Here is a 55,142-nt window from a genome sequence, read left to right as displayed (position 1 = left end):
GGGTTTTAATAACTGGCTTAAAGCTGAAAGCTTTCCGGAACCCCCAGCCTAGCTGGGGGTTTTCCATAGACAAAAAAAACTCCGCCGAAGCGGAGTTTAGGGCATTGAGAGAAAATCAGTGACGCGCACGTACAATCTGGTATTTGCGGGTCAGGTACTCGACCGGCACGCTCCAGATATGTACCAGGCGCGAGAATGGGAATAACAGGAACAGCGTCATCCCCAGTACCAGGTGCATACGGAAGATAAAGGCTACACCATCCAGATGTGCGGATGCGCCACCGTGGAAGGTCACAACTGACTGCGCCCACCCGACCAGCTTCATCATTTCACTCCCGTCCATATGCTGGGCGGAGAACGGAATGGTCAGCAGGCCCAGCGCGCACTGAATCACCAGCAGCGAGAGAATCAAAATATCTGCGCCGGTAGTGGTGGCGCGGACACGTGGGCTAAACAGACGACGCTTGAGCAGTAAAATACCGCCAACCAGCGTCAGCACGCCGCAGGCGCCGCCGGCAATCATCGCCATCTTCTGCTTCACGTCGACCGGCAGAAAAGCTTCATACATCCAGTGCGGCGTTAACATGCCCAGGAAGTGACCGGCGAAAATACCCAGAATCCCAATGTGGAACAGGTTTGACGCCAGGTTCATTCCTTTGCGATCCAGCATCTGACTGGAAGCCGCCCGCCAGGTGTACTGACCGTAGTCGTAACGTAACCAGCTACCGATCAGAAATACCGATCCGGCAATGTACGGGTAGATATCAAAGAAGAACATATTCAGGAAGTGCATTAGTGCTGTCCTCCGGTGGTGATATTCAGATATTGCGGCGCCACGGCCCCGGCAAAACGACGCTGGTGAGCGGAGATTTCCGACTCGCCACACCCTTGATCGGCGAAGAATTTCACCTGCTCTTCTTCCCAGACCGCATCCAACGCCTGCGGGGTATCATCACGTGCTTCATTTGCAATTTTTTCAGCCACTTTGTCGCTGTCGATAACTGTATTCGCCAGTTTTAACAGCAGATCGAACAGCACCGCATAACGGCTGTCACGCTGTTGCAAACGTGCGCTGAGCAGCGCCAGAATCGGCGCGATATCCTGTAAACCCCCTAACGCTTCGCTTTTCGGCAATTGCGCAAGGTATTCCAGATACAGCGGCAGATGATCGGGAAGTTCGCGGCTGTCGAGCTGCAAACCGTGCTGTTCATACTGTGCCATCAGGTCAACCATCGCCTGGCCGCGATCGCGGGATTCCCCGTGTACATGTTCAAACAGCAGCAGCGATGTGGCGCGACCACGGTCAAACAGTTCACTATAAGCGGCCTGTACATCCAGCAGGTCCTGCGCGGTTAAATCGCGCAGGAAAACGCCCAGAGTCTGGGCATCCTCTTTATCCAGGTTCTCAGATGACGCGAGCGCATCGAACAACTCCTGCTGATGCTGCCACAGGGCAGCATCCGGGTACTCGAGCAGACGCGAAACAATGACGAGTTCAATCATGCGTGCGGCTCCGTTTTGCTGGTCACATCAACAGCGTCGATGCGGCGGCTGTTGAACAGATTGAATTTGGTATCAGACCCGTGGCAGCCATCGCCGAAGGTAAAGCCACAACCGCTTTTCTCCGGGAATGCGTCACGCGCCAGTTCACGATGGCTGCTCGGCACCACAAAGCGATCTTCATAATTAGCAATTGCCAGGTAACGATACATTTCCTGCGCCTGGGCTTCGCTTAAACCCACCTCTTCCAGCGCGCGGGTATCCACTTTACCGTCTACGGTTTCCGCACGTTTGTAGTGACGCATCGCCAGCATCCGTTTCAGCGCCAACAGTACCGGCTGGGTGTCGCCAGCGGTCAACAGATTCGCCAGGTACTGCACCGGGATACGCAGACTGTCTACATCCGGCAGAATACCGTTGCTGCCAAGTTCGCCCGCATCGGCGGCAGACTGAATCGGTGACAAAGGCGGCACGTACCAGACCATCGGCAGCGTGCGGTATTCCGGATGCAGCGGCAGCGCCAGCTTCCAGTCCATCGCCATTTTGTACACTGGCGATTGCTGCGCCGCATCGATCACGCTCTGCGGCACGCCGTCCTTCAGCGCCTGCTCAATGACAGCCGGATCGTTTGGATCGAGGAACACGTCCAGTTGACGCTGGTACAGATCTTTTTCGTTTTCCGTACTGGCGGCGCTTTCAATGGCATCGGCGTCATACAGCAGTACGCCAAGATAACGGATACGACCCACGCAGGTTTCCGAGCAAACAGTCGGCTGACCAGCTTCGATACGCGGGTAGCAGAAGATGCACTTCTCGGACTTGCCGCTCTTCCAGTTGAAGTAAATCTTCTTGTACGGGCAGCCGGTGATGCACATCCGCCAGCCGCGGCACTTGTCCTGGTCGATCAGCACGATGCCATCTTCTTCACGCTTGTAGATAGCACCGCTCGGGCAGGTCGCCACGCACGCCGGGTTGAGACAGTGCTCGCACAGGCGCGGCAGGTACATCATGAAGGTGTTTTCGAACTGGCCGTACATCGCCTTCTGCATGTTTTCAAAGTTCTGGTCTTTAGCGCGTTTTTCGAACTCGCCGCCCAGAATCTCTTCCCAGTTTGGCCCGCTGGTAATTTTGTCCATCCGCTGGCCGGTAATCAGCGAGCGCGGACGCGCGATCGGCTGATGTTTGCTTTCCGGCGCGGTATGCAGGTTCTGGTAGTCGTAATCAAACGGCTCGTAGTAGTCGTCGATGCCCGGCAGATGCGGGTTAGCGAAGATTTTACCCAGCAGCAGCGCCCGGTTGCCCATGCGCGGCTGTAGTTTGCCGTTGATTTTGCGGATCCAGCCGCCTTTCCATTTTTCCTGATTTTCCCAGTCATTCGGAAAACCAACGCCAGGCTTACTTTCTACGTTGTTAAACCAGGCGTATTCCATACCTTCGCGACTGGTCCAGACGTTTTTACAGGTGACTGAACAGGTATGACAGCCGATGCACTTATCGAGATTCAGCACCATGCCGACTTGTGAACGAATTTTCATTTTACGCTCTCCTGTACCTGGTCATTGCCTTCACCATCCAACCAGTTAATGTTCTTCATCTTACGTACCACCACAAACTCATCGCGGTTGGAGCCGACGGTGCCGTAGTAGTTAAAGCCGTAGGCTAACTGCGCATAGCCGCCGATCATATGGGTCGGTTTCGGCGTAATACGGGTCACCGAGTTATGAATACCGCCGCGCTGCTGGGTAATTTCCGACCCCGGCAGGTTTACGATACGTTCCTGCGCGTGGTACATCATGGTCATGCCCGCCGGTACACGCTGGCTGACCACTGCGCGTGCGGTCAATGCGCCGTTGCTGTTGAAGACTTCGATCCAGTCGTTATCTTCAATGCCCAGATCTTTGGCGTCGGTTTCGCTCATCCATACAATCGGGCCGCCACGCGACAAGGTCAGCATCAACAGGTTATCGCTGTAGGTCGAGTGGATACCCCATTTCTGGTGCGGCGTCAGGAAGTTGAGCGCCTTCTCCGGATTACCGTTGGATTTACGCCCCATCACCGCTTTCACCGAGCGGGTGTCGATCGGTGGGCGATACACCAGCAAACTTTCGCCGAAGTCGCGCATCCACTGGTGATCCTGATACAACTGTTGGCGACCAGACAGCGTACGCCATGGGATCAGCTCGTGAACGTTGGTATAACCGGCGTTATAAGAAACGTGCTCATCTTCCAGACCAGACCAGGTCGGGCTGGAGATAATTTTGCGCGGCTGGGCCTGAATATCGCGGAAGCGGATTTTCTCTTCTTCTTTATTGGTCGCCAGATGCGTATGGTCGCGACCGGTAAACTCGCTCAGCGCCGCCCAAGCTTTCACCGCCACCTGACCGTTGGTTTCCGGCGCTAACGTCAGGATCATCTCTGCCGCGTCAATCGCCGTGTTGAGCATCGGCTGGCCTTTCGCCGGACCGTCCGCTTTGGTGTAATTAAGCTTACGCAGCAAGTCCATTTCGCTCTGCGTGTTCCAGGCAATCCCTTTCCCGCCGTTGCCGATTTTCTCCATCAGCGGGCCGATAGAGGTAAAGCGTTCGTAAGTCGCCGGGTAATCGCGCTCAACGGTCATGATGTGCGGCGCGGTTTTCCCTGGAATCAGATCGCATTCGCCTTTTTTCCAGTCTTTCACGTCCAGCGGCTGCGCCAGTTCAGCGGCAGAATCGTGCTGGATCGGCAGCGTCACGACGTCAGTCTCTTTACCCAGGTGGCCTACACAGACTTCGGAGAATTTCTTCGCAATGCCTTTGTAGATTTCCCAGTCGCTTTTCGATTCCCAGGCCGGATCTACGGCGGCAGACAGCGGATGAATAAACGGATGCATATCCGAGGTATTCATATCGTCTTTTTCATACCAGGTGGCGGTCGGCAGTACGATATCGGAGTACAGGCAGGTGCTCGACAGGCGGAAGTCCAGCGTCACCACCAGATCCAGTTTGCCGTCCAGGCCATTGTCACGCCACTCCACTTCTTCCGGCTTCACACCGCCCTGTTTACCCAGATCCAGCCCCTGAATACCATGCTCAGTACCCAGCAGATATTTCAGCATATACTCGTGACCTTTACCGGAAGACCCAAGCAGGTTTGAACGCCAGATGAACAGGTTACGCGGGTGGTTTTTACCGTTTTCCGGCTGCTCGGCGGCAAAGCGAATCGAACCGTCTTTCAGGGATTTGACGGTATAATCTACCGGCGTCATACCGGCTTTTTCCGCTTCACGCGCAATGTACAGCGGGTTAGTGCCTAACTGCGGCGCCGACGGCAACCATCCCATACGCTCGGCGCGCACATTGAAGTCAATCAGATGACCGCTATAGCGGGATTTGTCCGCCATCGGCGACAGTAATTCCTCGGCGGTCACCGTCTCGTAGCGCCACTGGCTGGAGTGGTTATAGAAGTAAGAGGTGCTATTCATGTGACGCGCCGGACGCTGCCAGTCAAGGGCAAACGCCAGCGGCTGCCAGCCGGTCTGCGGACGCAGTTTTTCCTGGCCGACGTAGTGCGCCCAACCGCCGCCGCTCTGACCAACGCAACCACAGAACACCAACATATTGATTAGCCCGCGATAGTTCATATCGAGGTGATACCAGTGGTTCAGACCGGCGCCAACGATAATCATTGAACGCCCGTGCGTTTTATCCGCGTTATCGGCGAATTCCCGGGCGATACGGATGATCTGCGCCCGCGGCACGCCGGTGATCTGCTCGGCCCATGCTGGCGTATACGCTTTGGTATCGTCATAACTGGCGGCACAATTTTCATCGTTCAGGCCGCGTTCCAGACCATAGTTCGCCATGGTCAGATCGTAAACGGTGGTCACCAGCGCGGTAGAACCATCGGCCAGTTGCAGACGTTTTGCCGGCAGTTTATGCAGCAGGACGTTATCCAGCGCCACATGATTAAAGTACTCTGAACCTTCGCCGCCGAAATACGGGAAGCCCACGTCAGCAATCTCATCCTGGCTGCCCAGCAAGCTGAGCTGCAATTCAGTTTCTGCACCGGTAGTCCCGTCGCGCTGTTCGAGGTTCCATTTGCCTTTTTCACCCCAACGGAAACCAATTGAACCGTTTGGCGCCACCATTTCACCGTTGCTGTTGATAGCGACGGTTTTCCATTCCGGGTTATTTTCCTGCCCCAGCGAATCAACGAGATCGGCAGCGCGCAGCATACGACCTGCGGCATAATAACCATCACGCTCTTCAAGCATCACCAGCATTGGCATGTCGGTATAGCGACGGACATAATCGGTGAAGTACTGGCGCGGGTTGTCGAGGTGGAACTCGCGCAGCATGACGTGGCCCATCGCCAGCGCCATCGCCGCATCGGTCCCCTGCTTCGGCGCCAGCCACAGATCGCACAGTTTGGCGATTTCAGCATAGTCCGGCGTCACCGCGACGGTTTTAGTGCCTTTGTAACGTACTTCGGTAAAGAAGTGGGCATCCGGCGTACGGGTTTGCGGCACGTTAGAGCCCCAGGCGATAATATAGCTGGAGTTGTACCAGTCAGCGGATTCCGGCACGTCGGTTTGCTCGCCCCAGGTTTGCGGGGAGGCTGGCGGCAGGTCGCAGTACCAGTCGTAGAAGCTCAGGCAGGTACCGCCAATCAGCGAAAGATAACGTGCCCCGGAAGCGTAGGAAACCATCGACATTGCCGGGATGGGTGAGAAGCCCGCGACGCGGTCAGGGCCATAGGTTTTCACGGTGTACACGTTGGAAGCGGCGATCAGTTCGTTCACTTCCTGCCATGAGGAGCGAACAAAGCCGCCACGACCACGCGCCTGTTTGAAGCTTTTGGCTTTATCGGCATCTTCAATGATGGAGGCCCATGCCTCTACCGGATCGCGATGCAGTTTTTTCGCCTCGCGCCACATCTTCATCAGACGTTTGCGCATCAGCGGATATTTCAGTCGGTTAGCGCTGTAGAGATACCAGGAGTAGCTTGCGCCGCGCGGGCAGCCGCGAGGTTCATGGTTTGGCATATCAGGACGGGTGCGCGGGTAATCGGTTTGCTGTGTTTCCCAGGTCACCAGACCATTTTTGACATAAATTTTCCAGCTACAAGAACCGGTGCAGTTCACCCCATGGGTTGAGCGCACGATTTTGTCATGCTGCCAACGTTGGCGGTATCCGTCCTCCCAGTCCCGGTTTGTTTCGAGAAGCTGGCCGTGCCCATCGGCAAAGGTTTCGCCCTTCTGCTTGAAGTAGCGAAACCGGTCCAGGAATTTACTCATCGGGTTTCTCCTGTGTGGAACCTTACGGCTCTCTGATAAATCGACATTGCTTAACTAAGGGCGAAGGTAACGCGCTGAATGGGCGTGAGAATTGATAACGATCAAGGCGGACAGGGATGCAAATGGCACGCAAACCTTCTGCATACTCCTTTTGGAGGAGGAGTTTTATTTATATATATTACTGATTTAAATACATAAAATTAAATTTACGCACGACATGAATGTTAAATTTTCAACAAGTGGGTATTAAGGGGTATCCCCCTGGATGACCGATAAAGATGTGCGTGGTTAGCCCTGCCGCGTCTCTCTTCTTGATTATAAGTATGTTGTAACTAAATACAGATAAAAAAAAGCGCGGTCTAACGCCGCGCAAAGGATAATCAAAAGTTACTTTTTATTTTTAGAATGACGTCCATATACCGCCCAGGTAATAACGACGCAGGCGATATAGAAAATAAGAAAGACTTTCATCGCGCCGACTGGCGAACCGGTTAATGCTAAAGATGAACCAAATGCTTTCGGAATAAAAAAGCCGCCAATCGCGCCAATCGCGGAAATAAAGCCCAGCGCCGCCGCCGTATCGGTCGCCGCTTCACGCATGGCTCTTTCGTCCGACCCGCCTTCCGCTTTAACCCGGTCCATCGTCAGTTTACGGAAGATAACGGAGATCATCTGGAAGGTAGAACCACTCCCCAGCCCCGCCGTCAGGAACAGCGCTAGAAATACCCCGTAGAACGCGATAAAGCTACCGCCAACGCCGCCAGTAGGTAATGTCAGGAACAGCAGACCGCTGAAAATCGCCATCAGGACAAAGTTGATAAGCGTGACGCGGGTCCCCCCCAGACGGTCAGAAATTGCGCCGCCTGCCGAACGCGCCAGCGCGCCGATAAACGGACCGAAAAACGCATAATGCAGGATCTGCACATCCGGGAATTGCGTTTTAGACAGCATCGCGAACCCCGCGGAGAAACCGATAAACGATCCGAAGGTCGCCAGATACAGCAGACTCATGATCCACAGATGACCACGTTTGAGCACCGGCAGTTGCTCTTTTAGCGAGGCCTTAGACGTCGCCAGTTCGTTCATGCCGAACCACGCCGCCAACGTAAAAATGGCCAGGAAAGGCACCCAAATCCAGGCCGCGTTCGCCAGATAGAGCTGAGAACCGTCCGGCTGCTCTACACCGTGGCTGCCAAAGGCGGCAAAGATAGAGAGCGAAACCACCAGCGGCGCAACCAGCTGCATCACGCTCACGCCCATATTGCCCAGACCGCCGTTCAGACCCAGCGCGCCGCCCTGCTTTTGTTTAGGAAAGAAAAAGCTGATGTTCGCCATACTGGAGGCAAAGTTCGCGCCGGCAAAACCACACAGCAAGGAAATAATAATGAAAGTGCTAAAGGGCGTACTGGTATCCTGAACGGCAAAGCCTAACCATACGCAAGGCACGATGAGGATACCGGTGCTGAACGCTGTCCAGCGACGTCCGCCAAATAGCGGCACCATAAAGGAGTAAGGCACCCGTAGCAGCGCGCCGGAAACAGATGGCAGCGCAGTCAACATAAAGAGCTGATCGGTCGTAAAATTAAATCCCACTTTCGGCAGGTTCACCGCCACTGCGCTGAATAGCATCCAGACGCAAAACGCCAGCAGTAAACACGGGACAGAAATCCACAAATTACGGCTAGCGACACGATGGCCGCGCTGCTGCCAGAACGCCGGATCTTCCGGACGCCATTCCGTGATAACAGCGCCAGTTGCCCTTTCCGGGGCGGATGAGTGACTCATAGACACCTCTGATTCTTGATTTGATGTCTGCCACATTAGGGTTTACTGCCGAAGGTAAGTTGATATAAATCAAAGGAAAAGTCGTCATCACCGGCGACTAAAAATAGTTATTACCCTTAATGAGTAGGCTATTTTGGTAAAAAAGCTGTGGTTTTTCACCATGCTGTGTCTGTCTACTCCTTCCCGTCGCAGATACCTCTCTACGGCGGCAATTAAGGAGTAACTCGTTATAGGTATGGGTATACTCCGCTGTATCGTTGAGAATAGCGGCACAGCCGATTGACGCCCCTCTTTTTTGCTACGTTTTTTCGGCGACATTACCCCGAAGAAAGAAGGTAACATGTTTAAACGGTGTTTCTCTCCTCTTACGCTGGTTAACCAACTGGCGCTGATTGTCATGCTCTCTACCGCTATCGGCGTGGCGGGGATGGCGGTTTCCGGCTGGCTGGTTCAGGGCGTACAGGGTAGCGCTCATGCGATTAATAAAGCGGGCTCATTGCGTATGCAAAGCTATCGACTACTGGCCGCTGTCCCGCTGGATGCTAAAGATCAAAAGCTGCTGGATGAGATGGAGCAAACGGCATTCAGCCCGGAACTGACCCGCGCCGCTGAGCGAGACGGGCAGCAGAAGCAGCTTAAAGCGTTGCAGGATTACTGGCATAACGAACTCTCGCCAGGGCTACAGCACGCGCAAAACGCGCACGCGGTCGCAGAAGATGTCACGCGCTTTGTGGCGGGCCTGGATCGCCTGGTGACGTCGTTCGACCATACTACTGAATTGCGTATCGAACGCGTGGTATTAGTTCACCGGGTAATGGCGATCTTTATGGCGCTATTGCTGGTATTTACGATTATCTGGCTACGTGTTCGCCTTTTGCAGCCCTGGAAACAGTTGTTATCAATGGCGCGCGCCGTCAGTCAGCGCGACTTTACCCAACGTGCCAATATCAGTGGACGCAATGAGATGGCCGCGTTGGGTTCTGCGCTCAATAATATGTCTGAAGAGCTGGCCGAAAGTTATGCGGTACTGGAACAGCGCGTACAGGAAAAAACAGCCGGTCTGGAACATAAAAACCAGATTCTCTCGTTTTTGTGGCAAGCCAACCGCCGACTGCATTCACAGGCTCCGCTATGTGAGCGTCTTTCACCGGTACTGAATGGCCTGCAAAATTTAACCCAGTTGCATGATATTGAGCTGCGAGTCTATGACCTGGAAGATGAAGATAATCACCAGGAATTTACCTGTCAGTCGGACATCAGTTGCGATGATAAAGGCTGCCACCTTTGCCCACGTAGCGCCCTGCCGATGATTAACGGCGGCACCACCTTAAAATGGCGGCTCACCGACTCTCACACCCAATACGGTATTTTGCTGGCGACGCTGCCCTATGGACGCCATCTCAGCCACGATCAACAACAGTTGGTGGACACGCTGGTTGAACAGCTTACCGCGACTCTGGCGCTCGACAGGCATCAGGAGCGCCAGCAGCAGTTGATTGTCATGGAAGAGCGTGCCACCATTGCCCGCGAACTGCATGATTCTATTGCCCAGTCGCTCTCTTGTATGAAGATGCAGGTGAGCTGCCTGCAAATGCAGGGCGACGTGTTACCGGAAAGCAGCCGTGAGTTACTCAGCCAAATTCGCAATGAGCTAAACTGCTCCTGGGCGCAACTGCGCGAACTGTTAACCACTTTCCGGTTACAGTTGACGGAACCCGGGCTACGTCCGGCGCTGGAGGCAAGCTGCCATGAGTTCAGCGCCCGGTTTGGCTTTACGGTAAAACTGGATTATCAGCTTCCCCCCCGCCTGGTGCCTTCACACCAGGCGATACACCTGTTGCAAATTGCCAGGGAAGCCCTCAGCAACGCCCTTAAACACTCTCATGCCGACGATGTGGTGGTGACAGTGACGCAATGTGGCAAACAGGTCAAACTAAAAGTGCAGGATAATGGCTGCGGCGTCCCGGAAAACGCCGAACGCAGTAATCACTACGGCATGATCATCATGCGCGATCGGGCGCAAAGTTTGCGCGGCGATTGCCAGGTACGCCGACGCGAGACTGGCGGAACAGAGGTCACTGTTACTTTTATTCCAGAAACAAACTTCACAGAAACCCAGGGAGATACCCATGAATAATCAGGAACCGGCAACCATCCTGTTAATTGACGACCATCCGATGCTACGCACGGGTGTAAAGCAGCTTGTGAGTATGGCGCCCGATATCAGCGTGGTCGGAGAAGCCAGCAACGGTGAGCAGGGTATTGACCTGGCGGAATCGCTCGATCCCGATCTGATCCTCCTTGATTTGAATATGCCGGGAATGAATGGTCTCGAAACGCTGGATAAATTACGCGAAAAAGCGCTGTCAGGACGTATTGTCGTTTTCAGCGTATCCAACCATGAAGAAGATGTCGTCACGGCGCTAAAGCGCGGCGCGGATGGTTATCTGTTGAAAGACATGGAGCCGGAGGACTTGCTCAAAGCGTTACAACAGGCCGCCGCCGGCGAAATGGTATTAAGTGAAGCGTTAACGCCGGTACTGGCGGCCAGCCTACGGGCCAACCGCGCTACCACCGATCGCGATGTAACGCAACTCACCCCGCGTGAGCGCGATATTCTGAAGCTCATCGCGCAGGGATTGCCGAATAAGATGATTGCCCGGCGTCTGGATATCACCGAAAGTACGGTCAAAGTGCACGTGAAACATATGCTCAAGAAAATGAAGCTGAAATCGCGCGTGGAGGCCGCCGTCTGGGTACATCAGGAACGCATCTTTTAATTATTGCTCCTGGAACGGTTGCCAATGCGGATTATCGTCCGGCATCGTGATAAACGGTTCAGTCAGCGCGAGCGTGATCTCATTGGAAGAGACACGCTGACCTTTTTCATCCTCAACCACCACCGATAAACGCCAGCGATTTGCCGCGCCTTCGCGGTGATCCCAGGCCGGCATAATGATTGTCCAGCCCTCGGTACTGCGGGTGTCCGTTCCTGCCGTCAAACTTAAGGCCTGTGTATCGCCCTGCCAGCTCAAATGACGAATACCGTGCACGCTGCGCACCTGCAATTTTAACGCAACCGTCTCGCCAGGCGTAAGATCCCAGGGCGGCGTCGCCAGAAAAACCGTTAACGTTTTACGCTGCCGATACTCCATTGTCGGCAGCGAGTTACGTTGCGGCGTATCATAGCGGCTACCGCGTAATGACTGGCTTTGCGCCACTTCACTGGCGGCAAGCTGCTTTTTGAGCGGCACGCCGAAGCGGTAGTTAAGCGTCAGCCCCAGGTTATTCTGACTGACCCCGCTCTCGCCCTGTTTGTGCTGGGCGGTCATGGTAAGCAAAGGTACTGGCGTATAGTTGAGACCCAGTTTTAACGCGACAGGATTGTGATACCCCGTTCCGGAGTCAAACAGATCCACGCTATCGCCAAAGTACTGCTCCAGACTAACGCTGGTATTGATATGCTGGTAAAACGGCAGCCGCATTTGCGCGTTGATATCATATCCGCGCGCCATTCGCTGTTCTAAGGTCGCCGTATGCGTCTGCCAGTCGGCAAAAGGCTGATAATAGTTGGCGGATAAACGCAAATATTCTCCCCACGCCTCCGCGCCAAAGCCGGCGCGCTGCAGATTCTCATCCAGCAGATTATCGTAAAAGGTATTGTAGCCAAGAAGCCAGCCATCCTGCGCCCAGCGCTGTCCTACGCCAATGTTGCTTACCAGCCCGTCAGTCTGTTGCGTAAGACCAAGCTGGCTCCAGGTCAGATAGCGCTGTTTATCCTGTAAAGGGATAAACCAGCTTCCGCGACTGCCGTTAAAATGACCTTCGTTATCGACGTTAATATCAACGCTGGCGCTGCCCCAGGCTGATAGCCAGCTTTCAAGCTGCTGGTTAACCTGCTCGCTGACCACATCGCGTACCTGTCCGAAAGCAAATTGCCGCGCCTGTTCACCGGTATCCAGATCGTTATTTTTCATGCTGGCTTCGCCAAACGCTTTGGCCATCTCGGCAAAATGCTTTTCCCCTTCGTGGGATTCCGGCATCATGCCTAAATCCGGCAGATGGTTTTGCGTGAAAGGGTCTTGCGCCTGCGCACAGATCGTACCGCTGGCAGTCAGCAAGAGAAGCGAGAGTGAGAATGAACGAAAAATAATACGGCTCAACGTGTCGGCAACTTCTACAACAAAAGATGAGAGGAATGGCATCAGAGTAAACCATAACGTGTCCGGACAGGTTTTGCAGCCTTTTCTCGTGCTTCCAGGAATATCCTTATTTTTTCCGCAGAGCGTCCCGGGATTTTCTCCACGCATTTGGCGGTACCCGGTTCCCGAGGTAACATAACGCCATTGCCGACAAAATTTCTCGAGGAGAAGGGTTATCCATGCAAAATATCGTCATTATCGCTAACGGCGCCGCCTACGGCAGCGAATCATTATTTAATAGCCTGCGTCTGGCCATTGCGCTGCGCGAGCAGGAAAGCCATCTCGATTTACGCCTGTTTTTGATGTCAGATGCCGTAACCGCAGGGTTACGCGGTCAAAAACCAGCCGAAGGCTACAATATTCAGCAAATGCTGGAAATTCTGACCGCGCAAAACGTACCGGTAAAATTATGCAAAACCTGTGCGGACGGACGTGGTATCACTCCCCTGCCGCTGATTGACGGTGTGGAAATCGGAACGCTGGTCGAGCTGGCGCAATGGACGCTGGCGGCGGACAAAGTGCTGACATTTTAAATCTGTACGCGGGAAAAGCTCCCGCGTCAGGATAGACTTCCAGCAAGAAAATCAGGCTAACACGCGAGTAATACCGCGTTTATTTTTTCTTATGCCATTTATCATCCTCGCCTTTTTCATAATCGTTTTTAACCGCCGCCCAGGCGACTTTGTGTGCGGTTTCCTCGCGGCTGGCGTCATCACGACGATCGGCTTTATCTTTATATTGCTCCCAGGCGCTATTAAAGGCTTCTTTGTAAATGTCCTGGGCATGGGTTGGAAGAACATTCCGCACATTATCGGGTAAATCACTTTTGGCTTTATACGGCATCAGCGCCTCCGTCTTCAGGGAAAACATTAAGTGTGGTAAACAATGCGTTATTACGCCAGTCGAGGAGGATTTTTGCTTTTTACGGAAATTAACTTTTTGTTATTTAAACACTGTTAAAACAAGATCGTTGTTTTACTGACCTTGAAAGAAAAAAATCGTCTACGCCGTAAAACTACGTAAAAAACCACTAAAAAAATACAAATTTCTGCTATTTTTACCTTCTTTACTCTTTCCAAAATATTAACACCTGCACAAGGGAGACCCTCATGACACATGCCTGTGAGGCGGTGAAAACCCGCCATAAGGAGACTTCGCTTATTTTCCCGGTTCTTGCGCTGGTAGTGCTGTTCCTTTGGGGAAGCAGCCAGTCACTACCAGTGGTTATTGGCATCAATATCCTTGCACTTATTGGTATTTTAAGCAGCGCATTTAGCGTGGTCCGTCATGCCGATGTATTAGCGCATCGACTCGGCGAACCCTATGGATCGCTTATTTTAAGCCTGTCCGTCGTTATTCTTGAGGTGAGTTTAATTTCAGCGCTGATGGCTACCGGCGATGCTGCGCCAACGCTTATGCGCGATACGCTCTACTCTATTATTATGATTGTCACCGGGGGACTGGTCGGTTTCTCGTTGTTGTTGGGCGGGCGTAAATTCGCAACGCAATATATGAATTTATTTGGGATTAAGCAGTATCTTATCGCGCTGTTTCCGCTGGCGATTATTGTGCTGGTTTTTCCAATGGCATTGCCGCAAGCCAATTTCTCTACCGGTCAGGCATTATTGGTCGCGTTAATTTCCGCCGCGATGTACGGCGTATTTTTGTTGATTCAAACCAAAACGCACCAGAGCTTATTTATCTATGAACATGAAGATGAAGGCGATGATGACAATCCACACCACGGTAAACCCTCCGCGCACAGTAGCGGTTGGCATACGGTCTGGTTACTCATTCATTTAATTGCGGTCATTGCCGTTACCAAAATGAATGCCAGCCCGCTGGAGGCGTTGCTGACCAGCATGAACGCCCCGGTCGCCTTTACCGGTTTCCTGGTCGCGCTGTTAATTCTCTCGCCGGAAGGACTGGGCGCGCTGAAGGCGGTACTGAATAATCAGGTTCAGCGGGCAATGAATCTGTTCTTCGGATCGGTGTTGGCGACGATTTCATTAACCGTGCCGGTCGTCACGCTCATCGCCTGGGCGACAGGTAATGATCTGGTATTTGGTTTAGGCGCGCCGGAAATGGTAGTGATGGTGGCCTCGTTAGTGCTGTGCCATATTTCGTTCTCTACCGGACGCACCAACGTGCTAAACGGCGCGGCGCATCTGGCTTTATTTGCCGCCTATCTGATGACGATTTTTGCCTGATATAAAAAAGCCGGATAGTATCTTATCCGGCCTACACAAGCTAAAAACCGCAATCAGTTCTCGGTATCCAGCTCGTCGAAGCTTTTCACCAAATCATCAATCGCTTTTATCTGGGTCAGGAACTGCTCCAGTTTCGCCAGCGGCAGCGCGGAAGGACCGTCGCACTTCGCGTTAGCCGGGTCCGGATGCGACTCCAGGAACAGGCCCGCCAGACCGACAGCCATACCGGCGCGCGCCAGCTCGGTCACCTGACCTCGACGACCGCCAGAGGCGGCGCCAAATGGGTCGCGGCATTGCAGCGCATGGGTGACGTCGAAAATCACCGGCGAGTTGCCGGAAACCTTTTTCATCACGCTAAAGCCCAGCATATCCACCACCAGGTTGTCATAGCCGAAGTTCGCGCCGCGGTCGCACAGAATCACCTTATCGTTACCGCCCTCATGGAACTTATCCACAATATTGCCCATCTGACCCGGGCTTACGAACTGCGGCTTTTTCACGTTAATCACAGCGCCGGTTTTCGCCATCGCTTCCACCAGGTCGGTCTGGCGCGCCAGAAACGCCGGGAGCTGAATCACGTCAACCACATCAGCAACAGGCTGCGCCTGGCTGGCTTCATGGACGTCAGTGATCACTTTTACGCCAAATGTCTGCTTGAGTTCCTGGAAGATTTTCATCCCTTCTTCCAGACCCGGCCCACGGTAAGAGTGAATAGAGGAACGGTTGGCTTTATCAAAAGAGGCCTTGAACACGTAAGGAATACCCAGCTTCTGGGTAACGGTTACGTAGTGCTCACAAATGCGCATTGCCAGATCGCGTGACTCCAGCACGTTCATACCGCCAAACAGCACAAACGGCAGGTCATTTGCCACCTTAATGTCGCCAATGTTAACCACTTTTTGTTTCATAGGATCGCCTTACACTTATAGGTAAAATGTCGGTTAATTAATGTAGAACAATTTGCTTGTGCGCAATGGTGTTGATCTGCGCACGAATCATTTCGCTGATCGGGTCTTCCGGACACTGTTCAACGAAGTAGCTTAAATCAGTCAGCGCAACGTGTTCACACTCAAGCTGCGCGTAGATCAACCCGCGGTCACGGATTTCGTAAGGATCTTCCGGGTTAAATTGCAACAATGCTTCGCTAACGCGTAGCGCCAGCTCCATTTGCCGTTCCTCCATCAGCGAGGATTTCAGCGTATCCAGTAGCTTACGAATCACTTCGGCGTTATCCGCCTCGTCCAAATCTTCGTTAAACAACTCGGCGACCGGACTAATATTGCCTTTTAACCAGACTTCGAGGGTATGTTCATCAAGCGTTTCACCGTTGAACGGGTTAATCAGCCACATTTCCCCTTCCAGCGATTCAATACGCAAAATCAACTGCGTTGGGAAGATAACGGGCACCAACGGCAAATCAAGACGGTTTGCTATCCATAATAAAATAGCGCCCAACGATACCGCGCTACCCTGACGTTTTTTCAGGACTTTATCGAGCCATAAAGCATCAGAAAGACGGTAGACGCCGCGGGAGTCCGTGAACCCCCACTCGCCGTAAAAAAGTGCCAGCAATTTTTCCAGTTGCTCATCCTGAGACAGGAGCTGGCTAATTTCTTCTTGCGCCAGACTGACCAGACGTTCCAGTTCGTCGTAGACAAACTGCGTGGGAAAATCCAGGCGAATCATCTCTGATGCCAGGATCATGCCATCACACAGCGGCGCATTGTTAAATTCGAAATCAGCTAACGACCTCATGACTTACCCCAGTAACGGTATTTTTGTGGTGGCGAGTTTAATGATGATGTACAGCACCACCAGCGCCAGCGGGAAAGCGATAAAACGCGCCTGCTGGCTGCGCGCCTGACGATAATCAAGCGCAATAAAACCCAAAACGATGTAGATGATAACGCCAAACAGTTTTTCAGTCAGCCATGAGCCCGACTCCGTGAATGGCAGGATGTGCGTTTTAACGATTAACCCAATACCGCTAAGCAGTAACAGGGTATCTATGACGGGAGGCACGATTCGTGTCCAGCGCGCGGCGGCCAACGCATGGCCGCAATAGCGCCACCAGTAACGAGCGACAAACAAACTGACGGAGAGCGCAACACAAATAAGATGAAGCGTGAGCAACATTGCAATTGTCATGGCGTAAAACGCCCGCAGGTTACGCGTTCATTACCGCCATAATCACGACACGTTTCTACATCCGAGTAACCAGACCGCCTGAAAACCGCTCTTACCGCTTCGCCTTGTTGCCAACCGTGTTCCAGCAGCAGGAAGCCGCCGGGCGTTAACATCTGGCGGGCGTTATCGATAATATGCGTAAGATCCGCCATACCGTTTTCGTCCGCTACCAACGCCGAGCGCGGTTCAAAGCGTACATCGCCTTCGCTAAGATGCGGGTCCTGGGCGTCAATGTAGGGCGGATTGCTGACAATCATGTCGAACTGCTGCCCCGATAGCGCGCTGAACCAACAACTTTGCAGTATACGCACATTCCGGATAGCCAAATGTTCCGCGTTGCGTATCGCCAGCGCAACCGCATCAGGCATACGATCGACCGCAGTCACCTCGCAATCCGGTCGCTCGCAGGCCAGCGCCAGCGCAATCGCACCGGTTCCGGTGCCTAAATCCAGAATACGACAGGTTTTTACCGGCAATCGCGCCAACGCCTGTTCAACCAGACATTCGGTATCCGGGCGCGGGATTAGCGTGGCGGGAGAAACGAAGAGCGGCAGCGACCAGAATTCGCGTAAGCCCGTCAGGTACGCAATAGGTTCGCCCTGTTTACGCCGCTGCAGCAGGTCCGCGAGCTGTTGTTGCTGGACGTCGGTAAGCGGCGTTTCGCCAAAGGCCATGATATACGTCCGCCCCTTGCCCGTAACGTACTCTAGCAGGATCTCGGCGTCGCGCCGGGGGCTGTCGCTGTCCCGGAGCTGGTTTACCGCCTCATGCAGCCAGTGCTGAAAATCCATTATTCCTGCTCGGATAAGGCGGCTAACAGGTCAGCCTGGTGTTCCTGAACAATCGGCTCAATCAGCATATCCAGCTTACCTTCCATCGTTTCATCAAGGCGATATAACGTCAGATTAATACGATGATCGGTCACGCGCCCCTGCGGGAAATTATAGGTCCGGTTACGATCGCTGCGATCGCCGCTGCCAAGCAGATTGCGTCGCGTTGACGCCTCGGCCTGCTGGCGTTTTGCCGTTTCGGCGGCGTGAATGCGCGCCCCGAGCACCGAGAGCGCTTTCGCTTTGTTTTTATGCTGCGAACGCTCGTCCTGGCATTCCACCACGATGCCGGTCGGCAAGTGGGTAATTCGGATAGCGGAGTCGGTGGTGTTAACGTGCTGACCGCCCGCGCCGGAAGAACGAAACGTATCAATGCGCAGATCCGCCGGGTTAATATCCGGCAGCTCGGCTTCCGGCAGCTCCGGCATCACGGCGACGGTACAGGCGGAGGTATGGATACGCCCCTGCGACTCGGTCGCCGGAACACGCTGTACGCGGTGTCCGCCGGACTCAAATTTCAGTCGGCCATACACGCCGTCGCCGCTGATTTTGGCGATGATCTCTTTATAACCGCCATGCTCGCCTTCGCTCATGCTCATGATCTCCACGCGCCAGCGGCGCGCTTCGGCATAACGGCTGTACATGCGGAACAGATCGCCGGCAAACAGCGCGGCTTCGTCGCCGCCAGTGCCGGCGCGAACCTCAAGGAACGCGTTTCGTTCATCGTCCGGATCTTTCGGCAGCAGCAGTACCTGTAACTGTTGCTCCAGTTGTTCGCTTTTTTCTTTCGCTTCGCGCAGTTCTTCCTGCGCCATTTCCCGCATTTCAGGATCGTCGAGCATCATCTGAGCCGTCTCGATATCGTCCTGAACCTGTTGCCAGTCCGTAAAACAGCGAGAAACGTCGCTTAATTGCGCATATTCGCGCGACAATGCGCGAAAGCGGTCCTGGTCGGCGATAATTCCCGCATCGCCCAGCAACGCCTGAACTTCCTCATGGCGTTCGTGCAGGGCTTCCAGTTTGGCAACGATAGAAGGCTTCATAGGCGTAAATTCACCCTGTAAAAAAGTGTGGTGTGTGCTGCTACTCCAGCCCGAGGCTGTCGCGCAGAATATTCAGGCGTTCGTCATCCCCGTCACGGGCAGCCTGTTGAAGTGATTTCGTTGGCGCATGAATCAGGCGGTTGGTCAGTTTCCATGCCAGATCCTGCAAGATGGCTTGCGCATCACCGCCCTGTTGAAGGGCCGACAGCGCTTTGGTAGTCAGTTCGTCACGAATCTGCTCCGACTGACTACGGTATTCCCGAATGGTCTCGCTGGCCCCCTGGGCGCGTAGCCAGGCCATAAACTCGCTGGCTTCCTGCTCAACAATCGTTTCCGCTTCCACCGCCGCAGCCTGACGCTGCGCCAGATTATGCGAAATGATGCTCTGTAAATCATCGACGCTATAAAGATAAGCGTTCGCCAGTTTGCCGACTTCCGGCTCAACGTCGCGCGGTACGGCGATATCCACCAGCAGCATCGGCTGGTTGCGACGGCTTTTTAATGCGCGCTCCACCATGCCTTTACCGATAATCGGCAGCGGGCTGGCGGTCGAACTGATAATAATATCGGCATCCTGCAAACGGGCGTCGATATCGCTGAGCGAGATAACCTCAGCGCCTACCTCATCCGCCAGGGCTTGCGCGCGCTCGCGGGTTCGGTTGGCGATAATCATCTTTTGTACTTTATGCTCGCGCAGGTGACGCGCCACCAGTTCAATGGTTTCGCCTGCGCCAACTAACAGTACAGTGACCGTCGACAGCGATTCAAAGATTTGGCGGGCGAGCGTACAGGCGGCAAACGCGACGGAGACGGCGCTGGCGCCGATATCGGTTTCAGTCCGCACTCGCTTGGCGACGGAAAAAGACTTCTGAAACATTCGCTCCAGCGCGCTGGCGTTAAGGTGGCCTTTTTGCGAATCCGCAAACGCTTTTTTCACCTGACCGAGGATTTGCGGTTCACCCAGCACCAGTGAATCCAGACCGCTGGCGACGCGCATCAGGTGGCTGACGGCGTCATTGTCCTGATGCCAGTACAGACTGTTGCGCAGATCGTCCTCGTTCAGGTTATGGTAATCGCATAACCAGCGGATCAGCGCTTCCTGCAGGTTATCCTGCTCTTCCACGCTCAGATACAGCTCTGTACGGTTACAGGTTGACAGCACGACCCCGCCCTGCACCATTGGCTGCGCAAGCAGGCTGTCCAGCGCCTGATCAAGCGTGTCCGGCGAAAACGTTACGCGTTCTCGCAGCGATACAGGTGCCGTTTTATGGTTAATACCGAGCGCTAAAAGGGTCATGTCTGCGGGAGTAGTACCAGCGTTGATATGGTTAGTCTGCTTGCATCATACAGGATGCGCGTGGTCAATAAAAGAGAGAGCCCCCTTTTGGAGTAATTGGCAGCGCTCGCTAATTTGATGATTTAAGACAACTTGAAAGTAGACGATGTCACCAGGCGGCGCTAGCATTAAAGGCTATAACTGTAACCGATAGCAAAAATTTGCCGAATCGCGGCGCGAACGTTTTTACAGCCTGCAGGTTCAGTTTTCAGGCCTGATAAGCGTAACGCCATCAGGCAATTATTGCACCGTATCACAAGGATTCGTCATCACTATGACCCTGCCCGATTTTCGCCTGATTCGTCTACTGCCGTTAGCAAGCCTGGTTCTCACCGCCTGTACGCTTCCTGGGCATAAAGGCCCGGGCAAGAGCCCGGATTCCCCTCAGTGGCGCCAGCATCAGCAAGAGGTGCGTCATCTGAATCAATACCAGACGCGCGGCGCCTTTGCTTACATCTCAGATGATCAGAAAGTCTATGCGCGCTTCTTCTGGCAACAGACCGGACAGGATCGCTATCGCCTGCTGCTAACCAATCCGCTGGGCAGCACCGAGCTGGAGCTTAACGCCCAGCCGGGCAACGTCCAGTTGGTGGATAACAAAGGCCAGCGTTATACCGCCGATAACGCCGAAGAGATGATCGGCAAACTCACCGGGATGCCGATTCCGTTAAACAGCCTGCGGCAGTGGATCCTCGGTCTGCCTGGCGATGCCACTGACTACAAACTGGACGACCAGTATCGCCTGAGCGAAGTGAACTACCGCCAGGATGGTAAAAACTGGAAAGTGGTTTACGGTGGCTATGACAGCAAAACGCAGCCTGCCATGCCTGCCAATATGGAGCTTTCCGACGGCAGTCAGCGCATTAAGCTGAAAATGGATAACTGGATTGTGAAATGATGACCCATTGGCCTTCTCCGGCAAAATTAAATCTGTTTTTATATATCACCGGACAGCGAGCAGACGGCTACCACACGCTGCAGACGCTGTTTCAGTTTCTGGATTATGGCGACACACTCCACATCGAACCGCGTCACGATGGCGAAATCCATTTATTAACGCCGGTTAACGGCGTTGAAAATGAAGACAATCTGATCGTCCGCGCCGCGCGGCTGTTGATGAAAGTCGCCTCGGAGAGTGGACGCCTGCCCGCCGGAAGCGGCGCGGATATCAGCATTGAGAAGCGCCTTCCCATGGGCGGCGGTCTGGGTGGCGGCTCGTCTAACGCCGCGACCGTTCTGGTGGCGCTCAATCATCTTTGGCAATGCGGGCTTTCCATTGATGAACTGGCGACGCTCGGCCTGACGCTCGGCGCCGACGTCCCGGTCTTTGTTCGTGGCCACGCCGCGTTTGCCGAAGGCGTAGGCGAAATATTAACGCCGGTGAATCCGCCGGAAAAATGGTATCTGGTCGCGCACCCTGGCGTAAGCATTCCGACGCCGGTTATCTTTAAAGATCCTCAATTGCCGCGTAATACGCCAAAAAGGTCAATAGATACGTTACTAAAATGTGAATTCAGCAATGATTGCGAGGTTATCGCAAGAAAACGTTTTCGCGAGGTTGATGCGGCGCTTTCCTGGCTGTTAGAATACGCGCCGTCGCGCCTGACTGGGACAGGGGCCTGTGTCTTTGCTGAATTCGATACAGAGTCTTGTGCTCGCCAGGTGCTTGAGCAAGCCCCGGAATGGCTCAATGCTTTTGTGGCGAAGGGTGTCAACCTCTCCCCATTGCATCGAGAGTTACTCTAACGCATTCGGGTTTCAGGAAGATGGCGAAATGACGAGTCGCCGGTCATATATGCCGTATTTGACCGGTGTGAGGCATCGATACCAGCGCACATGAAACGTGAATGAAGACGAGTAAGCCGGGCAAGCTGAGCTTCGGTGACAACGTCACCTTGTTCCAGACGTTGCATCGCGCTCTTTAATACACCGCCTGGATAGGATTTTGCCTGGCCCGCACAGTTTTCGGCAGATTCTTTCCACCAATGGACGCATGCCTGAGGTTCTTCTCGTGCCTGATATGAAGCTTTTTGCTGGTAACGCCACCCCGGAACTAGCACAACGTATTGCCAACCGCCTGTACACTTCTCTCGGCGACGCCGCCGTAGGTCGCTTTAGCGACGGCGAAGTCAGCGTACAAATCAACGAAAATGTACGCGGTGGTGATATTTTCATCATCCAGTCCACTTGTGCCCCAACCAACGACAACCTGATGGAATTGGTCGTTATGGTTGATGCCCTGCGTCGTGCTTCCGCAGGTCGTATCACCGCCGTTATCCCCTACTTTGGCTATGCACGTCAGGACCGTCGCGTACGTTCCGCCCGTGTGCCGATTACCGCAAAAGTTGTCGCTGACTTCCTGTCCAGCGTCGGCGTTGACCGCGTTCTCACCGTAGATCTGCATGCTGAACAGATCCAGGGCTTCTTTGACGTTCCGGTTGATAACGTGTTCGGTAGCCCAATCCTGCTCGAAGATATGCTGCAACTGAATCTGGATAACCCGATCGTGGTTTCTCCGGATATTGGCGGCGTGGTTCGTGCCCGCGCTATCGCTAAGCTGCTGAACGATACCGATATGGCTATCATTGATAAACGTCGTCCGCGCGCGAACGTTTCTCAGGTGATGCACATCATCGGCGACGTCGCTGGCCGTGACTGCGTGCTGGTTGATGATATGATCGATACCGGCGGTACTCTGTGCAAAGCAGCAGAAGCATTGAAAGAACGTGGCGCTAAACGCGTGTTTGCCTACGCGACGCACCCGATCTTCTCAGGCAATGCGGCAAACAACCTGCGCAACTCCGTCATTGATGAAGTCGTTGTCTGCGACACCATTCCGCTGACCGACGAAATCAAAGCGCTGCCGAACGTGCGTACTTTGACCCTGTCAGGTATGCTGGCCGAAGCGATTCGCCGTATCAGCAACGAAGAATCGATTTCCGCCATGTTCGAGCATTGATCGAACCCGGATCTGAAACCCGCTGCGGCGGGTTTTTTTGTCTGTAACACCCTTTTGTATGACTTATGCCTCCTTCACCTGCCATTTAGTTGACAGATGATGCGCTCATGGATGAAACATTATTGTGAACAAATTATTTTCCTCACATGTGATGCCTTTCCGCGCTCTCATCGATGCTTGCTGGAAAGAAAAATATACCGCCTCCCGGTTCACCCGTGATGTGATAGCCGGGATCACCGTCGGGATTATTGCTATCCCGCTGGCGATGGCGCTGGCAATTGGCAGTGGCGTTGCGCCGCAGTATGGCCTCTATACCTCCGCTGTCGCCGGGATCGTGATCGCGCTAACCGGCGGCTCGCGCTTTAGCGTTTCCGGCCCTACCGCCGCGTTTGTGGTGATTTTGTATCCGGTATCGCAACAGTTTGGTCTGGCGGGCCTACTGGTCGCCACGCTGATGTCGGGCTTCTTCCTGATCCTTTTCGGCCTGGCGAGACTGGGGCGATTGATTGAATATATCCCGGTGTCGGTCACGTTGGGTTTTACCTCAGGGATTGGTATTACCATCGGTACCATGCAGATTAAAGATTTTCTTGGTCTGCAGATGGCCCATGTGCCAGAGCACTATTTGCAGAAAGTCGGCGCGCTGTTTATGGCGTTGCCCACCGTCAATATTGGCGATGCCGCCATTGGCGTGGTAACGCTGGGAACGTTGATTTTCTGGCCGCGTCTCGGTATTCGTCTGCCAGGACATCTTCCCGCACTACTGGCCGGTTGCGCCGTGATGGGGATCGTTAATCTGCTGGGCGGCAATGTGGCGACTATCGGCTCACAGTTCCATTACGTTCTGGCTGACGGCACTCAGGGCAACGGCATCCCGCAGCTCCTGCCGCAACTGATGCTGCCGTGGAGTCTTCCTGGCTCCGATTTCACGCTAAGCTGGGATTCACTGCGCGCGCTGCTGCCAGCGGCCTTCTCGATGGCAATGCTGGGGGCAATCGAATCATTGCTCTGCGCCGTCGTGCTGGACGGCATGACCGGCACCAAACATAAAGCTAACAGCGAACTTATCGGCCAGGGGCTGGGGAATATGGTCGCGCCGTTCTTTGGCGGCATCACCGCCACCGCCGCGATTGCCCGCTCTGCCGCCAACGTCCGCGCTGGCGCGACCTCTCCCATCTCGGCGGTAATTCACGCTATCCTGGTCATTCTGGCGCTACTGGTCTTGGCCCCGCTACTCTCCTGGCTGCCGCTTTCCGCGATGGCGGCGCTACTGCTGATGGTGGCATGGAATATGAGTGAAGCCCATAAAGTGGTGGATCTGTTACGCCATGCGCCGAAAGACGACATTATCGTTATGCTGCTGTGCATGTCATTAACGGTTCTGTTTGATATGGTCATCGCCATCAGCGTGGGGATTGTCCTTGCTTCCCTGCTGTTTATGCGCCGTATTGCGCGAATGACTCGACTTGCGCCGGTCAATGTCGATGTGCCTGAAGATGTGCTGGTGCTGCGTGTTATCGGTCCGCTCTTTTTCGCCGCGGCGGAAGGGCTGTTTACCGACCTTGAGTCACGTATTAAGGGCAAACGTATCGTCGTTCTGAAATGGGACGCAGTACCAGTGCTGGATGCAGGCGGGCTTGATGCTTTTCAGCGTTTTGTGAAGCGTCTGCCGGAGGGTTGCGAATTGCGTATCAGTAATCTGGAGTTCCAACCGCTGCGCACAATGGCGCGTGCCGGTATCAAACCTATTCCTGGGCGTCTGACCTTCTTCCCGAACAGGACGGAGGCGTTAGCGGATTTACTCAGTTAATGGACAATGCCCGGTGGCGATAACGCTTACCGGGCCTGAACCGGTTAGCTATGACGACGATTGTCGTTACGGCGGCAACGTTTGTCATAGTGACGTACCCACCAATATTTGTCGCTCACCTGCTCATGCCCCCCTACACGAGCCCCTGCCAGCCAAAGAACTGCCCCGACAAAAATGCTCAGTATTGCGCCATGCGCAAAAAATTGCGGCAAATTAAACTGCGGCAGTTGGTTTAAAATAGAGTAACCCACGCCGACAACCATCACGACCAGCCCCAACCCCATCAGCACGTTACCGAATAACGAAGCGTTTTTGCGTTTCATATGTCACCTCCGGAACTTTTGGGTTGTTTTTAGGAAATCCCCCTAAACTTTATGTGTAAAGTATAGACAACACTTCCATTTGTAAGTGCGGGTGTGATCACAAATGTAAAGTTTCATTTAACAAAACTTTACAAATAACACTCTGAACAGTTTACATTTTTAATAATCAATGCTGGCAATTATTTAATTTACTTCAGAGTGTCGCTGTGTTTTGTCAAGCGGGCAGACAGACAGTAAACTACGCGCCAGTTATGGATCTACTCAGGACAAAAAACGTGGCAATTAAATTGATTGTTGGTCTGGCGAATCCCGGCGCGGAATATGCCGCGACGCGACACAATGCAGGCGCATGGTACGTCGATTTACTGGCGGAGCGCCTACGCGCGCCGTTGCGTGAAGAGCCTAAATTCTTTGGCTATACCTCACGCATCACGCTGGAAGGGGAAGATGTTCGCCTGCTGGTACCCACCACGTTCATGAATCTCAGTGGTAAAGCAGTTGGCGCAATGGCCAGTTTTTACCGTATTCAGCCGGACGAAATTCTGGTCGCTCACGACGAGCTGGATCTCCCGCCGGGCGTCGCGAAATTTAAACTTGGCGGCGGCCACGGCGGTCACAATGGTCTGAAAGACATCATCAGCAAGCTAGGCAATAACCCCAACTTTCACCGATTACGCGTTGGAATTGGTCATCCAGGCGATAAAAATAAAGTTGTTGGTTTCGTGCTGGGTAAACCCCCTGTTTCTGAACAAAAATTAATTGATGAGGCCATTGACGAAGCGGCACGCTGTACGGAATTGTGGTTCAAAGAGGGTCTGGCCAAAGCAACAAGCCGTTTGCATACCTTTAAGGCGCAATAACCAGTGATGTGCGGCATTTTTGCCGCACGCCGTGTATAATAGGCGAAGTTATTTCCATTTCTGCAATCTGTTTTCTATAACAGGTTGATTATTAAGATATTAAGGTGAGTTAAATCATGGGATTCAAATGCGGTATCGTCGGTCTGCCCAACGTCGGGAAATCCACCCTGTTCAACGCGCTGACAAAAGCCGGTATTGAAGCGGCAAACTTTCCGTTCTGCACTATCGAACCGAATACCGGTGTCGTGCCGATGCCCGATCCGCGTCTGGACCAGTTGGCTGAGATTGTTAAACCGCAACGCATTCTACCAACCACGATGGAGTTCGTGGATATCGCCGGTCTGGTAAAAGGCGCATCCAAAGGCGAAGGGTTGGGTAACCAGTTCCTGACCAATATCCGTGAAACCGAAGCTATCGGTCACGTGGTTCGCTGCTTTGAGAACGACAATATCATCCACGTGGCGGGTAAAGTAAATCCGGCAGAAGATATTGATGTTATCAATACCGAACTGGCGCTGGCTGACCTCGATACCTGCGAGCGCGCTATCCATCGCGTACAGAAGAAAGCCAAAGGCGGCGATAAAGACGCCAAAGCGGAACTGGCCGCGCTGGAAAAATGCCTGCCGCACCTGGCCGAAGCGGGGATGCTGCGTTCGCTGGACCTGACGGACGAAGATAAAGCGGCTATCCGTTATTTAAGCTTCCTGACGCTGAAGCCGACAATGTATATCGCTAACGTCAATGAAGACGGTTTTGAAAATAACCCGTATCTGGACCAGGTTCGCGAAATCGCCGCGAAAGAAGGTTCGGTCGTGGTTCCGGTGTGTGCCGCCGTCGAAGCTGATATTGCTGAGCTGGATGATGACGAGCGCGACGAATTTATGGCTGAACTGGGTCTGGAAGAGCCGGGGCTGAACCGCGTTATTCGCGCGGGTTATCGCCTGCTGAACCTCCAGACCTACTTTACCGCCGGGGTGAAAGAAGTTCGCGCATGGACCATTCCGGTTGGCGCAACCGCGCCGCAGGCAGCAGGTAAAATCCATACTGACTTTGAAAAAGGCTTTATCCGCGCCCAAACTATCGCTTTTGACGACTTTATTACCTATAAAGGTGAACAAGGCGCGAAAGAAGCCGGTAAGATGCGAGCGGAAGGCAAAGATTACATCGTTAAAGATGGCGATATAATGAACTTCCTGTTCAACGTCTAAATAACATTCGTTGTCTTATGAGGTTTCATTGAATCTCAGAACAACGGTAAAACTCTATAAAATCCACGCCATTGCGTGGATTTTTCATTTCATAATGTCTCAACTCATCTCGTAACAATGCTGTCAAAAATGAGTACAACATTTTTCCATCTTCATTTTAAGTAAGTACAAGAACGGTATAATAAATAAACAAGGCCCCGTTATGCTCACCGATACGCAATGCCGCACTGCCCGGGCCATAGTGTGAATGTTGTTTCGTCTAAGGTTTTGACTCTATACCAGCGAAAAGCTTTTTAGAAAGGTATAGATACCGTATGGCCTGTTTGGGTTAACTCATATCACAGTATCGCACATAGCCTCAGATCTTGTTCAGGCGTTCCCCCTACACTCGCCACCGAGGATCTTAGGCCAACTGCATGAACTACAAAATTATAATCATTTTGCAATTCTGAAACTAAATATAATTTGCGATTGCACTGCCATTAATTTAATACGCATAATGAATGAATAAAAAATCATTAAAATCGTAGACTGTAATATTCTAAGAGTCTCGTGAAGGAATTCATATTAAAATATTGAGATGATTTTTTAACAAAGAATCAACTCTGTTTGCTCTGTGACTATAAAGAAATACCGAAAGTTTTATTTTTGATCAAATCCAACCGGCTGGACGCACCATCATCAAATTTATATTGACATTCATTAACAATAGTAGAATAGTGACCATAGAAATTTCGGTAGATATACAGGATGATGCCGTGGATAGTTTTATTTATAATTTAATTATTTTCTTATTTATTGCCTTTTTTTATAGCATATTTTATATTCATACAAAGAATAAAAGCTAAAGCAATAAATAAAATTGACAATAGTTTGACGCTTTACAGCATTATCTTTAACAAGGGCGTTCAGGACCATGTCACATCTCCTCAGAATATCATATCACATTTAAAAATCGATCGTTTTTACCCGTTGGTCACTTACCTCCCTGCAATCCCACTCTTTTGTCTTGTTTTATATTGCCTGGAAGGCTTGTCATTAGCAATATTAACAATTTCCATCATTGCATTACTTTCATTTGCTGCATTGAGTCTTACAATGTCACTTGATATATATGAAAATGCTATTGTTCATAATACTTTGCTAAGGAAAAGAGTCTTTTTATTTAGCCAACTTGACTCTATAGATGAAAAAATAGACTATGACGGTGTTCCAAACACAAAAGAAGAAGCACTAATGTATCCAAGATATTATGCCATAGTAAAAAATGGGCGAGTCATCTTTTGCATACCGAAAACACTTAGCAATTACTCCAGTTTCAAAAAAAATTTCAATGAATCGTCTATTTTTATAAAAGAAATAATAGGCAACGAATATTAACCAGATAATTAACCCATTATTTATCAGGAAGGTATAAAATGTTTCAGAATTCAGGCGAAGTGATTATGTACTTCGGTTGTTTTTTATTTTCCTTACCATTCATCCTTGTTTTAATCAGAAAAGTACTTTTTTTTGTGGGGCTACAATATAATTTCCTTCATAGCCACAAAGCAGGTGTCTCTTTTGGATTGCTACTTATATATGGACTTATCATCGCATACATAGGGCAGTCGTATAAAGACAGGATCTGCAATGATGTGATGCTTTCTTATTATGAACAAGGTATAAATTATTCTGAGCTAACGCCATCGCAGAGGATAAATATATTATATGCGAGTATTCATATGCCTATAGATTTCAAAAAAGGTAACGACGTCTCTAAGTACTTACCTGCGTTAGAAAAATACACATACCAATCAAAAATATATAAACATAAATCAATAGAAAAGGCCAAAGAAGAGACAAATCAATTTATGAAAACATTCACACAATAATTATACATACTGCATACCAAGCCACAAGTGCGGTAAACACATCGACCTTTGGTGTACATTAACACTAAGAGCCTATCCCACCAGGCGTTATTGGCGCAGCCAGTTTGGACACGGACAGCGCGCAAAAACCGGAGCGTACACGTAGTACGTGAGGTTTGACTCGCTACGCTCGCCCTTCGGGCCGCCGCTAGCGGCGTTCAAAACGCTAACTCGTTTTGGCGAGCACTGCCAGGACCAAAATGGCAAGTAAAATAGCCCTAATGGGATAAGCTCTAAGCGTCAATCCCTCTTACACAGTTATAGCAGCGCACCAGGTACAATGCATTGATACTTAAAGACTGGTGTAGAAATTCATAATTGGAAACATCGAAGATTCAGAGTTTTCGTCAGAGATCGGGCCAGGGTCAATCTGGCCGGGATCTCAAAAATGCATGGAGCTAAAACGAGTCTATTTACAGTAAGTTCTTTTCTTAATTACCAGTCGACATTCACTGTATGATTATAAAAAGGATGCTGATCCTTTAGCGGCGTCTCATAACTTGGGATCGCATCATAATCATCTTTTCCCCGAACGGAATACCTTCCCGCTTCGATATCAAAACGATGTTTGAGCCATCCCGCAACATGACTTGCGAAAGCCTCTTTTCTTCTTAATGGCCAATCGACAGAAGCCAAATTAACATCTAATAAGTACCGCCCTTCTTTATTAACCTTGATCATTCCAGCCTGCAGTAACGCCCGTACCACCTGGGATTGGTTATCATGAATCCAGACCCAGGCATTTCCAAATTCCATTGCATAGCTATCATTTAAAAAATCTTTTTTTGAATATAATTCACTTACATAATCATTGATAGAGTCAGCATAATTTTTTACTTTAGATGCAGATAAATCAAAAAAAGATTCAAATTCGAAAGTATTGTCATTAATACAGGACAGTAACGCACCCGGTTCCGAGAGCTGGGTCCATGATTGTAAACTCTCTACAGCTATAATGAATTTGAAAGTATTTCTTCCAATGCCACCCCGGTCAATTAAAGTTAAAATATCGTGAGTTACGGTAGGGATATCTTCTGCAAACGGGACGATTATTCCCGCACCACTTATTTCGCTTGATCTAAAATCAAACCCTGGGGTACTTTCAATGTTTTCCGGAATACCATACTCTTTAATATGATTAAGGAAATTATTAATATCGCCACGATATGGCCATCGCCATTCGCGTTCATGTGTCCAGTCAATCTTACCAGGAACATAAGTAACATATCTATATTGTTCAATCAGAGGAAGAGCCGTTTCATCAAGAATACGCTCCCCGTATCTGCCTTGCGAGCATCGAGCATTGTTATGCTGATCCAACCCATATATGACTGGCCTTGCCCCATAATTAAACATTTGCTCTTTAGGTAAAACGATTGCATATAAACCAATATTTTCATTTCGTTCTAATCGGCGAACACCAGTTTCTAAATAAGCTGCAATCGGCATATCTGTAAAGCATACCACCGGGGAGTCACCATATACGGTTCGTTGTCCATTTCGGTATGACCAGGACGAGAAAATTTTATGACTGCGTAAAGATAATCTAAGTAAATATTTAGCATCAATGGAGCATGCATGGTGCTGATTATTAAAACCACAGTGTTCAGGCAAATAAATATGGCTACCGGTCTCTAAATCAACGTCCCGAAAAAAATGAATCAAATAATCGGATAAGTCAAATCTGATGTTATTTTTCATGGGACGCCCTCTTTCAAACAGTCTCTTTTTTGCATTCCTTTAAAACCAGCACCACTATTTTATATAAAAATCATCACGAAGTATGCTTCTTTTAACGATGACATCAACTCCTCCCTCCTTTTGCATCAACTTACGTATCCCTGAAATGGCGAGACCAGGCTAAATCTACCCGAGGTGGCTCGCTGAAAACCTCATTCCGGAACAAGCTCAACCGACCTTCCCCGCCACGGCCCTTTCGCCGAAAAACCGATAATGGGTATAAATATACCGCTATAAGCTATACCCACACACTTCGCATTGTTTCTTATCGTTAATCCGATACGCTTTTTTCACATTATTTCTGGCGATATACGCCGGTGCAAAGTGAATCGGGCTCGTTTCCGCGCTCGCGCGTAACACAATGATTTGCCTTGCTGGCGAAACGTCAACGGACCCGCAAAAGCGCCTTATGCCCCTGGCGGAGCGTGGTGCAAAAAGGAGAAAAAATACGCGTTATGAATAACGAGGAGACCTTTTATCAAGCCATGCGTCGTAAGGGAGTGACCCGACGCAGCTTTCTCAAATTCTGTAGCCTTGCCGCCACATCGCTGGGACTGGGCGCCGGAATGACGCCAAAGATCGCCTGGGCGCTGGAGAATAAACCGCGGATTCCGGTGGTCTGGATTCATGGACTGGAATGCACCTGCTGTACCGAATCCTTTATCCGTTCCTCGCACCCGCTAGCCAAAGATGTGATCCTCTCGCTGATTTCCCTCGATTATGACGACACCCTGATGGCCGCCGCCGGCGCACAGGCCGAAGAAGTCTTTGACGATATTACCACTCGCTACGCCGGGAAATACATTCTGGCGGTGGAAGGCAATCCGCCGTTAGGAGAGCAAGGAATGTTCTGTATCAGCGGCGGCCGCCCGTTTATTGAAAAACTGAAGAAAGCCGCCGCGGGCGCCAGCGCTATTATCGCCTGGGGAAACTGCGCCTCCTGGGGTTGCGTCCAGGCCGCCCGCCCCAATCCGACCCAGGCAACGCCTATCGATAAAGTGATCACCGACAAGCCGATCGTGAAAGTCCCTGGATGTCCGCCAATCCCGGATGTCATGAGCGCCATTATCACCTATATGGTGACGTTTGATCGTCTGCCGGAACTCGATCGCATGGGCCGTCCACTGATGTTCTACGGTCAGCGTATCCACGATAAATGCTACCGTCGCGCCCATTTTGACGCCGGTGAATTTGTCGAGAGCTGGGATGATGACGCCGCCCGCAAGGGATACTGCCTGTACAAGATGGGCTGTAAAGGGCCAACCACCTATAACGCCTGCTCCTCCACACGCTGGAATGACGGCGTCTCCTTTCCTATCCAGTCCGGTCACGGATGTCTGGGATGTTCAGAAAATGGTTTCTGGGATCGCGGCTCGTTTTATAGCCGCGTGGTGGATATTCCCCAGATGGGTACCCATTCAACCGCCGATACGGTGGGGCTGACCGCGCTGGGCGTGGTCGCGGCGGGCGTTGGCGGTCACGCTGTCGCCAGCGCGCTCAACCAACGTAAACGCCACAAACAACAGTTAGCGCAAGCCGAACAACAGCCGGACAATGAGGATAAACAGGCATGAGTAACCAGTATCAAACCCAGGGTTATACCGTTAACGACGCCGGCCGTCGTCTGATCGTGGACCCGATTACCCGCATCGAAGGGCATATGCGCTGCGAAGTGAACATTGATGAGCAAAACGTCATTACCAATGCCGTTTCCTGCGGCACAATGTTCCGCGGGCTGGAGATCATTCTGCAAGGCCGTGACCCACGTGACGCCTGGGCGTTTGTTGAACGTATTTGTGGTGTCTGTACCGGGGTACATGCTCTGGCGTCGGTGTACGCTATCGAAGATGCGATTGGTATCCAGGTACCGGATAACGCCAATATTATACGTAACATCATGCTGGCTACGTTGTGGTGCCACGATCATCTGATCCATTTTTATCAGTTAGCCGGCATGGACTGGATTGATGTTCTGAATGCGCTGAAAGCCGATCCACGCGCCACCTCGCAGTTGGCGCAAAGCCTTTCCGCCTGGCCGATGTCATCGCCGGGCTACTTCTTTGACGTACAAAATCGATTGAAGAAATTTGTCGATGGCGGCCAGCTTGGGATATTCCGTAACGGCTATTGGGGACATCCACAGTACAAATTGTCGCCAGAGGCTAATCTGATGGGCTTTGCCCACTATCTTGAAGCCCTCGACTTTCAGCGTGAGATCGTCAAAATCCATACCATATTTGGCGGTAAGAACCCCCATCCTAACTGGATCGTCGGCGGGATGCCGTGCGCGATCAATCTCGATCAAAGCGGCGCGGTCGGGGCTATCAATATGGAGCGCCTCAACCTGGTGCAGTCGATCATCACCCGCACCGCCGACTTCATTAACAACGTGATGGTTCCGGACGCGCTGGCTATCGGCCAGTTCAATAAAGCATGGAGTCAAATTGGCACCGGTCTGTCGGATAAATGCGTGCTGAGCTACGGCGCATTTCCGGACATTGCCAACGACTTCAGCCAGCAAAGCCTGTTAATGCCGGGCGGCGCGGTGATCAATGGCGATTTTAAAAACGTTATGCCGGTAGATTTGGCCGATCCGCAGCAGATACAGGAGTTTGTGGATCACGCCTGGTATCGCTATCCGGACGATCGGCTGGGCCGTCATCCTTTTGACGGCATTACCGATCCCTGGTACAACCCGGGTGATGTCAAAGGCAGCGATACGCATATCCAGCAGCTCAACGAGCAGGAACGTTACTCCTGGATTAAAGCGCCGCGCTGGCGGGGTCATGCCATGGAAGTCGGCCCGCTTGCCCGAACGCTTATCGCGTATCACAAAGGGGATGCCGCCACCATAGAGTCGGTAGATCGCATGATGTCCGCCCTAAAACTGCCGCTCTCCGGTATCCAGTCTACGCTTGGCCGTATTTTATGCCGCGCGCACGAAGCGCAATGGGCCGTCGGTAAGCTGCAGTATTTTTTCGACAGGCTTATGACCAACCTGAAAAACGGCGACCTGGCCACCGCCAATACCGAGAAATGGGAACCGGCCAGTTGGCCGCAGCACTGCCGCGGCATCGGTTTTACCGAAGCGCCTCGTGGAGCGTTGGGACACTGGGCGTCAATCCGCGATCAGAAGATTGAACTCTATCAGTGCGTGGTCCCCACCACCTGGAACGCCAGCCCACGCGATCCTAAAAAACAGATCGGCGCCTATGAAGCGGCATTGATGGGAACGCAAATGGCGATTCCCGACCAACCGTTAGAAATCCTGAGGACGCTGCACAGCTTCGACCCCTGCCTCGCCTGTTCAACCCACGTGCTCGGCAACGACGGCAGCGAACTGATTGCCGTCCAGGTACGCTAAGCGTTAAGGAAAAGAACGATGACTGGAAAGCTATCTCCACGCGTCGGGGAGGCGCGTGATACTGCCGTCAGCCACTATGTGTTTGAAGCGCCGGTACGCCTGTGGCACTGGCTAACGGTGGCCTGCATGTTGGTACTGATGGTAACAGGTTACTTCATTGGCCGACCGCTGCCGTCGGTGAGTGGCGAGGCGACCTATCTGTTTTATATGGGCTATATCCGGCTGATCCACTTTGCCGCCGCGATGATCTTTACCGTGTTACTGCTGGGGCGAATTTATTGGGCCTGTGTCGGCAACCGCTATTCGCGAGAGCTGTTTATCGTCCCGGTCTGGCGTCGCAGTTGGTGGCAAGGCGCTTTTTCCGTGGTCCGCTGGTATCTGTTTCTGGAGAAAAAACCGGGGAGCGACATCGGACATAACCCTGTCGCGCAGGCCGCGATGTTCGGCTATTTCCTGTTATCGGTATTTATGATCCTCACCGGTTTCGCTCTGTTTGGCGAGCATAGCCAGTACGCTATCTTTGCGCCGTTCCGCTATGTGGTTGAATTTTTCTACTGGACCGGCGGCAACTCCATCGATATTCACAGTTGGCACCGACTGGGCATGTGGCTGATCGCCGCCTTCATCGTCGGGCACGTTTACCTCGCTATCCGGGAAGACATTATGTCCGACGATACGGTGATCTCCACCATGATCAATGGCTATCGCAGCCACAAATTCCCCAAACCGCACGACAAGGAGCCCTCATGAATGCGCAACGCGTAGTGGTGATGGGATTAGGAAACCTGTTGTGGGCCGATGAAGGATTCGGTATCCGGGTCGCGGAGCGTTTGTATGCCCGATATCACTGGCCTGAAGAGGTAGAAATTGTGGACGGCGGTACGCAAGGGCTAAACCTGTTAGGTTATGTTGAGCAAGCCAGCCATCTCCTGCTCCTTGACGCGATCGATTACGGCCTGGCGCCGGGCAGCCTGCGAACCTATGCCGGCGAGAAAATCCCCGCGTATCTCAGCGCCAAAAAAATGAGCCTGCATCAAAACAGTTTTTCCGAAGTTCTGGCGCTGGCCGACATCCGCGGGCATCTGCCCTATCACATAGCGCTGGTCGGTCTGCAACCGGCACAACTGGACGACTATGGCGGTAGCCTGAGCGAAATAGCTCGCGGCCAGCTACCGGCGGCGGAACAGGCCGCCCTGGCGCAACTGGCCGCCTGGGGGATCGTACCGCAGGCAAACGAGGTCGCACGCTGCCTGAACTATAAATGCCTGTCGATGGAAAATTATGAGGGAGTGCGCATACGTCAGTATCAGACACGTCTGGAGGGCAAAAGAAGTGGCGAATGACACCCCGTTCTCTGCACTATGGCAGCGCCTGTTAACCCGGGGATGGCAACCGGTAGAGGTTTCCACAGTAGACGACTGGATCAAACGGGTTGGAGATGGCGTCGTCCTGTTAAGTAGCGATCCGCGGCGTACGCCGGAAGTCAGCGATAACCCGGTGATGATCGCCGAACTTCTGCGTGAGTTTCCACAGTTTGACTGGCAGGTGGCGGTGGCCGACCTTGAACAAAGTGAAGCTATCGGCGATCGCTTTAATGTACGTCGGTTTCCGGCGACGTTGGTTTTTACAGACGGCGAGCTACGCGGCGCGCTCAGCGGTATTCATCCCTGGGCTGAACTGCTCACGCTGATGCGTTCGATGGTTGACACTCCCGCAGCGCAGGAGACAGCACAATGAGCAACGCCTTTTTTCATCTGCTGGGGCCAGGCACGCAGCCTGATGACGCCAGTTTCTCGATGAATCCCCTACCGCTCACCTGTCAGGTCAATGGCGACCCAAGTATGGCGGCGCTGGAACACTGCGCTCACAGCCCGGCAGTGATGGCATTGTTGACCGATCTGCGAGGTCAGCTTGCCCGGCGCATCCCGGAAGTCGGCGACGTGCTGGGATGGGAGTTATCTCCCCTGAATGCCGATGATCTCTCATTCCTCAATACGCTATTGGGCGAAGGCGAAGTCTCGGTACGCATTCAGCATCCGGACGGGAGTGAAAGCGAGATCCAGGAGACCATCTTCTGCGGCCTGTGGCGGGTGCGCCATCTGCATAACCGACGTCTGCTGACGGATCGTCTGGAAGCGGGTAGCGCGCCCCTGACATTGTGGCAAGCGGCGACTGCCGATACGCTGCCTGACGACTCTCTGCTGCCTCCGCCTGTCGCTGGCCTGATGAATGGACTGCCGCTGGCCCATGAGTTATTGGCGCACGTACGCGATCCGGCATCGCAACCTCACAGCATCAATTTGACCCAACTGCCGCTCAGCGAGGCCGATCGCCTTTTTCTGGCGCGTTTATGCGGACACGGGAACATCCAGATTCGCATCTCCGGGTATGGCGAAAGCCAAATCAACGCCACAGCATTGCGCCATCTCTGGCATGTGCGCTGTCTGGACGCCCTTAAAGGGCCGTTGCTCGATAGCTATGAGATTTGTCCTTTGCCGGAGCTGGTACTGGCGGCCCCGGAAGATCTGGCCGATTCGCGCCAGCGCCTGGATGAAGTCTGCCGATGGCTGGAGACGCGCTAGCGCTCTCAACAGGAACGTCACCGGTGTCCGGTACTGATTAGCTTTTTACTCTCTTTCTGCCTACAGGAGTTAGCATGTGGGATGTCATTGACTTATCGCGCTGGCAGTTTGCGCTGACCGCGCTGTATCACTTTTTATTTGTTCCTCTTACGCTTGGGCTGATTTTTTTGCTGGCCGTCATGGAGACGATCTATGTGGTGACGGGGAAAACCGTCTACCGCGATATGACGCGTTTCTGGGGCAAGCTCTTCGGGATCAATTTTGCTCTCGGTGTGGCTACCGGCCTGACCATGGAGTTTCAGTTCGGGACTAACTGGTCGCTCTATTCCAACTATGTGGGCGATATTTTCGGCGCGCCGCTGGCGATGGAAGCGTTACTGGCCTTTTTTCTCGAATCCACTTTTGTCGGCCTGTTCTTTTTCGGCTGGCAGCGGCTGAATAAATACCAACACCTGCTGGTCACCTGGCTGGTGGCCTTCGGTTCCAATATTTCAGCATTATGGATTCTGAATGCCAATGGCTGGATGCAGTATCCTACCGGCGCTCATTTCAACATCGATACGTTACGGATGGAAATGAGCAGCTTCAGCGATCTGGTCTTTAACCCGGTGAGCCAGGTGAAATTCGTCCATACCGTCATGTCCGGTTATGTCACCGGCGCCATGTTTATTATGTCCATCAGCGCCTGGTATCTGCTACGTGGCCGCGAGCGTGAGGTGGCCTTGCGCTCGTTTGCTATCGGCTCAGTATTCGGCACCCTGGCCATTCTGGGAACCCTGCAACTGGGGGACAGTTCGGCCTACGAAGTCGCCCAAATTCAGCCGGTGAAACTGGCGGCGATGGAAGGCGAATGGCAAACCGAACCCGCGCCCGCGCCGTTTCATCTGATTGCCTGGCCGCAGCAGGAACAGGAGCGTAATGCGTTTGCCGTGAAGATCCCCGCTCTGCTGGGTATTCTGGCCACCCATTCGCTGGATACGCCGGTTCCGGGGTTAAAAAACCTGATGGACGACGCTCTGCCGCGCCTGAAGCGTGGCCGGGAGGCCTGGTTACTCATGCAGGAGATAGCGCAAGGCAATCGCTCGCCGCAGGTACTGAATGCGTTTCACGCCGTTGAGGGCGATCTGGGGTACGGCATTCTGCTGGCGAAATATGCCCCGGATATGAACCATGTGACGCCGGAGCAATATCGTGCGGCCCAGCGTGGCGCTATTCCTCAGGTGGCGCCGGTGTTCTGGAGTTTCCGTATTATGGTCGGCTGCGGTTCGCTGCTGTTAGTGGTGATGTTGATTGCGTTGATACAGACGCTGCGAATGCGTATCGACCAGCATCGCTGGGTATCGCGTATGACGCTCTGGAGCCTGCCGTTACCGTGGATTGCCATTGAAGCCGGTTGGTTTATGACGGAGTTTGGCCGTCAGCCCTGGGCGATTCAGGACATTCTGCCGACCTGGTACGCTCACTCCGCGCTGACGCCGGGCCAGTTGGCCTTCTCAATGGGGCTTATCCTCGGACTTTACACCCTGTTTTTAATCGCGGAAGTCTATCTGATGCAGAAGTACGCGCGTCTTGGGCCAAGCGCCATGCAACATCAACAACAAGCGCAACAACAGGGATAAAGGAGACAATCATGTTGGATTATGAAACGTTGCGGTTCATTTGGTGGCTGCTGATCGGCGTCATCCTGGTGGCCTTTATGGTAACTGACGGGTTTGATATGGGTGTCGGTTGCCTGCTCCCGCTGATAGCGCGTAACGATGACGAACGCCGGGTGTTGATCAATAGCGTCGGCGCCCACTGGGAAGGAAACCAGGTATGGTTGATCCTCGCGGGCGGGGCATTATTCGCCGCCTGGCCACGGGTCTATGCCGCCGCGTTTTCCGGTTTTTATGTGGCGATGATCCTGGTGCTGTGTGCCCTCTTCTTTCGCCCGCTGGCCTTTGATTATCGGGGAAAAATCGCCAATGCCCGCTGGCGCGCGCTGTGGGATACCGGTCTGGTTATCGGCAGCCTGGTTCCCCCAGTCGTATTCGGCATCGCGTTCGGCAACCTGTTTTTAGGCGTGCCGTTTGCCTTCACGCCGCAGCTTCATGTTAACTATTTTGGCACCTTCTGGCAGTTACTCTCGCCCTTTGCCCTACTGTGTGGATTATTGAGTCTGTCGTTGGTGATTATGCAAGGAGGCGTCTGGTTACAGTTGAAAACGGAGGGCGTTATTCGTCAACGGGCTCTGTCGGCCACCCGCCACAGCGCGCTGCTGATCGTGATCTGCTTCCTGCTAGCCGGTTACTGGCTGTGGGCCGGCGTTGATGGCTTTGTCTTGCTCACGCAGGATGCCAACGGCCCTTCCAATCCGCTCTTAAAAGGCGTGGCGATACTCCCTGGCGCATGGATGAACCACTTTATACGCTCGCCGCTACTGCTCATCATCCCGTTGCTCGGTATGATCCTGCCGATTCTGGCTTTCTATGCCTGCCTTCGCGGTCAGACTATTCGTGGATTTCTGTTCGCTTCCCTGACCCAGGCCTGCGTCATCTTTACCGCCGGCATAACGCTATTTCCTTTTGTGATGCCGTCGAGTGTTAGTCCTCTCTCCAGCCTGACGGTGTGGGACAGCACCTCCAGCCAGATGACGCTCGAAATCATGCTGGTGATTGTGCTGATTTTTCTGCCAATCGTACTGCTCTATACGCTGTGGAGCTATTACAAAATGTTGGGGCGTATCAACCTGGAGACCCTCCGCCGCAACGATCATGAACTTTATTAGGGAGCGAGAGCGATGTGGTATTTACTGTGGTTTGTCGGCATTCTGCTGATGTGCTCACTGTCGACGCTGGTGCTGGTGTGGCTTGAGTCGCGTCAACAATAAAGAGGTAAACCGGGGTCAGCGCCGTCTGACTCCGGTTATTTTTATCTTTTTACGCGCCTGGCGAAGACGTTTCCCCGCCGACAGGACGACATAACATTGATACATGTCGTTATCATAATGTTTACTTTTAGAGGTGCGTCATAATTATGACAAATAGCCACCTTGCACATATTTCGCATATTTAAGCAATTAATTGCATAATTAGCAATATATCACCTCTTATAGCGGATAGTTAACCACTTCCCATCCAAAATCATAACGAAAATCCAACTGCCTGCCATTTTTGATCTGAGTTAATTGTTTAAAAAAGTGTTAAATTTATCGCTACATGGTGTGATCTACTATGTACCACGGTCAATTAAAGAACATATTACTTTTATCACTAAGGTTTATCATGGATAAGTTATCTTACGCTTCAGATAGCAGCACATCTGCCTGGAATACCTACCTGCAACAAATCGAGCGTGTGGCCCCTTATCTGGGCGAGTTATCCCCCTGGGTGGATACTCTGCGCCACCCAAAACGCGCTCTGATCGTCGATATTCCGGTACAAATGGATGATGGCACTATTCGTCATTTCGAAGGATATCGCGTGCAGCACAACCTCTCCCGAGGTCCGGGTAAAGGCGGTGTTCGCTACCATCCTGACGTTGATCTCAATGAAGTGATGGCCCTGTCAGCATGGATGACCATCAAATGTGCCGCGCTGAACCTGCCATACGGCGGCGCTAAAGGCGGTATCCGCGTCGATCCGTTCTCGCTGTCGGAAGGTGAACTGGAGCGTTTGACCCGCCGCTATACCAGCGAGATCGGCATTATCATCGGGCCGCAGAAAGATATTCCTGCGCCGGATGTCGGCACCAACGGTAAAGTGATGGCCTGGATGATGGATACGTATTCCATGAATCATGGCACGACGGTCACTGGCGTCGTCACCGGTAAGCCTATCCATCTTGGCGGTTCGCTGGGCCGTGAAAAAGCGACGGGGCGCGGCGTTTTCGTCAGCGGGCTGGAAGCCGCACGTCGGGCGAATATTGCCGTTGAAGGCGCTCGCGTTGCGGTTCAGGGTTTTGGTAACGTCGGCAGCGAAGCCGCGCGTCTGTTTGCAGGCGCTGGCGCCCGTGTCGTGGCGATTCAGGATCATACCGCGACCCTGTTTAACGCCACCGGTATTGACATGAAGGCGCTCACGGCATGGCAGACAGAACACAAACAGATAGCCGGTTTCCCGGGCGCGGAAACTATCGCCAGCGATGCGTTCTGGCGTCTGGAGATGGATATTCTGATCCCGGCGGCGCTTGAAGGTCAGATAACTCGTCAGCGCGCGGAAGCCCTGACGTGTAAGCTGGTGCTGGAAGGGGCTAACGGCCCGACCTATCCGGATGCTGATGATGTTCTGGCCAGCCGTGGTATCCTTGTGGTGCCTGACGTGGTCTGTAACGCAGGCGGCGTAACCGTCAGCTACTTCGAATGGGTACAAGATATGGCCAGCTTCTTCTGGAGCGAAGAAGAGATCAACGCGCGCATGGACAAAATCATGACCGACGCGATTGTCCATGTCTGGGAGAAAGCGGCTGAGAAATCCTGTTCTCTGCGCACCGCAGCCTATATTGTCGCCTGTGAGCGCATTCTGTTGGCCCGTAAAGATCGCGGTATCTATCCGGGTTAAGGCTACAAGTTATTGCGCTAAAATCCACGTCCCGGCGTGGATTTTTTGTCTGTATCCCCCGTTTTCCACGCGCGCGCCGATAAATTCTGTCTCAATAAAATGTCTGTTTGTTCGCAAAATAGCGGTTCAATCACGCGTATCTGGTCATCGTAGACTAAGGTTTTGTCATGGTAAATGCCGTTGGCTTTGGCTCACCGCTAAGGAGATAACTTGATGATACCCCCAGAGATTCGCCGTTCTGTTCTACTGCAGAAAGCCATAAAACTGGCGCTGGCAGGGACACTGCTGACGTTTGCATCGTTTTCGGCGACTGCCGCAGACCCGTCTTCCGACACTGAAACTCCGCAGCCGCCGGATATTTTGCTTGGCCCGCTCTTTAATGATGTCCAGAATGCAAAACTCTTCCCCGATCAGAAAACCTTTGCTGACGCCATACCTAATAGCGATCCGCTCATGATTCTTGCGGATTATCGTATGCAGCGGAACCAGTCCGGCTTCGATTTACGTCATTTTGTTGATGTTAACTTCACCCTGCCGAAAGCGGGTGAAAAATATGTCCCGCCTGCCGGGCAGTCATTGCGTGAACATATTGATGGCCTGTGGCCGGTGCTGACACGTTCAACTAAAAACGTCGAAAAGTGGGACTCGCTCTTGCCGTTGCCTGAATCCTATGTCGTGCCGGGTGGTCGATTCAGAGAGATTTACTACTGGGACAGCTACTTTACGATGCTGGGGCTGGCGGAAAGCGGGCACTGGGATAAGGTGGCGGATATGGTGGCGAACTTTGGTTACGAAATTGACGCCTGGGGGCATATTCCTAACGGCAACCGTACCTACTACCTGAGTCGTTCGCAGCCGCCTTTCTTTGCGTTTATGGTTGAGTTACTGGCGCAACATGAAGGTGACGATGCGCTGAAAGAATACCTGCCGCAACTGCAAAAAGAGTACGCCTACTGGATGGAGGGCGTTGAGACATTGCAGCCAGGGCAACAAAACCAACGCGTCGTCAAACTGGAAGACGGCAGCGTTCTCAACCGCTACTGGGACGATCGGGATACGCCCCGCCCTGAATCCTGGGTTGAAGATATCGCTACCGCCAAAAGCAACCCCAACCGCCCGGCAACGGAGATCTATCGGGACCTCCGTTCTGCTGCCGCCTCCGGCTGGGATTTCAGCTCCCGCTGGATGGATAATCCGCAGCAGCTCAGTACCATTCGTACCACCACTATTGTCCCTGTCGATCTTAACGCTCTGCTGTATCAGCTGGAGAAAACCCTCGCCCGCGCCAGCGCTGCGGCGGGCGATCGGGCCAAAGCCTCGCACTATGACGCGCTGGCCAACGCGCGGCAAAAAGCCATTGAAATGCATCTGTGGAATAACAAAGAGGGTTGGTATGCCGACTACGATCTGCAGAACAATAAAATCCGTGACCAACTCACCGCTGCCGCGCTGTTCCCGCTCTATGTAAACGCCGCCGCGAAAGATCGCGCCGCGAAAGTGGCGGCGGCGGCCCAGGCGCATCTGCTACAGCCTGGCGGGCTGACTACCACCTCGGTTAAAAGCGGACAGCAATGGGATGCGCCAAACGGCTGGGCGCCGTTACAATGGGTCGCTGCCGAAGGATTGCAAAATTATGGGCAGGATGACGTGGCAATGGAAGTCACCTGGCGCTTTTTAACCAATGTGCAGCACACCTACGATCGCGAGAAAAAACTGGTCGAAAAATATGATGTCAGCAGCACCGGAACCGGCGGTGGCGGCGGCGAATACCCACTTCAGGACGGCTTTGGCTGGACCAACGGCGTGACGCTGAAAATGCTCGATCTGATTTGTCCGCAGGAAAAACCGTGCGATAGCGTACCGTCTATTCGTCCGGCATCGTTAAGCGCAACGCCGACAAAAACGCCGTCTGCAGCGACGCAGTAACGCGTGTTTATAGTAGGTTGACCCGGTGCTGACCGGGTCAACGCTTACACGTTCTGCAGCGGTTAGCCGCGTCGCAGAAGGCGGAAAATCACCAGCACCACGATCGCGCCCACCACGGCGACCAGGAAACTGTGCAGATTAAAGCCGCTGATACTGCCGCCAATACCAAACATCGTCGCCAGCCATCCGCCAACGACCGCCCCGACGATACCGAGAATACAGGTCAGGATAAATCCCCCGCCATCGCGCCCCGGCATAAGCAATTTGGCGATAACGCCGGCAATCAAACCAAAAACAATCCAGGCGATAATTCCCATTTGCGAACCCTCTTTCCAGTAAAAACGTTTTAAGTATAGGCAAAGTCGAGCGTCGCATTTCTGAACACTGATTTATCTCGCGGACATAAAAATTTATTTATCGCTATTAAGTTCTTTCTACCGATGCCGATAACCCAACGATAGTCTGCGTATCAGGGGTTATTTCGTGTGAGTGGTTACAATGAGCAGTTCCTGAAAAAAAATCCATTAGCGATATTAGGCGTGCTACGGGATTTAAATAAAAATCAGGTTCCACTGCGTATTTCATGGGCGCATGGTCAATTCATCAGTAAAATTTTGGCGGTAGACCCGGAAAAACTCATCGTGGATTACGGCAGCCAGGAATATGAAAATAGCGCCGTATTACGTGCCGGGCAGGTAGCCATTATCGCAGAAACACAGGGCGCAAAAGTCGAGTTCACGTTGCCGCAACTCGTTACAGGCGAATATCAGCGGCTGCCGGCCTTTATCACGCCCCTGCCGTCGTCACTGTGGTTTGTCCAGCGCCGGGAGTATTTTCGTATTGGCGCGCCGCTGTATCCGCCTTATTACGGCGTCACCACGCTACCGGACACCCGTACGTTACGTTTTCGCCTGTTTGATCTTTCGCTGGGCGGCATGGGCGCGCTACTGGAATCCGCCATCCCCGACGGACTAATCGAAGGCGCGCGCTTTTCGCAGGTTGAACTGAACATGGGGCCATGGGGTATTTTTCACGTTGACGCCCAGCTTATCGCCATCAGCGAGCGTAAGGTGATTGATGGGAAAAATGAAACGATCACCACTCCCCGCCTGAGCTTTCGTTTCCTTAACGTTAGCCCGGCGGTGGAGCGGGAGTTGCAGCGGATTATTTTTTCGCTTGAGCGCGAGGCCCGAGAAAGAGCGAATAAAGTGCGAGAATAATCTTCACGCTAAACTACATGGCGTCCAGCGCCTGCTGAAGCTTCCAGATATAGCGCGGCGCCTGCGGCGCGGGATGATTATCAACAACATGTTCAAAAAACTCGTCCGCATCCAGATCGTTAATTTTTTCTATCGCCTTCTTCCTGTCGGATGAAAAAGTACGCAATAACGCGCCTGCGCCGTTAGCATAAGAGACGACCAGCGCATATTGCATCACCTGCGGATCTTTGATGCCGGCCAGCGGCCCATTTTCCAGAATGCTCAGATACGCCGCGCCCATTGAGATGTTACGCTCAGGGTTTTTCAGCTCGCTGGTGGTCGGTTCGCCACGCCAGCCCATGCGACGGTAAACGTCGCGCCCGGAGGTCGACGCCTTTAACTGCATCAGGCCAATCGCATTGGATTTACTGACCGCGTTAGGGTTGCCACCGGATTCAATGGCGATAATCGCGGTGATTAAATGCGGATCAACCCCCCATGCCGCTCCGGCTTTTTCACTGATGGGCATCCACTGCATCGCACGCTTTACAGGCACTTCGGCATTCCACGGCGGATTCCTGTAATCCTGTTTTGAGCTACAGCCAGCCAGTATTACTACCAAAAAAGCAAACCATCTTAATTTCACGTCATCTATCCTTATAGCCGTAACTTATCTGTCGAAGAGGTCATACCGCCCCGGCCAGGCACTTAGGTTGCCTCCCTGGTGCGCATCCAGAAACGTCGCACAACGAGGGACATCGCCTAATATATGCGGCATGATATACATTTGCATTCTATTGTCAGCAAGGAATTACCATGTCTCTGTTTCATTTAATCGCCCCCTCGGGCTACTGTATTAACCAACAGGCCGCGTTACGCGGCGTTCAGCGCCTGACTGACGCGGGTCATCAGGTGGAGAATGACGAGGTGATTCGTCGCCGCTATCAGCGTTTTGCCGGTACGGACGCGGAACGGCTGGCCGATGTTAATTCGCTGGCCTCGCTAACGTCGCCGGATACGATCGTCATGCCGGTTCGCGGCGGCTATGGCGCCAGCCGCTTGCTGGATCGTATCGACTGGCAGGCGCTCGCCTCCCGGCAACAGCGCGATCCCTTACTGATTTGCGGTCATAGCGATTTTACGGCGATTCAGGCTGGACTACTGGCGCAGGCCAATGTCATCACCTTTAGCGGTCCTATGCTGGCGGCAAATTTTGGCGCCGAAACGCTGAATACGTTCACCGAGCAACATTTCTGGCTGGCGCTACGCAAGGCGCAATTTACCGTAGAGTGGCAAGGTGACGGCCCTCAGTGCGATGTACAAGGCACCTTATGGGGCGGAAATCTGGCGATGTTGATTTCCCTTATCGGTACGCCCTGGATGCCGACTATCGATAAAGGAATTTTAGTGCTGGAAGATGTCAATGAGCATCCTTTCCGGGTGGAGCGTATGCTTTTGCAACTGGAGTACGCCGGAATTTTAAACCGCCAGAGCGCCATCGTTCTCGGCAGCTTTAGCGGCGCGGCGCCCAACGAGTATGACGCCGGTTATTCTCTGGAGAGCGTCTACGCGTTTTTACGTTCCCGTCTGTCCGTTCCGCTGATTACCGGTCTCGACTTCGGGCATGAACAGCGTACGGTAACGCTCCCTATCGGGGCAAACGCGACGCTTAAAAATACGCGCCAGGGGACTCAACTCACTTTATCTGGCCATCCTACGCTGCAATTGTAAAAAAAGTCCCCGACAGGCTAAGTAAAACGCTGCCCTGGCCGTTATTATGTTAATGTTAAATAATACGAAGTCGTGTGAGTCAGGAGATATAAAACGTTGGATGCTGCAACAATTATTAGTCTATTTATTTTAGGTTCCATCCTTGTAACCAGCAGTATCCTGTTAAGTTCATTCTCATCGCGACTGGGTATCCCGATTCTGGTCATTTTCCTCGCCATCGGGATGTTAGCGGGTGTGGATGGCATTGGCGGTATTCCTTTCGATAATTATCCTTTCGCTTATATGGTCAGTAACCTGGCGCTGGCGATTATTTTACTCGATGGCGGAATGCGCACCCAGGCCAGCTCTTTCCGGGTAGCGCTGGGCCCCGCGCTGTCGCTGGCGACGCTCGGCGTACTGATCACGTCGGGGTTAACAGGTATGATGGCCGCCTGGCTGTTTCATCTGGATCTTATCGAAGGTCTGCTCATTGGCGCGATAGTCGGTTCCACTGACGCCGCAGCGGTCTTTTCTCTGCTTGGCGGCAAAGGGCTAAACGAACGTGTAGGCTCCACGCTGGAGATCGAATCGGGAAGTAACGACCCGATGGCCGTTTTTCTGACCATTACATTAATTGAGATGATCCAGAAACATGAAACCGGCCTGGACTGGATGTTTGCCGTCCATATTATCCAGCAGTTCGGTCTCGGTATTGTTTTTGGCCTCGGCGGCGGTTACCTGCTACAGCAGATGATCAACCGTATTTCTCTGCCCAGCGGCCTGTATCCGATGCTGGCGCTCAGCGGCGGTATTCTGATTTTTGCTTTGACGACCGCGCTTGAAGGCAGCGGCATTCTCGCGGTCTATCTGTGCGGATTCCTGTTAGGAAACCGTCCGATTCGCAACCGTTACGGCATCCTGCAAAACTTTGACGGACTGGCCTGGCTGGCGCAGATCGCCATGTTCCTGGTCCTGGGACTGCTGGTGACGCCTTCCGATCTGTGGCCGATTGCCGTCCCTGCGCTTATTCTCTCTATCTGGATGATTTTCTTCGCCCGCCCATTGTCGGTGTTTACCGGCCTGCTGCCTTTTCGCGGCTTCAATCTTCGGGAGCGCATTTTCATCAGTTGGGTCGGACTGCGCGGCGCGGTGCCGATTATTCTCGCCGTTTTCCCGATGATGGCCGGGCTTGAAAACGCTCGCCTGTTCTTTAATGTCGCTTTCTTTGTGGTACTGGTGTCGCTGCTCCTGCAGGGAACATCGCTGTCATGGGCGGCGAAGAGAGCCAAAGTGGTCGTGCCTCCGGTTGGCTGGCCAGTATCGCGCGTGGGGCTTGACATCCATCCTGATAATCCGTGGGAACAATTCATCTATCAGTTGAGCGCCGACAAATGGTGCGTCGGCGCGGCGTTGCGCGACCTGCATATGCCGAACGAAACCCGCATTGCCGCGCTATTTCGCAATAATGAACTGTTTCACCCCACGGGTAGCACTCGCCTGCAGGAAGGCGACGTACTCTGCGTGATTGGCCGGGAGCGCGATCTGCCAGCGCTGGGCAAATTGTTTAGCCAGTCGCCGCCGGTTTCGTTAGATCAGCGTTTCTTTGGCGATTTTATCCTCGAAGCGAACGCGAAATTCGCCGACGTGGCGCTTATCTACGGGCTGGAAGAAGGAACGGAATACCGGGATAAACAACAAACTCTGGGTGAAATCATACAGCAGCTGCTGGGCGCTGCGCCGGTCGTTGGCGATCAGGTGGAGTTTGGCGGCATGATTTGGACGGTAGCTGAAAAAGAAGATAACGTGGTACGCAAGATTGGGGTACGCGTCGCCGAAGACGAAGCAGAATAAGGTCGCCGGACAACGTCGACCCGCCCCCGGTGGACCGGTCGACGCCTTAGCCTGAGTTAGGTTACGTTGTCACAAACGGCACGCGCGGCGCTACGGCGCACAGTAGCTCATAGCCCAGCGTGCCTGCCGCAGAGGCGACATCATCGACCTTAATTTCTTTGCCCCATAATTCAACCGGCGTGCCGATTCCCGCCTGCGGACACGGCGTCAAATCCACCGCCAGCATATCCATTGAAACGGTGCCTACTGTTCTGGTACGGATACCGTCCACCAGCACAGGCGTCCCGGTCGGCGCATGGCGTGGATAGCCATCGGCATAACCCGCCGCGACGATGCCAATGCGTTGTTCCTGAGTCACAGAATACCCTCCGCCATAGCCTACCCTTTCACCCGCGCTCAGCGTCTGCACGCCAATAATTTCGCTACTCAGCGTCATCACGGGTTTTAGTCCGGTATCGGCAATATCCCGCCACTGTCCTGACGGCGACGCACCGTACAAAATAATGCCTGGCCTGACCCAGTCATAATGCGCCTGGGGATGCCACAGCGTCGCTGCCGAATTTGATAACGAGTGCGCACACTGCAGGCCTTCCGTCGCCAGCGCAATACGCCTCATCGCCTCCCCGATACCTTCCGGATGATCGGCCTGAGCAAAATGTGACATCAGGGTCATTTCACCGACATTGCGCATTGCCCGCAATTGCTGCCAGACGGTCTGCGCCCGCTCAGGCTGAAAACCGAGTCGGTTCATGCCGCTGTTGACTTTGACATAGATATCCAGCGGCGCGTTAAGCCGCGCATTTTGCAGCGCTTTCAACTGCCAGTTACTGTGGATGCAGGTGGTCAGCCGATAAGTGTCATACGCCTCCAGGTCTTGCGCATGGAAAAACCCCTCCAGCATCAATATCGGCCCTTTCCACCCGCGCTCACGCAGGGTAATCGCCTCTTCAAGGTTGAGCATAGCGAAACCATCTGTGGCGCCCAGCGCGCTCCAGACGCGTTCAATACCGTGGCCGTAGGCGTTGGCTTTCACTACCGACCAGACGCGCGCCTCCGGGGCCGCCCGGCGCACAATAGCCAAATTTTGTTTCATTACCTGTAAATCAAGGCTGGCCTGTATAGGGCGGGTCATTTCACTTCCTTTATCAGTTATGCGCGCTATGCAAACGTTGCGGGCGGGTGGGCGTAAAATCGGAACGGTATCGCGCCACGCTCAGATCGTCGTAGGGTATCGCTGGCGTACGACCCGACAAGATATCGCTTAACAACTGGCCTGAACCGCAGGCCATCGTCCAGCCTAAGGTGCCGTGTCCAGTATTAAGCCACAGATTTTTATAACGGGTACGTCCTACTACCGGCGTGCCGTCCGGCGTCATGGGGCGCAGGCCGGTCCAGAATGTGGCCTGCTCAATATGACCGCCGCGCGGAAAAAGATCGCGCACAACCATCTCCAGCGTCTCGCGGCGTGGTTGCAGTAAGTCGGTATTAAAGCCCACGATTTCCGCCATTCCCCCCACGCGAATACGCTTATCAAAACGCGTAATAGCGATTTTGTAGGTTTCATCAAGAATCGTCGATACCGGCGCGCCGTCTGGCTCGACGATTGGGATGGTTAATGAATAGCCTTTCAGCGGATACACCGGGATATCAACAATGCCTTTAAGCATCGCCGTCGAATACGATCCAAACGCCATAACATACGCATCTGCTTTAATGATCTCATCGGCGCATTTCACGCCGTAAATCTGATCATTTTCGTACAGTAATTTTTCCACGGGAGTATTAAAGCGAAAGGTTACGCCCGCCTGCTCCGCCATGCGCGCCAGACGCTGGGTAAAGAGCTGACAGTCCCCGGTTTCATCATTCGGTAAGCGCAGTCCGCCGGTTAATTTATGCGCAACCTCAGCCAGAGCGGGTTCAACTTCCGCCAGTCGGCTGGATTCCAGGAGCTGATACGGCACCCCGGCATCTTCCAGCACGGCGATATCACGGGTGGCGTTCTCATACTGTTGCGCGGTGCGGAAGAGTTGTAGCGTTCCCCCCTGGCGGCCTTCATATTCGATACCGGTCGCGGCGCGTAGCGTTTTCAGGCAGTCGCGACTATATTCCGCCAGACGCACCATGCGGCCTTTATTTTCCATATAATGCCGGGTATCGCAGTTACGCAGCATTTGCCACATCCACTTCAGTTGAAACGGGGTGCCATCCAGACGCACCGCCAGCGGCGCATGGCGCTGGAACATCCATTTTATCGCCTTCAGCGGTACGCCAGGGGCCGCCCAGGGCGCCGCATATCCCGGTGAAATTTGTCCGGCATTCGCCGCGCTGGTTTCTTGCGCCGGGCCGGATTCGCGATCGATGACGGTGACATCATGCCCCGCCTGACTCAAATACCAGGCGCTGGTCACGCCAACTACGCCACTCCCCAGGATGACAACTCGCATAGCCACTCCGTTAATAGTAAAAGAACAATCTTCTGATTACATCTTGATAACCCAGATGAAAATATTATTCAACATATGACTTTTTTATGGTGACGTGCTTCACATATACCCTAAAGACAAGCGATCCCACTGGTTTGGGATCTCCTGCTACGCGGCATGGCTATACAGCATAAAATGATGCCAATACCCGATTTTTTGCCGTTCAATGTGGAGGAAATCGCAAAGAAAAGTTTTCACGATCAAGTCGTTTTTTAACATGGTGTTCTATGCTTGAAAGGAGGCGCTCCATACAGAGAGCGTCGCCAACAATGAGGGTGCGCGAATGGCAATGATTGATTCCATGAACAAGGACACCACACGTTTGAGCGATGGACCCGACTGGACATTTGATCTGCTGGATGTCTATCTGGCAGAGATAGACCGCGTGGCGAAGCTCTACCAACTGGATACTTACCCGCACCAAATTGAAGTCATCACTTCCGAACAGATGATGGACGCCTACTCCAGCGTCGGGATGCCGATCAACTATCCGCACTGGTCGTTTGGCAAAAAGTTCATTGAGACGGAACGTCTGTATAAGCATGGTCAACAAGGACTGGCTTATGAAATTGTGATCAACTCTAATCCCTGCATTGCCTACCTGATGGAAGAGAACACCATCACCATGCAAGCGCTGGTCATGGCGCACGCCTGTTACGGCCACAACTCCTTTTTTAAAAATAATTATCTCTTCCGGAGCTGGACGGATGCCAGCTCTATCGTCGACTACCTGATTTTCGCCCGAAATTACATTACCCGCTGTGAAGAACGCTACGGAGTGGATGAAGTAGAAAAACTGCTCGACTCCTGCCACGCGCTGATGAATTACGGCGTCGATCGCTATAAGCGCCCGCAGAAAATCTCGTTGCAGGAAGAGAAAGCGCGACAAAAAAGCCGGGAAGAGTATCTACAAAGCCAGGTGAATATGCTGTGGCGCACGCTGCCAAAACGCGAGGAAGAAAAAACGGTCGCCGAAGCACGCCGCTTTCCCGCTGAACCGCAGGAAAACCTGCTCTATTTTATGGAGAAAAACGCCCCGTTGCTTGAGCCGTGGCAGCGCGAAATTCTGCGCATCGTGCGTAAAGTCAGCCAGTATTTTTATCCGCAGAAACAGACGCAGGTCATGAACGAGGGCTGGGCGACCTTCTGGCACTACACCATCCTGAACCATCTGTATGATGAAGGCAAAGTGACGGAACGCTTTATGCTGGAGTTTTTACACAGCCATACCAATGTCGTATTTCAGCCGCCCTATAATAGCCCCTGGTATAGCGGAATTAACCCCTATGCGCTCGGCTTTGCCATGTTCCAGGATATCAAACGTATTTGTCAGTCCCCCACGGATGAAGATAAATACTGGTTTCCGGATATTGCCGGTTCCGACTGGCTGGAAACGCTGCACTTCGCCATGCGCGATTTTAAAGATGAAAGCTTTATCAGCCAGTTCCTGTCGCCAAAAGTGATGCGTGATTTCCGTTTCTTCACGGTACTTGATGATGACAGGCATAATTATCTGGAGATCTCCGCCATTCATAACGAAGAAGGTTATCGGGAGATTCGATCAAAACTGTCGTCACAGTATAACCTGAGCAACCTGGAGCCGAATATTCAGGTCTGGAATGTGGATTTACGCGGCGACAGATCTCTGACGTTGCGTTATATCCCGCATAACCGCGCGCCGCTGGATAAAGGCCGCAAAGAGGTGCTGAAACATGTGCATCGGTTATGGGGCTTTGATGTGATGCTGGAGCAACAAAATGAGGATGGCAGCGTAGAACTGCTGGAGCGTTGTCCGCCGCGCATGAACATGCTGTAATCGAGATGCTGCCCGGTAGTGTTTGCGCTTACCGGGCATCGCGGGATTATCGTCCCTGAATCGCTAAATCGCCGGGCAGATTTTTCTGCATCCGATGCCAAATCTCGCCGCTGTCATGCCCGTAACGTCGCACCGTTTCATACACCTGGTCGTGCGCGCCCTGCTCGCATAACGACGATAATTTATGATAGAAACCCAGTGCCAGACTGCGCGCTTCCGGATTGGCGAAATAGTGGCGACCAATGCGGGTGTATAACCCTTTCATGCCGTTCAGGATCAAGCCATAAATAGGATTGCCGGAGGCGAATGCCAGACCACGAAAGATGTTATAGTCCAGATCGGCGAATGCATCGGCATGGTCGGCCACTTCGTGGGCAGTGGCCAGCACTTCCTGCGCCTTATCCGGGTGTTGACGCAACGCGGTACGAATAAAGATAGTAGAAATATTGGTACGCACCGACAACAAATTGTCGATCAGTTGCGGAACGCTTTCATGATCAAGGCGGGCCAGCGTTTCAAGGATATTCAGCCCTGACGTTTCCCAAAAATTATTAACCTTTGTCGGTTTGCCATGCTGAATGGTCAGCCAGCCATCTCGCGCCAGCCGCTGTAACACCTCGCGTAATGTCGTGCGCGTCACGCCGATCAGTTCGGAGAGTTCTCGTTCTGCCGGTAAGATCGTGCCAGGAGGAAAGCGGTTATTCCAGATACTTTCAATAATATACTCTTCCGCGAAACCCGCCGGGCTCTGCGCCTTAATGACCATAGTGAGATTTCCATTACACAGCAAAACATAGTTGTACTCATCATACCAGACGGGCGTAACACCTGATAGCGGACGCAATGAAGAAAAAGGGGATCAAGGCACCATTTCTGATATCGCCTGCCAATATCGTTAAGGACTTGCTTGCATTCGTCGCGCTCGCTACTCTCTGTGTTTAAACATAAAAACGCTATTTCATTTTTCTAGGTAAGGAAAAATTTCATGGAGATCTCATGGGGTCGCGCCATGTGGCGCAACTTTTTAGGCCAGTCGCCCGACTGGTACAAACTGGCACTACTTGTCTTTTTAATTATTAACCCATTCATTTTCTTAGCTAATCCCTTTATTGCCGGTTGGCTGCTGGTGGCAGAGTTTATCTTCACCCTGGCGATGGCGTTAAAGTGTTACCCCCTGCTGCCCGGCGGGTTACTGGCCATTGAAGCCGTCATCATCGGCATGACCAGCGCCGCCCATGTACGTGAAGAGGTTGCCGCCAACCTGGAAGTCTTGCTGCTGCTGATGTTTATGGTGGCAGGCATCTACTTTATGAAGCAGTTATTGCTGTTTATTTTTACCCGTCTGTTACTCAGTATCCGCTCGAAGATGGTTCTGTCGCTGGCCTTTTGCGTCGCCGCCGCGTTCTTGTCGGCTTTCCTTGACGCGCTTACCGTCGTTGCGGTGGTGATCAGCGTCGCCGTCGGTTTTTACGGGATTTACCATCGTGTGGCCTCATCGCGCGGCGAAGAGAACGATATGCTGGACGACAGCCATATCGATCCGCATTACAAAACGGTGCTGGAGCAATTCCGCGGATTCTTGCGTAGCCTGATGATGCATGCGGGCGTGGGGACGGCGCTGGGCGGCGTCATGACCATGGTCGGGGAGCCGCAAAACCTGATCATCGCTAAATCGGCTGGCTGGCATTTCGGCGACTTCTTTTTGCGGATGTCGCCAGTCACCGTCCCGGTACTGGTATGTGGACTGTTAACCTGTATGCTGGTCGAGAAAATGCGCTGGTTTGGCTATGGCGAAACGTTGCCCGAAAAAGTCCGCGACGTCTTGCAGCAATTCGACGATCAAAGCCGTAAGAAGCGCACCCGCCAGGATAAAATTAAACTAATAGTCCAGGCGGTTATTGGCGTCTGGCTGGTTACCGCCCTCGCCCTCCATCTCGCGGAGGTGGGACTGATTGGTCTGTCGGTCATTATTCTGGCCACCGCGTTAACGGGTGTCACCGATGAACACGCCATCGGCAAAGCGTTTACCGAGTCGCTGCCGTTTACTGCGCTGTTAACCGTTTTCTTCTCCATTGTGGCGGTTATTATCGATCAACATCTTTTCGCGCCGATTATTCAGTTCGTCTTGCAAGCCTCTGAACACGCGCAGCTAACGCTGTTCTATCTCTTTAACGGCCTGTTGTCTTCCATCTCGGATAACGTCTTTGTCGGCACCATTTATATCAACGAAGCGAAGGCGGCAATGGAAAACGGCGCAATCAGCTTAAAACAGTTTGAGCTGTTAGCTGTGGCCATCAATACCGGTACTAACCTGCCATCGGTAGCGACGCCAAATGGTCAGGCGGCATTCTTATTCCTGCTGACCTCCGCGCTGGCGCCGTTAATCCGTCTCTCCTATGGCCGTATGGTCTGGATGGCGTTACCGTACACTATCGTACTGACCCTGATAGGGCTATTATGCGTCGAATTCACTCTTGCGCCGGTCACCGAAT

47 protein-coding genes and 1 pseudogene (1 of these 48 only partly in view) are annotated in these 55,142 nt (G+C 52.8%); 28 read left to right on the top strand and 20 right to left on the bottom strand.

The genetic code is table 11. The annotated features are described in order from the left end of the window. Positions 1 to 115: 115 nt before the first annotated feature. From narI to narK, 5 genes are all read right to left on the bottom strand, one after another. A complete protein-coding gene (gene narI, locus NA197_RS14175; RefSeq protein WP_000545594.1) occupies positions 116 to 793 on the bottom strand; it encodes a respiratory nitrate reductase subunit gamma in 678 nt (225 codons plus the stop codon). Then, positions 793 to 1,503 (bottom strand): nitrate reductase molybdenum cofactor assembly chaperone, encoded by a 711-nt coding sequence (narJ, locus tag NA197_RS14170; RefSeq protein ID WP_000571667.1) that lies wholly within the window; start codon positions 1,501 to 1,503, stop codon positions 793 to 795. Before narJ ends, narI begins: the two co-directional genes overlap by 1 nt. Next, on the bottom strand, positions 1,500 to 3,035 hold the full coding sequence (gene narH / locus NA197_RS14165; protein ID WP_000702629.1) for a nitrate reductase subunit beta: 1,536 nt from the start codon (positions 3,033 to 3,035) through the stop codon (positions 1,500 to 1,502). Before narH ends, narJ begins: the two co-directional genes overlap by 4 nt. Beyond that, the gene (locus tag NA197_RS14160; RefSeq protein WP_048485653.1) at positions 3,032 to 6,775 is read right to left on the bottom strand and encodes a nitrate reductase subunit alpha; all 3,744 of its coding nucleotides are present in this window, start codon (positions 6,773 to 6,775) and stop codon (positions 3,032 to 3,034) included. Before NA197_RS14160 ends, narH begins: the two co-directional genes overlap by 4 nt. A 387-nt stretch (positions 6,776 to 7,162) precedes the next feature. Next, on the bottom strand, positions 7,163 to 8,560 hold the full coding sequence (narK, locus tag NA197_RS14155) for a nitrate transporter NarK (RefSeq protein ID WP_000019848.1): 1,398 nt from the start codon (positions 8,558 to 8,560) through the stop codon (positions 7,163 to 7,165). Between the two features lie 340 nt (positions 8,561 to 8,900). Here narK and narX point away from each other — a divergent pair, with 340 nt between their 5' ends. Together narX and narL are read left to right on the top strand one after the other, a co-directional pair. Further along, entirely contained in the window at positions 8,901 to 10,697 is a 1,797-nt protein-coding gene (gene narX, locus NA197_RS14150; RefSeq protein WP_064000481.1) for a nitrate/nitrite two-component system sensor histidine kinase NarX, read from the top strand. Further along, a complete protein-coding gene (gene narL, locus NA197_RS14145) occupies positions 10,690 to 11,340 on the top strand; it encodes a two-component system response regulator NarL (RefSeq protein ID WP_001064598.1) in 651 nt (216 codons plus the stop codon). The genes narX and narL overlap by 8 nt, the downstream gene beginning before the upstream one ends. On the opposite strand, the gene NA197_RS14140 is transcribed toward narL, so the two are convergent. Next, the gene (locus NA197_RS14140) at positions 11,341 to 12,765 is read right to left on the bottom strand and encodes a YchO/YchP family invasin (RefSeq protein ID WP_064043414.1); all 1,425 of its coding nucleotides are present in this window, start codon (positions 12,763 to 12,765) and stop codon (positions 11,341 to 11,343) included. Between the two features lie 176 nt (positions 12,766 to 12,941). Here NA197_RS14140 and NA197_RS14135 point away from each other — a divergent pair, with 176 nt between their 5' ends. Next, on the top strand, positions 12,942 to 13,295 hold the full coding sequence (locus tag NA197_RS14135) for a DsrE/DsrF/TusD sulfur relay family protein (RefSeq protein ID WP_001179794.1): 354 nt from the start codon (positions 12,942 to 12,944) through the stop codon (positions 13,293 to 13,295). A 79-nt stretch (positions 13,296 to 13,374) separates the two neighbouring features. Here NA197_RS14135 and chaB read toward each other — a convergent pair whose 3' ends face one another. Continuing rightward, a complete protein-coding gene (gene chaB / locus NA197_RS14130; RefSeq protein ID WP_001519701.1) occupies positions 13,375 to 13,605 on the bottom strand; it encodes a putative cation transport regulator ChaB in 231 nt (76 codons plus the stop codon). Positions 13,606 to 13,871: 266 nt separating this feature from the next. Between chaB and chaA the strand changes: the two genes are divergently transcribed. Then, positions 13,872 to 14,972 carry a sodium-potassium/proton antiporter ChaA gene (chaA, locus tag NA197_RS14125; RefSeq protein WP_000148418.1) on the top strand — a complete coding sequence of 367 codons (1,101 nt, stop codon included), beginning with the start codon at positions 13,872 to 13,874 and terminating at the stop codon, positions 14,970 to 14,972. Between the two features lie 53 nt (positions 14,973 to 15,025). Here the strand turns inward: chaA and kdsA are convergent, their stop codons facing one another. The 6 genes from kdsA to hemA are packed head-to-tail and all read right to left on the bottom strand — an operon-like array spanning position 15,026 to position 20,329. After that, a complete protein-coding gene (gene kdsA / locus NA197_RS14120) occupies positions 15,026 to 15,880 on the bottom strand; it encodes a 3-deoxy-8-phosphooctulonate synthase (protein ID WP_000811046.1) in 855 nt (284 codons plus the stop codon). Between the two features lie 37 nt (positions 15,881 to 15,917). After that, on the bottom strand, positions 15,918 to 16,727 hold the full coding sequence (gene sirB1, locus NA197_RS14115; protein WP_001257065.1) for an invasion regulator SirB1: 810 nt from the start codon (positions 16,725 to 16,727) through the stop codon (positions 15,918 to 15,920). Between the two features lie 3 nt (positions 16,728 to 16,730). Next, positions 16,731 to 17,120 carry an invasion regulator SirB2 gene (gene sirB2, locus NA197_RS14110; protein ID WP_000150667.1) on the bottom strand — a complete coding sequence of 130 codons (390 nt, stop codon included), beginning with the start codon at positions 17,118 to 17,120 and terminating at the stop codon, positions 16,731 to 16,733. Continuing rightward, the gene (gene prmC, locus NA197_RS14105; RefSeq protein ID WP_000347310.1) at positions 17,117 to 17,950 is read right to left on the bottom strand and encodes a peptide chain release factor N(5)-glutamine methyltransferase; all 834 of its coding nucleotides are present in this window, start codon (positions 17,948 to 17,950) and stop codon (positions 17,117 to 17,119) included. Before prmC ends, sirB2 begins: the two co-directional genes overlap by 4 nt. After that, positions 17,950 to 19,032, bottom strand: coding sequence for a peptide chain release factor 1 (prfA, locus tag NA197_RS14100; RefSeq protein WP_000804703.1), 1,083 nt, complete (start codon positions 19,030 to 19,032; stop codon positions 17,950 to 17,952). The genes prmC and prfA overlap by 1 nt, the downstream gene beginning before the upstream one ends. A 40-nt stretch (positions 19,033 to 19,072) precedes the next feature. Further along, entirely contained in the window at positions 19,073 to 20,329 is a 1,257-nt protein-coding gene (hemA, locus tag NA197_RS14095; RefSeq protein ID WP_000173208.1) for a glutamyl-tRNA reductase, read from the bottom strand. A gap of 313 nt (positions 20,330 to 20,642) precedes the next feature. On the opposite strand from hemA, the gene lolB reads away from it, so the two are divergent. The 4 genes from lolB (at position 20,643) to dauA (ending at position 25,137) form a co-directional block, all read left to right on the top strand. Continuing rightward, complete coding sequence (lolB, locus tag NA197_RS14090) at positions 20,643 to 21,266, top strand: lipoprotein insertase outer membrane protein LolB (RefSeq protein ID WP_000174486.1); 624 nt, start codon at positions 20,643 to 20,645, stop codon at positions 21,264 to 21,266. Continuing rightward, complete coding sequence (ispE, locus tag NA197_RS14085; protein WP_000988246.1) at positions 21,263 to 22,114, top strand: 4-(cytidine 5'-diphospho)-2-C-methyl-D-erythritol kinase; 852 nt, start codon at positions 21,263 to 21,265, stop codon at positions 22,112 to 22,114. Before lolB ends, ispE begins: the two co-directional genes overlap by 4 nt. Before the next feature lie 265 nt (positions 22,115 to 22,379). Next, positions 22,380 to 23,327, top strand: a complete 948-nt coding sequence (gene prs, locus NA197_RS14080) for a ribose-phosphate diphosphokinase (RefSeq protein WP_001518537.1) — start codon at positions 22,380 to 22,382, stop codon at positions 23,325 to 23,327. A 124-nt stretch (positions 23,328 to 23,451) separates the two neighbouring features. Beyond that, the gene (gene dauA, locus NA197_RS14075) at positions 23,452 to 25,137 is read left to right on the top strand and encodes a C4-dicarboxylic acid transporter DauA (RefSeq protein WP_001037182.1); all 1,686 of its coding nucleotides are present in this window, start codon (positions 23,452 to 23,454) and stop codon (positions 25,135 to 25,137) included. 44 nt (positions 25,138 to 25,181) lie between these two features. Here the strand turns inward: dauA and ychH are convergent, their stop codons facing one another. Next, entirely contained in the window at positions 25,182 to 25,460 is a 279-nt protein-coding gene (ychH, locus tag NA197_RS14070) for a stress-induced protein YchH (protein WP_000823878.1), read from the bottom strand. Positions 25,461 to 25,735: 275 nt separating this feature from the next. On the opposite strand from ychH, the gene pth reads away from it, so the two are divergent. The 4 genes and pseudogenes from pth (at position 25,736) to NA197_RS14050 (ending at position 29,402) form a co-directional block, all read left to right on the top strand. Next, complete coding sequence (gene pth / locus NA197_RS14065; RefSeq protein ID WP_000985595.1) at positions 25,736 to 26,320, top strand: aminoacyl-tRNA hydrolase; 585 nt, start codon at positions 25,736 to 25,738, stop codon at positions 26,318 to 26,320. A gap of 116 nt (positions 26,321 to 26,436) precedes the next feature. After that, positions 26,437 to 27,528: a redox-regulated ATPase YchF gene (ychF, locus tag NA197_RS14060; protein WP_000505850.1), complete on the top strand. Its 1,092-nt coding sequence runs from the start codon at positions 26,437 to 26,439 to the stop codon at positions 27,526 to 27,528. A 758-nt stretch (positions 27,529 to 28,286) separates the two neighbouring features. Beyond that, positions 28,287 to 28,908: pseudogene (locus NA197_RS14055) on the top strand (hypothetical protein). Positions 28,909 to 28,946: 38 nt separating this feature from the next. Continuing rightward, positions 28,947 to 29,402, top strand: a complete 456-nt coding sequence (locus tag NA197_RS14050) for a hypothetical protein (protein WP_023181696.1) — start codon at positions 28,947 to 28,949, stop codon at positions 29,400 to 29,402. A gap of 474 nt (positions 29,403 to 29,876) precedes the next feature. On the opposite strand, the gene NA197_RS14045 is transcribed toward NA197_RS14050, so the two are convergent. Continuing rightward, positions 29,877 to 31,142, bottom strand: a complete 1,266-nt coding sequence (locus tag NA197_RS14045) for a DUF4427 domain-containing protein (RefSeq protein ID WP_064043484.1) — start codon at positions 31,140 to 31,142, stop codon at positions 29,877 to 29,879. Between the two features lie 494 nt (positions 31,143 to 31,636). Here NA197_RS14045 and hyaA point away from each other — a divergent pair, with 494 nt between their 5' ends. The 11 genes from hyaA (at position 31,637) to NA197_RS13990 (ending at position 43,591) form a co-directional block, all read left to right on the top strand. After that, positions 31,637 to 32,755, top strand: a complete 1,119-nt coding sequence (gene hyaA, locus NA197_RS14040) for a hydrogenase 1 small subunit (protein ID WP_001058312.1) — start codon at positions 31,637 to 31,639, stop codon at positions 32,753 to 32,755. After that, positions 32,752 to 34,545: a Ni/Fe-hydrogenase large subunit gene (hyaB, locus tag NA197_RS14035; protein ID WP_064043483.1), complete on the top strand. Its 1,794-nt coding sequence runs from the start codon at positions 32,752 to 32,754 to the stop codon at positions 34,543 to 34,545. The genes hyaA and hyaB overlap by 4 nt, the downstream gene beginning before the upstream one ends. 18 nt (positions 34,546 to 34,563) lie before the next feature. Then, positions 34,564 to 35,295 (top strand): Ni/Fe-hydrogenase b-type cytochrome subunit, encoded by a 732-nt coding sequence (gene hyaC / locus NA197_RS14030; protein WP_000147031.1) that lies wholly within the window; start codon positions 34,564 to 34,566, stop codon positions 35,293 to 35,295. Beyond that, positions 35,292 to 35,888, top strand: a complete 597-nt coding sequence (gene hyaD, locus NA197_RS14025; RefSeq protein WP_052932117.1) for a hydrogenase 1 maturation protease — start codon at positions 35,292 to 35,294, stop codon at positions 35,886 to 35,888. Before hyaC ends, hyaD begins: the two co-directional genes overlap by 4 nt. Next, the gene (gene hyaE / locus NA197_RS14020; RefSeq protein ID WP_052932118.1) at positions 35,878 to 36,282 is read left to right on the top strand and encodes a hydrogenase-1 operon protein HyaE; all 405 of its coding nucleotides are present in this window, start codon (positions 35,878 to 35,880) and stop codon (positions 36,280 to 36,282) included. The genes hyaD and hyaE overlap by 11 nt, the downstream gene beginning before the upstream one ends. Continuing rightward, positions 36,279 to 37,127 carry a hydrogenase expression/formation protein gene (locus NA197_RS14015; RefSeq protein WP_053445735.1) on the top strand — a complete coding sequence of 283 codons (849 nt, stop codon included), beginning with the start codon at positions 36,279 to 36,281 and terminating at the stop codon, positions 37,125 to 37,127. Before hyaE ends, NA197_RS14015 begins: the two co-directional genes overlap by 4 nt. 74 nt (positions 37,128 to 37,201) lie before the next feature. Continuing rightward, complete coding sequence (appC, locus tag NA197_RS14010; protein WP_064043482.1) at positions 37,202 to 38,746, top strand: cytochrome bd-II oxidase subunit 1; 1,545 nt, start codon at positions 37,202 to 37,204, stop codon at positions 38,744 to 38,746. Positions 38,747 to 38,757: 11 nt separating this feature from the next. After that, complete coding sequence (appB, locus tag NA197_RS14005; protein WP_000888118.1) at positions 38,758 to 39,894, top strand: cytochrome d ubiquinol oxidase subunit II; 1,137 nt, start codon at positions 38,758 to 38,760, stop codon at positions 39,892 to 39,894. Between the two features lie 12 nt (positions 39,895 to 39,906). Then, the gene (gene cbdX / locus NA197_RS14000) at positions 39,907 to 39,996 is read left to right on the top strand and encodes a cytochrome bd-II oxidase subunit CbdX (RefSeq protein WP_000270306.1); all 90 of its coding nucleotides are present in this window, start codon (positions 39,907 to 39,909) and stop codon (positions 39,994 to 39,996) included. Between the two features lie 394 nt (positions 39,997 to 40,390). Next, on the top strand, positions 40,391 to 41,665 hold the full coding sequence (locus NA197_RS13995; protein ID WP_001526439.1) for a Glu/Leu/Phe/Val family dehydrogenase: 1,275 nt from the start codon (positions 40,391 to 40,393) through the stop codon (positions 41,663 to 41,665). 213 nt (positions 41,666 to 41,878) lie between these two features. Further along, the gene (locus NA197_RS13990) at positions 41,879 to 43,591 is read left to right on the top strand and encodes an alpha,alpha-trehalase (RefSeq protein WP_064043481.1); all 1,713 of its coding nucleotides are present in this window, start codon (positions 41,879 to 41,881) and stop codon (positions 43,589 to 43,591) included. A gap of 62 nt (positions 43,592 to 43,653) precedes the next feature. Here NA197_RS13990 and NA197_RS13985 read toward each other — a convergent pair whose 3' ends face one another. Beyond that, positions 43,654 to 43,908, bottom strand: coding sequence for a GlsB/YeaQ/YmgE family stress response membrane protein (locus NA197_RS13985; protein WP_000511323.1), 255 nt, complete (start codon positions 43,906 to 43,908; stop codon positions 43,654 to 43,656). A 168-nt stretch (positions 43,909 to 44,076) separates the two neighbouring features. Between NA197_RS13985 and ycgR the strand changes: the two genes are divergently transcribed. Continuing rightward, positions 44,077 to 44,811, top strand: coding sequence for a flagellar brake protein YcgR (gene ycgR, locus NA197_RS13980; protein ID WP_000017414.1), 735 nt, complete (start codon positions 44,077 to 44,079; stop codon positions 44,809 to 44,811). 13 nt (positions 44,812 to 44,824) lie between these two features. On the opposite strand, the gene emtA is transcribed toward ycgR, so the two are convergent. Beyond that, positions 44,825 to 45,436, bottom strand: coding sequence for a membrane-bound lytic murein transglycosylase EmtA (gene emtA / locus NA197_RS13975; protein WP_000776974.1), 612 nt, complete (start codon positions 45,434 to 45,436; stop codon positions 44,825 to 44,827). Positions 45,437 to 45,606: 170 nt separating this feature from the next. On the opposite strand from emtA, the gene ldcA reads away from it, so the two are divergent. Together ldcA and NA197_RS13965 are read left to right on the top strand one after the other, a co-directional pair. Continuing rightward, positions 45,607 to 46,521, top strand: a complete 915-nt coding sequence (gene ldcA, locus NA197_RS13970) for a muramoyltetrapeptide carboxypeptidase (RefSeq protein ID WP_000051613.1) — start codon at positions 45,607 to 45,609, stop codon at positions 46,519 to 46,521. Positions 46,522 to 46,617: 96 nt separating this feature from the next. Beyond that, the gene (locus NA197_RS13965) at positions 46,618 to 48,351 is read left to right on the top strand and encodes a potassium/proton antiporter (RefSeq protein ID WP_000338376.1); all 1,734 of its coding nucleotides are present in this window, start codon (positions 46,618 to 46,620) and stop codon (positions 48,349 to 48,351) included. Between the two features lie 61 nt (positions 48,352 to 48,412). Here the strand turns inward: NA197_RS13965 and dadX are convergent, their stop codons facing one another. Together dadX and NA197_RS13955 are read right to left on the bottom strand one after the other, a co-directional pair. Further along, entirely contained in the window at positions 48,413 to 49,483 is a 1,071-nt protein-coding gene (dadX, locus tag NA197_RS13960) for a catabolic alanine racemase DadX (protein ID WP_000197902.1), read from the bottom strand. A 13-nt stretch (positions 49,484 to 49,496) separates the two neighbouring features. Continuing rightward, positions 49,497 to 50,795: a D-amino acid dehydrogenase gene (locus NA197_RS13955; RefSeq protein ID WP_001266938.1), complete on the bottom strand. Its 1,299-nt coding sequence runs from the start codon at positions 50,793 to 50,795 to the stop codon at positions 49,497 to 49,499. Between the two features lie 322 nt (positions 50,796 to 51,117). Between NA197_RS13955 and NA197_RS13950 the strand changes: the two genes are divergently transcribed. Then, positions 51,118 to 52,650 carry a SpoVR family protein gene (locus NA197_RS13950; RefSeq protein WP_001240762.1) on the top strand — a complete coding sequence of 511 codons (1,533 nt, stop codon included), beginning with the start codon at positions 51,118 to 51,120 and terminating at the stop codon, positions 52,648 to 52,650. Between the two features lie 46 nt (positions 52,651 to 52,696). Here the strand turns inward: NA197_RS13950 and fadR are convergent, their stop codons facing one another. Next, the gene (gene fadR, locus NA197_RS13945; RefSeq protein WP_000234826.1) at positions 52,697 to 53,416 is read right to left on the bottom strand and encodes a fatty acid metabolism transcriptional regulator FadR; all 720 of its coding nucleotides are present in this window, start codon (positions 53,414 to 53,416) and stop codon (positions 52,697 to 52,699) included. A 219-nt stretch (positions 53,417 to 53,635) separates the two neighbouring features. Between fadR and nhaB the strand changes: the two genes are divergently transcribed. After that, a protein-coding gene (gene nhaB, locus NA197_RS13940) for a Na(+)/H(+) antiporter NhaB (RefSeq protein WP_064043480.1) crosses the window boundary here: on the top strand, positions 53,636 to 55,142 show its 5' portion. 38 nt of this gene lie beyond the right edge of the window; 1,507 of the gene's 1,545 nt are visible here — the first part of the coding sequence; it begins with the start codon at positions 53,636 to 53,638; its stop codon lies off the right edge, out of view.

Origin of the sequence: Salmonella sp. NW884 (assembly GCF_051700745.1) — a bacterium.
Taxonomy (GTDB): Bacteria; Pseudomonadota; Gammaproteobacteria; order Enterobacterales; family Enterobacteriaceae; genus Salmonella; species Salmonella enterica.
The sequence above is the reverse complement of the archived record's forward strand: the minus strand, read 5'-3'. Positions and strand labels throughout refer to the sequence as shown.

What these genes read in the sequence shown, in the direction of transcription:
- narI (WP_000545594.1), bottom strand. Translation starts at nt 793, where the DNA reads ATGCACTTCCTGAATATGTTCTTCTTTGATATCTACCCGTACATTGCC.
- narJ (WP_000571667.1), bottom strand. Translation starts at nt 1,503, where the DNA reads ATGATTGAACTCGTCATTGTTTCGCGTCTGCTCGAGTACCCGGATGCT.
- narH (WP_000702629.1), bottom strand. Translation starts at nt 3,035, where the DNA reads ATGAAAATTCGTTCACAAGTCGGCATGGTGCTGAATCTCGATAAGTGC.
- NA197_RS14160 (WP_048485653.1), bottom strand. Translation starts at nt 6,775, where the DNA reads ATGAGTAAATTCCTGGACCGGTTTCGCTACTTCAAGCAGAAGGGCGAA.
- narK (WP_000019848.1), bottom strand. Translation starts at nt 8,560, where the DNA reads ATGAGTCACTCATCCGCCCCGGAAAGGGCAACTGGCGCTGTTATCACG.
- narX (WP_064000481.1), top strand. Translation starts at nt 8,901, where the DNA reads ATGTTTAAACGGTGTTTCTCTCCTCTTACGCTGGTTAACCAACTGGCG.
- narL (WP_001064598.1), top strand. Translation starts at nt 10,690, where the DNA reads ATGAATAATCAGGAACCGGCAACCATCCTGTTAATTGACGACCATCCG.
- NA197_RS14140 (WP_064043414.1), bottom strand. Translation starts at nt 12,765, where the DNA reads ATGCCATTCCTCTCATCTTTTGTTGTAGAAGTTGCCGACACGTTGAGC.
- NA197_RS14135 (WP_001179794.1), top strand. Translation starts at nt 12,942, where the DNA reads ATGCAAAATATCGTCATTATCGCTAACGGCGCCGCCTACGGCAGCGAA.
- chaB (WP_001519701.1), bottom strand. Translation starts at nt 13,605, where the DNA reads ATGCCGTATAAAGCCAAAAGTGATTTACCCGATAATGTGCGGAATGTT.
- chaA (WP_000148418.1), top strand. Translation starts at nt 13,872, where the DNA reads ATGACACATGCCTGTGAGGCGGTGAAAACCCGCCATAAGGAGACTTCG.
- kdsA (WP_000811046.1), bottom strand. Translation starts at nt 15,880, where the DNA reads ATGAAACAAAAAGTGGTTAACATTGGCGACATTAAGGTGGCAAATGAC.
- sirB1 (WP_001257065.1), bottom strand. Translation starts at nt 16,727, where the DNA reads ATGAGGTCGTTAGCTGATTTCGAATTTAACAATGCGCCGCTGTGTGAT.
- sirB2 (WP_000150667.1), bottom strand. Translation starts at nt 17,120, where the DNA reads ATGACAATTGCAATGTTGCTCACGCTTCATCTTATTTGTGTTGCGCTC.
- prmC (WP_000347310.1), bottom strand. Translation starts at nt 17,950, where the DNA reads ATGGATTTTCAGCACTGGCTGCATGAGGCGGTAAACCAGCTCCGGGAC.
- prfA (WP_000804703.1), bottom strand. Translation starts at nt 19,032, where the DNA reads ATGAAGCCTTCTATCGTTGCCAAACTGGAAGCCCTGCACGAACGCCAT.
- hemA (WP_000173208.1), bottom strand. Translation starts at nt 20,329, where the DNA reads ATGACCCTTTTAGCGCTCGGTATTAACCATAAAACGGCACCTGTATCG.
- lolB (WP_000174486.1), top strand. Translation starts at nt 20,643, where the DNA reads ATGACCCTGCCCGATTTTCGCCTGATTCGTCTACTGCCGTTAGCAAGC.
- ispE (WP_000988246.1), top strand. Translation starts at nt 21,263, where the DNA reads ATGATGACCCATTGGCCTTCTCCGGCAAAATTAAATCTGTTTTTATAT.
- ychH (WP_000823878.1), bottom strand. Translation starts at nt 25,460, where the DNA reads ATGAAACGCAAAAACGCTTCGTTATTCGGTAACGTGCTGATGGGGTTG.
- ychF (WP_000505850.1), top strand. Translation starts at nt 26,437, where the DNA reads ATGGGATTCAAATGCGGTATCGTCGGTCTGCCCAACGTCGGGAAATCC.
- NA197_RS14050 (WP_023181696.1), top strand. Translation starts at nt 28,947, where the DNA reads ATGTTTCAGAATTCAGGCGAAGTGATTATGTACTTCGGTTGTTTTTTA.
- NA197_RS14045 (WP_064043484.1), bottom strand. Translation starts at nt 31,142, where the DNA reads ATGAAAAATAACATCAGATTTGACTTATCCGATTATTTGATTCATTTT.
- hyaA (WP_001058312.1), top strand. Translation starts at nt 31,637, where the DNA reads ATGAATAACGAGGAGACCTTTTATCAAGCCATGCGTCGTAAGGGAGTG.
- hyaB (WP_064043483.1), top strand. Translation starts at nt 32,752, where the DNA reads ATGAGTAACCAGTATCAAACCCAGGGTTATACCGTTAACGACGCCGGC.
- hyaC (WP_000147031.1), top strand. Translation starts at nt 34,564, where the DNA reads ATGACTGGAAAGCTATCTCCACGCGTCGGGGAGGCGCGTGATACTGCC.
- hyaD (WP_052932117.1), top strand. Translation starts at nt 35,292, where the DNA reads ATGAATGCGCAACGCGTAGTGGTGATGGGATTAGGAAACCTGTTGTGG.
- NA197_RS14015 (WP_053445735.1), top strand. Translation starts at nt 36,279, where the DNA reads ATGAGCAACGCCTTTTTTCATCTGCTGGGGCCAGGCACGCAGCCTGAT.
- appC (WP_064043482.1), top strand. Translation starts at nt 37,202, where the DNA reads ATGTGGGATGTCATTGACTTATCGCGCTGGCAGTTTGCGCTGACCGCG.
- appB (WP_000888118.1), top strand. Translation starts at nt 38,758, where the DNA reads ATGTTGGATTATGAAACGTTGCGGTTCATTTGGTGGCTGCTGATCGGC.
- cbdX (WP_000270306.1), top strand. Translation starts at nt 39,907, where the DNA reads ATGTGGTATTTACTGTGGTTTGTCGGCATTCTGCTGATGTGCTCACTG.
- NA197_RS13995 (WP_001526439.1), top strand. Translation starts at nt 40,391, where the DNA reads ATGGATAAGTTATCTTACGCTTCAGATAGCAGCACATCTGCCTGGAAT.
- NA197_RS13990 (WP_064043481.1), top strand. Translation starts at nt 41,879, where the DNA reads ATGATACCCCCAGAGATTCGCCGTTCTGTTCTACTGCAGAAAGCCATA.
- NA197_RS13985 (WP_000511323.1), bottom strand. Translation starts at nt 43,908, where the DNA reads ATGGGAATTATCGCCTGGATTGTTTTTGGTTTGATTGCCGGCGTTATC.
- ldcA (WP_000051613.1), top strand. Translation starts at nt 45,607, where the DNA reads ATGTCTCTGTTTCATTTAATCGCCCCCTCGGGCTACTGTATTAACCAA.
- dadX (WP_000197902.1), bottom strand. Translation starts at nt 49,483, where the DNA reads ATGACCCGCCCTATACAGGCCAGCCTTGATTTACAGGTAATGAAACAA.
- NA197_RS13955 (WP_001266938.1), bottom strand. Translation starts at nt 50,795, where the DNA reads ATGCGAGTTGTCATCCTGGGGAGTGGCGTAGTTGGCGTGACCAGCGCC.
- NA197_RS13950 (WP_001240762.1), top strand. Translation starts at nt 51,118, where the DNA reads ATGGCAATGATTGATTCCATGAACAAGGACACCACACGTTTGAGCGAT.
- fadR (WP_000234826.1), bottom strand. Translation starts at nt 53,416, where the DNA reads ATGGTCATTAAGGCGCAGAGCCCGGCGGGTTTCGCGGAAGAGTATATT.